The organism is Ramlibacter albus (assembly GCF_014297445.1).
In the GTDB taxonomy this organism is placed as follows: Bacteria; Pseudomonadota; Gammaproteobacteria; order Burkholderiales; family Burkholderiaceae_C; genus Ramlibacter; species Ramlibacter albus.
On the sequence record NZ_JACORU010000005.1, the window covers coordinates 107856 to 159652 of the forward strand.

The 51797-nt window shown below is 69.1% G+C and carries 63 protein-coding genes and 1 pseudogene (2 of these 64 cut by a window edge); 27 read left to right on the forward strand and 37 right to left on the reverse strand.

Annotated features, from left to right (window positions below):
* Positions 1 to 484 carry the beginning of a tripartite tricarboxylate transporter substrate binding protein gene (locus tag H8R02_RS14630; RefSeq protein ID WP_187082178.1) on the reverse strand. Its footprint begins 491 nt before the window's first position, so the window shows 484 of its 975 coding nt (coding positions 1–484); its start codon is at positions 482 to 484; the stop codon falls past the left edge of the window.
* Positions 481 to 1383 (reverse strand): beta-keto acid cleavage family enzyme, encoded by a 903-nt coding sequence (locus H8R02_RS14635; protein ID WP_187082179.1) that lies wholly within the window; start codon positions 1381 to 1383, stop codon positions 481 to 483. The genes H8R02_RS14630 and H8R02_RS14635 overlap by 4 nt, the downstream gene beginning before the upstream one ends.
* 91 nt (positions 1384 to 1474) lie before the next feature.
* Here H8R02_RS14635 and H8R02_RS14640 point away from each other — a divergent pair, with 91 nt between their 5' ends.
* Entirely contained in the window at positions 1475 to 2248 is a 774-nt protein-coding gene (locus tag H8R02_RS14640; protein WP_187082180.1) for an SDR family NAD(P)-dependent oxidoreductase, read from the forward strand.
* Between the two features lie 11 nt (positions 2249 to 2259).
* Here the strand turns inward: H8R02_RS14640 and H8R02_RS14645 are convergent, their stop codons facing one another.
* A complete protein-coding gene (locus H8R02_RS14645; protein ID WP_187082181.1) occupies positions 2260 to 2778 on the reverse strand; it encodes a GAF domain-containing protein in 519 nt (172 codons plus the stop codon).
* Between the two features lie 150 nt (positions 2779 to 2928).
* On the opposite strand from H8R02_RS14645, the gene H8R02_RS14650 reads away from it, so the two are divergent.
* Entirely contained in the window at positions 2929 to 3378 is a 450-nt protein-coding gene (locus H8R02_RS14650; protein ID WP_187082182.1) for a hypothetical protein, read from the forward strand.
* On the opposite strand, the gene H8R02_RS14655 is transcribed toward H8R02_RS14650, so the two are convergent.
* Positions 3375 to 4316 carry a pseudouridine-5'-phosphate glycosidase gene (locus H8R02_RS14655; protein ID WP_187082183.1) on the reverse strand — a complete coding sequence of 314 codons (942 nt, stop codon included), beginning with the start codon at positions 4314 to 4316 and terminating at the stop codon, positions 3375 to 3377. The genes H8R02_RS14650 and H8R02_RS14655 overlap by 4 nt on opposite strands.
* Before the next feature lie 40 nt (positions 4317 to 4356).
* The gene (locus tag H8R02_RS14660) at positions 4357 to 4581 is read right to left on the reverse strand and encodes a hypothetical protein (RefSeq protein WP_187082184.1); all 225 of its coding nucleotides are present in this window, start codon (positions 4579 to 4581) and stop codon (positions 4357 to 4359) included.
* A gap of 156 nt (positions 4582 to 4737) precedes the next feature.
* Between H8R02_RS14660 and H8R02_RS14665 the strand changes: the two genes are divergently transcribed.
* Positions 4738 to 5157, forward strand: coding sequence for a PaaI family thioesterase (locus H8R02_RS14665; protein ID WP_187082185.1), 420 nt, complete (start codon positions 4738 to 4740; stop codon positions 5155 to 5157).
* Between the two features lie 12 nt (positions 5158 to 5169).
* Here the strand turns inward: H8R02_RS14665 and H8R02_RS14670 are convergent, their stop codons facing one another.
* Positions 5170 to 6012, reverse strand: a complete 843-nt coding sequence (locus H8R02_RS14670) for a citryl-CoA lyase (RefSeq protein WP_187082186.1) — start codon at positions 6010 to 6012, stop codon at positions 5170 to 5172.
* Between the two features lie 112 nt (positions 6013 to 6124).
* Here H8R02_RS14670 and H8R02_RS14675 point away from each other — a divergent pair, with 112 nt between their 5' ends.
* Positions 6125 to 7063: a bestrophin family protein gene (locus H8R02_RS14675; protein ID WP_187082187.1), complete on the forward strand. Its 939-nt coding sequence runs from the start codon at positions 6125 to 6127 to the stop codon at positions 7061 to 7063.
* A gap of 28 nt (positions 7064 to 7091) precedes the next feature.
* Here the strand turns inward: H8R02_RS14675 and H8R02_RS14680 are convergent, their stop codons facing one another.
* On the reverse strand, positions 7092 to 7697 hold the full coding sequence (locus H8R02_RS14680; RefSeq protein WP_187082188.1) for a nuclear transport factor 2 family protein: 606 nt from the start codon (positions 7695 to 7697) through the stop codon (positions 7092 to 7094).
* A 34-nt stretch (positions 7698 to 7731) separates the two neighbouring features.
* On the opposite strand from H8R02_RS14680, the gene H8R02_RS14685 reads away from it, so the two are divergent.
* Positions 7732 to 8010 (forward strand): hypothetical protein, encoded by a 279-nt coding sequence (locus tag H8R02_RS14685; protein ID WP_187082189.1) that lies wholly within the window; start codon positions 7732 to 7734, stop codon positions 8008 to 8010.
* A gap of 20 nt (positions 8011 to 8030) precedes the next feature.
* On the opposite strand, the gene H8R02_RS14690 is transcribed toward H8R02_RS14685, so the two are convergent.
* From H8R02_RS14690 to H8R02_RS14705, 4 genes are all read right to left on the reverse strand, one after another.
* A complete protein-coding gene (locus H8R02_RS14690; protein ID WP_187082190.1) occupies positions 8031 to 8420 on the reverse strand; it encodes a hypothetical protein in 390 nt (129 codons plus the stop codon).
* Positions 8417 to 9490 carry a L,D-transpeptidase family protein gene (locus H8R02_RS14695; protein WP_187082191.1) on the reverse strand — a complete coding sequence of 358 codons (1074 nt, stop codon included), beginning with the start codon at positions 9488 to 9490 and terminating at the stop codon, positions 8417 to 8419. The genes H8R02_RS14690 and H8R02_RS14695 overlap by 4 nt, the downstream gene beginning before the upstream one ends.
* A gap of 147 nt (positions 9491 to 9637) precedes the next feature.
* Positions 9638 to 11347 (reverse strand): AMP-binding protein, encoded by a 1710-nt coding sequence (locus tag H8R02_RS14700; RefSeq protein ID WP_187082192.1) that lies wholly within the window; start codon positions 11345 to 11347, stop codon positions 9638 to 9640.
* A gap of 5 nt (positions 11348 to 11352) precedes the next feature.
* Positions 11353 to 11595, reverse strand: coding sequence for a hypothetical protein (locus tag H8R02_RS14705; RefSeq protein WP_187082193.1), 243 nt, complete (start codon positions 11593 to 11595; stop codon positions 11353 to 11355).
* 109 nt (positions 11596 to 11704) lie between these two features.
* Between H8R02_RS14705 and H8R02_RS14710 the strand changes: the two genes are divergently transcribed.
* Positions 11705 to 12706: an ABC transporter substrate-binding protein gene (locus H8R02_RS14710; protein ID WP_187082194.1), complete on the forward strand. Its 1002-nt coding sequence runs from the start codon at positions 11705 to 11707 to the stop codon at positions 12704 to 12706.
* A 17-nt stretch (positions 12707 to 12723) separates the two neighbouring features.
* Here the strand turns inward: H8R02_RS14710 and H8R02_RS14715 are convergent, their stop codons facing one another.
* Entirely contained in the window at positions 12724 to 13122 is a 399-nt protein-coding gene (locus H8R02_RS14715; protein WP_187082195.1) for a hypothetical protein, read from the reverse strand.
* 55 nt (positions 13123 to 13177) lie between these two features.
* Complete coding sequence (locus H8R02_RS14720; protein WP_187082196.1) at positions 13178 to 13732, reverse strand: hypothetical protein; 555 nt, start codon at positions 13730 to 13732, stop codon at positions 13178 to 13180.
* 170 nt (positions 13733 to 13902) lie between these two features.
* Here H8R02_RS14720 and H8R02_RS14725 point away from each other — a divergent pair, with 170 nt between their 5' ends.
* Together H8R02_RS14725 and H8R02_RS14730 are read left to right on the forward strand one after the other, a co-directional pair.
* Positions 13903 to 14115, forward strand: coding sequence for an alpha/beta fold hydrolase (locus H8R02_RS14725; RefSeq protein WP_187082197.1), 213 nt, complete (start codon positions 13903 to 13905; stop codon positions 14113 to 14115).
* Positions 14116 to 14699: 584 nt separating this feature from the next.
* Positions 14700 to 15176, forward strand: a complete 477-nt coding sequence (locus H8R02_RS14730; RefSeq protein ID WP_255429357.1) for a hypothetical protein — start codon at positions 14700 to 14702, stop codon at positions 15174 to 15176.
* Positions 15177 to 15192: 16 nt separating this feature from the next.
* Here H8R02_RS14730 and H8R02_RS14735 read toward each other — a convergent pair whose 3' ends face one another.
* Genes H8R02_RS14735 through H8R02_RS14760 form a run of 6 tightly spaced genes read right to left on the reverse strand, consistent with a single transcriptional unit; the run spans position 15193 to position 21396 of the window.
* The gene (locus tag H8R02_RS14735) at positions 15193 to 16158 is read right to left on the reverse strand and encodes a Bug family tripartite tricarboxylate transporter substrate binding protein (protein ID WP_187082199.1); all 966 of its coding nucleotides are present in this window, start codon (positions 16156 to 16158) and stop codon (positions 15193 to 15195) included.
* Positions 16159 to 16170: 12 nt separating this feature from the next.
* Entirely contained in the window at positions 16171 to 17157 is a 987-nt protein-coding gene (locus tag H8R02_RS14740) for a quinone oxidoreductase family protein (protein WP_255429358.1), read from the reverse strand.
* Positions 17154 to 17960 carry an enoyl-CoA hydratase gene (locus tag H8R02_RS14745; RefSeq protein ID WP_187082200.1) on the reverse strand — a complete coding sequence of 269 codons (807 nt, stop codon included), beginning with the start codon at positions 17958 to 17960 and terminating at the stop codon, positions 17154 to 17156. The genes H8R02_RS14740 and H8R02_RS14745 overlap by 4 nt, the downstream gene beginning before the upstream one ends.
* A gap of 10 nt (positions 17961 to 17970) precedes the next feature.
* Positions 17971 to 19044: an isocitrate/isopropylmalate dehydrogenase family protein gene (locus tag H8R02_RS14750; RefSeq protein ID WP_187082201.1), complete on the reverse strand. Its 1074-nt coding sequence runs from the start codon at positions 19042 to 19044 to the stop codon at positions 17971 to 17973.
* A gap of 8 nt (positions 19045 to 19052) precedes the next feature.
* The gene (locus H8R02_RS14755; protein WP_187082202.1) at positions 19053 to 20423 is read right to left on the reverse strand and encodes an MmgE/PrpD family protein; all 1371 of its coding nucleotides are present in this window, start codon (positions 20421 to 20423) and stop codon (positions 19053 to 19055) included.
* Positions 20424 to 20427: 4 nt separating this feature from the next.
* Positions 20428 to 21396, reverse strand: a complete 969-nt coding sequence (locus H8R02_RS14760; protein WP_187082203.1) for a Bug family tripartite tricarboxylate transporter substrate binding protein — start codon at positions 21394 to 21396, stop codon at positions 20428 to 20430.
* Positions 21397 to 21470: 74 nt separating this feature from the next.
* Between H8R02_RS14760 and H8R02_RS14765 the strand changes: the two genes are divergently transcribed.
* From H8R02_RS14765 to H8R02_RS14780, 4 genes are all read left to right on the forward strand, one after another.
* Entirely contained in the window at positions 21471 to 22379 is a 909-nt protein-coding gene (locus H8R02_RS14765) for a LysR family transcriptional regulator (RefSeq protein ID WP_187082204.1), read from the forward strand.
* Between the two features lie 78 nt (positions 22380 to 22457).
* Positions 22458 to 23219: a response regulator transcription factor gene (locus tag H8R02_RS14770; RefSeq protein ID WP_187082205.1), complete on the forward strand. Its 762-nt coding sequence runs from the start codon at positions 22458 to 22460 to the stop codon at positions 23217 to 23219.
* A gap of 84 nt (positions 23220 to 23303) precedes the next feature.
* Positions 23304 to 23981 carry a hypothetical protein gene (locus H8R02_RS14775; RefSeq protein ID WP_222622497.1) on the forward strand — a complete coding sequence of 226 codons (678 nt, stop codon included), beginning with the start codon at positions 23304 to 23306 and terminating at the stop codon, positions 23979 to 23981.
* Positions 23982 to 24032: 51 nt separating this feature from the next.
* Positions 24033 to 24452: a hypothetical protein gene (locus tag H8R02_RS14780; protein ID WP_187082206.1), complete on the forward strand. Its 420-nt coding sequence runs from the start codon at positions 24033 to 24035 to the stop codon at positions 24450 to 24452.
* Here H8R02_RS14780 and H8R02_RS14785 read toward each other — a convergent pair whose 3' ends face one another.
* A complete protein-coding gene (locus H8R02_RS14785; protein WP_187082207.1) occupies positions 24453 to 24932 on the reverse strand; it encodes a hypothetical protein in 480 nt (159 codons plus the stop codon).
* Between the two features lie 129 nt (positions 24933 to 25061).
* On the opposite strand from H8R02_RS14785, the gene H8R02_RS14790 reads away from it, so the two are divergent.
* From H8R02_RS14790 to H8R02_RS14800, 3 genes are all read left to right on the forward strand, one after another.
* Entirely contained in the window at positions 25062 to 25316 is a 255-nt protein-coding gene (locus tag H8R02_RS14790; protein ID WP_187082208.1) for a hypothetical protein, read from the forward strand.
* Positions 25317 to 25348: 32 nt separating this feature from the next.
* Positions 25349 to 25621 carry a hypothetical protein gene (locus H8R02_RS14795; protein ID WP_187082209.1) on the forward strand — a complete coding sequence of 91 codons (273 nt, stop codon included), beginning with the start codon at positions 25349 to 25351 and terminating at the stop codon, positions 25619 to 25621.
* A gap of 87 nt (positions 25622 to 25708) precedes the next feature.
* Positions 25709 to 26674 (forward strand): Bug family tripartite tricarboxylate transporter substrate binding protein, encoded by a 966-nt coding sequence (locus H8R02_RS14800; protein WP_187082210.1) that lies wholly within the window; start codon positions 25709 to 25711, stop codon positions 26672 to 26674.
* On the opposite strand, the gene H8R02_RS14805 is transcribed toward H8R02_RS14800, so the two are convergent.
* On the reverse strand, positions 26646 to 27833 hold the full coding sequence (locus tag H8R02_RS14805; protein WP_187082211.1) for an MFS transporter: 1188 nt from the start codon (positions 27831 to 27833) through the stop codon (positions 26646 to 26648). The two genes, H8R02_RS14800 and H8R02_RS14805, sit on opposite strands and share 29 nt — an antisense overlap.
* 119 nt (positions 27834 to 27952) lie before the next feature.
* Between H8R02_RS14805 and H8R02_RS14810 the strand changes: the two genes are divergently transcribed.
* Entirely contained in the window at positions 27953 to 28855 is a 903-nt protein-coding gene (locus H8R02_RS14810) for a LysR family transcriptional regulator (RefSeq protein ID WP_187082212.1), read from the forward strand.
* On the opposite strand, the gene H8R02_RS14815 is transcribed toward H8R02_RS14810, so the two are convergent.
* The gene (locus H8R02_RS14815) at positions 28852 to 29889 is read right to left on the reverse strand and encodes a VWA domain-containing protein (RefSeq protein WP_187082213.1); all 1038 of its coding nucleotides are present in this window, start codon (positions 29887 to 29889) and stop codon (positions 28852 to 28854) included. The two genes, H8R02_RS14810 and H8R02_RS14815, sit on opposite strands and share 4 nt — an antisense overlap.
* A gap of 97 nt (positions 29890 to 29986) precedes the next feature.
* Complete coding sequence (locus H8R02_RS14820) at positions 29987 to 30343, reverse strand: TfoX/Sxy family protein (protein WP_187082214.1); 357 nt, start codon at positions 30341 to 30343, stop codon at positions 29987 to 29989.
* Positions 30344 to 30462: 119 nt separating this feature from the next.
* Here H8R02_RS14820 and H8R02_RS14825 point away from each other — a divergent pair, with 119 nt between their 5' ends.
* Complete coding sequence (locus H8R02_RS14825) at positions 30463 to 32448, forward strand: GAF and HD-GYP domain-containing protein (protein WP_187082215.1); 1986 nt, start codon at positions 30463 to 30465, stop codon at positions 32446 to 32448.
* Between the two features lie 12 nt (positions 32449 to 32460).
* Here the strand turns inward: H8R02_RS14825 and H8R02_RS14830 are convergent, their stop codons facing one another.
* Genes H8R02_RS14830 through H8R02_RS14840 form a run of 3 tightly spaced genes read right to left on the reverse strand, consistent with a single transcriptional unit; the run spans position 32461 to position 33429 of the window.
* Positions 32461 to 32787 carry a cupin domain-containing protein gene (locus H8R02_RS14830; RefSeq protein WP_255429359.1) on the reverse strand — a complete coding sequence of 109 codons (327 nt, stop codon included), beginning with the start codon at positions 32785 to 32787 and terminating at the stop codon, positions 32461 to 32463.
* Positions 32780 to 33199 (reverse strand): type II toxin-antitoxin system VapC family toxin, encoded by a 420-nt coding sequence (locus H8R02_RS14835; RefSeq protein ID WP_187082216.1) that lies wholly within the window; start codon positions 33197 to 33199, stop codon positions 32780 to 32782. Before H8R02_RS14835 ends, H8R02_RS14830 begins: the two co-directional genes overlap by 8 nt.
* Positions 33196 to 33429, reverse strand: a complete 234-nt coding sequence (locus H8R02_RS14840) for a FitA-like ribbon-helix-helix domain-containing protein (RefSeq protein WP_187082217.1) — start codon at positions 33427 to 33429, stop codon at positions 33196 to 33198. Before H8R02_RS14840 ends, H8R02_RS14835 begins: the two co-directional genes overlap by 4 nt.
* A 123-nt stretch (positions 33430 to 33552) precedes the next feature.
* On the opposite strand from H8R02_RS14840, the gene H8R02_RS14845 reads away from it, so the two are divergent.
* On the forward strand, positions 33553 to 35469 hold the full coding sequence (locus H8R02_RS14845) for a type IV pilus assembly protein FimV (protein WP_187082218.1): 1917 nt from the start codon (positions 33553 to 33555) through the stop codon (positions 35467 to 35469).
* 96 nt (positions 35470 to 35565) lie between these two features.
* Here the strand turns inward: H8R02_RS14845 and H8R02_RS14850 are convergent.
* The 4 genes and pseudogenes from H8R02_RS14850 to H8R02_RS14865 form a co-directional block, all read right to left on the reverse strand.
* Positions 35566 to 36723: pseudogene (locus H8R02_RS14850) on the reverse strand (cytochrome P450); the annotation flags it as partial.
* Positions 36724 to 36733: 10 nt separating this feature from the next.
* Positions 36734 to 37012 carry a 2Fe-2S iron-sulfur cluster-binding protein gene (locus tag H8R02_RS14855; protein ID WP_435531272.1) on the reverse strand — a complete coding sequence of 93 codons (279 nt, stop codon included), beginning with the start codon at positions 37010 to 37012 and terminating at the stop codon, positions 36734 to 36736.
* A 130-nt stretch (positions 37013 to 37142) separates the two neighbouring features.
* Positions 37143 to 37604: a helix-turn-helix domain-containing protein gene (locus tag H8R02_RS14860; RefSeq protein WP_187082221.1), complete on the reverse strand. Its 462-nt coding sequence runs from the start codon at positions 37602 to 37604 to the stop codon at positions 37143 to 37145.
* A 2-nt stretch (positions 37605 to 37606) separates the two neighbouring features.
* The gene (locus tag H8R02_RS14865; RefSeq protein ID WP_187082222.1) at positions 37607 to 37993 is read right to left on the reverse strand and encodes a type II toxin-antitoxin system RelE/ParE family toxin; all 387 of its coding nucleotides are present in this window, start codon (positions 37991 to 37993) and stop codon (positions 37607 to 37609) included.
* Positions 37994 to 38116: 123 nt separating this feature from the next.
* Here H8R02_RS14865 and H8R02_RS14870 point away from each other — a divergent pair, with 123 nt between their 5' ends.
* The 5 genes from H8R02_RS14870 to H8R02_RS14890 all read left to right on the forward strand — a co-directional run bounded on the left by H8R02_RS14870 (position 38117) and on the right by H8R02_RS14890 (position 41296).
* Positions 38117 to 38887: a molybdate ABC transporter substrate-binding protein gene (locus H8R02_RS14870; RefSeq protein WP_187082223.1), complete on the forward strand. Its 771-nt coding sequence runs from the start codon at positions 38117 to 38119 to the stop codon at positions 38885 to 38887.
* Between the two features lie 47 nt (positions 38888 to 38934).
* Complete coding sequence (locus H8R02_RS14875; protein WP_187082224.1) at positions 38935 to 39582, forward strand: class I SAM-dependent methyltransferase; 648 nt, start codon at positions 38935 to 38937, stop codon at positions 39580 to 39582.
* A gap of 34 nt (positions 39583 to 39616) precedes the next feature.
* Positions 39617 to 40369: an AzlC family ABC transporter permease gene (locus H8R02_RS14880; protein ID WP_187082225.1), complete on the forward strand. Its 753-nt coding sequence runs from the start codon at positions 39617 to 39619 to the stop codon at positions 40367 to 40369.
* Positions 40366 to 40695, forward strand: a complete 330-nt coding sequence (locus H8R02_RS14885) for an AzlD domain-containing protein (RefSeq protein WP_187082226.1) — start codon at positions 40366 to 40368, stop codon at positions 40693 to 40695. The genes H8R02_RS14880 and H8R02_RS14885 overlap by 4 nt, the downstream gene beginning before the upstream one ends.
* Positions 40696 to 40801: 106 nt before the next feature.
* Positions 40802 to 41296, forward strand: a complete 495-nt coding sequence (locus H8R02_RS14890) for a hypothetical protein (protein ID WP_187082227.1) — start codon at positions 40802 to 40804, stop codon at positions 41294 to 41296.
* On the opposite strand, the gene H8R02_RS14895 is transcribed toward H8R02_RS14890, so the two are convergent.
* The gene (locus H8R02_RS14895; RefSeq protein WP_187082228.1) at positions 41289 to 42251 is read right to left on the reverse strand and encodes a helix-turn-helix transcriptional regulator; all 963 of its coding nucleotides are present in this window, start codon (positions 42249 to 42251) and stop codon (positions 41289 to 41291) included. The genes H8R02_RS14890 and H8R02_RS14895 overlap by 8 nt on opposite strands.
* A 174-nt stretch (positions 42252 to 42425) precedes the next feature.
* On the opposite strand from H8R02_RS14895, the gene H8R02_RS14900 reads away from it, so the two are divergent.
* From H8R02_RS14900 to H8R02_RS14910, 3 genes are all read left to right on the forward strand, one after another.
* A complete protein-coding gene (locus H8R02_RS14900; protein ID WP_187082229.1) occupies positions 42426 to 43817 on the forward strand; it encodes an amidase in 1392 nt (463 codons plus the stop codon).
* Positions 43818 to 43915: 98 nt separating this feature from the next.
* Positions 43916 to 44167, forward strand: a complete 252-nt coding sequence (locus H8R02_RS14905; protein ID WP_187082230.1) for an AbrB/MazE/SpoVT family DNA-binding domain-containing protein — start codon at positions 43916 to 43918, stop codon at positions 44165 to 44167.
* Positions 44168 to 44173: 6 nt separating this feature from the next.
* Positions 44174 to 44548: a type II toxin-antitoxin system PemK/MazF family toxin gene (locus H8R02_RS14910; RefSeq protein WP_187082231.1), complete on the forward strand. Its 375-nt coding sequence runs from the start codon at positions 44174 to 44176 to the stop codon at positions 44546 to 44548.
* A gap of 40 nt (positions 44549 to 44588) precedes the next feature.
* Here H8R02_RS14910 and H8R02_RS14915 read toward each other — a convergent pair whose 3' ends face one another.
* Positions 44589 to 45815 (reverse strand): MFS transporter, encoded by a 1227-nt coding sequence (locus H8R02_RS14915; protein ID WP_187082232.1) that lies wholly within the window; start codon positions 45813 to 45815, stop codon positions 44589 to 44591.
* A 60-nt stretch (positions 45816 to 45875) separates the two neighbouring features.
* On the opposite strand from H8R02_RS14915, the gene H8R02_RS14920 reads away from it, so the two are divergent.
* Positions 45876 to 46319: a VOC family protein gene (locus H8R02_RS14920; protein ID WP_187082233.1), complete on the forward strand. Its 444-nt coding sequence runs from the start codon at positions 45876 to 45878 to the stop codon at positions 46317 to 46319.
* 6 nt (positions 46320 to 46325) lie between these two features.
* On the opposite strand, the gene H8R02_RS14925 is transcribed toward H8R02_RS14920, so the two are convergent.
* The 5 genes from H8R02_RS14925 to H8R02_RS14945 form a co-directional block, all read right to left on the reverse strand.
* Positions 46326 to 47138 carry a M23 family metallopeptidase gene (locus H8R02_RS14925; RefSeq protein ID WP_187082234.1) on the reverse strand — a complete coding sequence of 271 codons (813 nt, stop codon included), beginning with the start codon at positions 47136 to 47138 and terminating at the stop codon, positions 46326 to 46328.
* A 17-nt stretch (positions 47139 to 47155) separates the two neighbouring features.
* Positions 47156 to 48649 (reverse strand): class I adenylate-forming enzyme family protein, encoded by a 1494-nt coding sequence (locus tag H8R02_RS14930; protein ID WP_354004923.1) that lies wholly within the window; start codon positions 48647 to 48649, stop codon positions 47156 to 47158.
* On the reverse strand, positions 48646 to 49596 hold the full coding sequence (locus H8R02_RS14935) for a Bug family tripartite tricarboxylate transporter substrate binding protein (protein WP_187082235.1): 951 nt from the start codon (positions 49594 to 49596) through the stop codon (positions 48646 to 48648). Before H8R02_RS14935 ends, H8R02_RS14930 begins: the two co-directional genes overlap by 4 nt.
* A 98-nt stretch (positions 49597 to 49694) precedes the next feature.
* A complete protein-coding gene (locus tag H8R02_RS14940; protein ID WP_187082236.1) occupies positions 49695 to 51050 on the reverse strand; it encodes an MmgE/PrpD family protein in 1356 nt (451 codons plus the stop codon).
* Positions 51047 to 51797: the 3' portion of a CaiB/BaiF CoA transferase family protein gene (locus H8R02_RS14945; RefSeq protein ID WP_187082237.1), read on the reverse strand. It continues 395 nt past the right edge of the window; only the last 751 of its 1146 coding nucleotides appear in the window; the start codon falls outside the window, past its right edge; the stop codon is at positions 51047 to 51049. The genes H8R02_RS14940 and H8R02_RS14945 overlap by 4 nt, the downstream gene beginning before the upstream one ends.

The following is a 51797-nucleotide window of genomic DNA, read 5'->3' on the forward strand; positions in this document are numbered from 1 at the left end:
CGGCGCCGGAGGAGCCGAAGGCCACCTTCGAGGGATTCTTCTTCGCGTACTCGATGAGCTCCTTCACGTTCTTCACGGGCAGCGAGGGCGTGGCCACCAGGATCACCGGCAGGTTGACGAGCAGCGAGACACCGCGCAGTTCCTTCGGGTCGTAGGGCAGCTTGGGGTACAGGCCCGGCACGATCGAGAAGTGGCTGCTGGTGACCAGGAAGGTGTAGCCGTCGGCGGGCGCTTTCGCCACCGCCGCGGTGCCCACGGTGCTGCCCGCGCCGGGGCGGTTCTCCACCACGAAGGGTTGGCCGAACTTCGCCGTGAGCGCCTGCGCCACGTCGCGCGCGGTGAGGTCCGTCGAGCCGCCGGCCGGGAAGGGCACGATGATCTTCACGGGCTGGCTGGGCCACGGCGCCTGCGCCTGCGCACCGGCCGCGAACGCGCCTAATACCGCGGCGGCGATGATGCGGCGGCGGGTCAACTTCGATGTCATGCCTTGTCTCCTTGGGTGCGGGTGATGAGGCCCAGGGCCTCTTGCGGTGTCGCGACGCGGCGGCCGCTCGCACGGGCGATGCGTGCGATCTCGGCCACCAGTTCCTCGTTGCGCGGCGTGCGCTCGCCGCCGAAATCCTCGATGCCGACGCGCACGTGGCCGCCGCGCCCGATCGCGAGCTGCGCCAGGCCGTCGGCGGGGCTGCCGTCGCGCAGCGTGACCATCCAGGGGATCGTTTCGCTGTCGAACAGGCGCAGCCAGGCCTCGAGGCCGACGGCGTCCGGGGAGAGGCCGAAGAGGCGGGCGCCGGCGCTGAACTCGAGCTTGACGATGCAAGCGCGTGGCAAGGTGCCTGCATTGGCGTGCGCCTGCACGAGCCGCGCGAAGCCGGGCTCGAACAGCGACATCGTGCAGGCGAGATCGCGCTCGCGGCAGAACTCGAAAGCCCACGCCACGTCGGCAAACGTCGTCTGGTAGACCTGGTCGTGCGTGGGCGCGCGGCCTTGCGCGTCGATGCGGCCGTAGTTCATGGTGCCGGGGTCGACCGGGACGATTTCGCACAAGCCGGCGTCCGCGAGCTCGGCCACGTGCCCGAGGCGCGCCGCCATCGTCGTGCCGGGGCCGCCGCCGGGCAGCGTCGGGTACATCAGCAGGCTGGGGTGGAATTCGCGCACCCGGCGAAACGAGCGCAGGTAAGCCGAGCTGCCGTGATGGCCGCTGCCGCCGACGACGGCTTCGCCCGCATGTGCATGCACGATCGAGGCGCCCGCCTCGACGCACGCGAGGATCGAGTCCACGATCTCCTCTTCCGCGAGGGGGACGTGCGGGTTGGCGCGCTTGTCGCGGGCCCCGTTGATCGCGACTTCGATCAGGACGGGCCGGGCGTCTTCGGTGGGCAAGGGGGTCTTCCTGTTTGTCTAGACAAACTCTAGTTTGTTCGGACAAACTCCGCAAGAGAAGAATCACTGCTCTGCATCAGGAGGCATTGAGATGACGAATTTCGATCTGGCCGGCCGCACGGCCCTGGTCACAGGCGGTTTCGGCGGGCTGGGCCTGCATTTCGCGCAGGTCCTGGCACGGCAGGGCGCGCGCGTTGCGCTCGTGGGCCGCCGCGTCGAATTGGGGCAACAAGCTGCGGCGGCGCTGTCGCAATCGGTCGGGCGCCCGGGCGACGTCCGCGCGTTCGCCATGGACGTCACCGATCCGCGCAGCGTGGAGGACGGCTTTGCCCACGCGAAGGCCGAGCTCGGCGTGCCGACGATCGTCGTCAACAACGCGGGCATCGTTGCCCGCGCCCCCGCGATCGAAATGAAGGACGACGACTGGCGCAACGTCATCGACGTCAACCTCACCGGCGTTTTCCGCGTCGCCCGGGCCGCGGCGAAAACGATGGTGGCTGCCGGCGTCGGCGGCAGCCTCATCAATATCGCTTCGATCCTCGGCTTGCGCGTGCGGGCCGGCGTCGCCCCCTACACCGCCACGAAGGCCGCGGTCGTTCAACTCACGCATGCGCTCGCGCTGGAATGGGCCGAGCACGGTATCCGCGTCAACGCGCTCGCGCCGGGCTACTTCGCCACCGACATCAACCGCGACCTGCTGCAGTCGCCGACCGGGCAGGCGATCATCTCGCGGGTGCCGCAAAAGCGTGCCGGGAAGCTCGATGAACTCGACGGCCCCCTGCTGCTGCTGGCGTCCGATGCTTCCTCGTACATGACCGGCACTGTCCTGCCCGTCGACGGCGGGCACCTGGTCAGCACCCTCTGAGCCGGGCGCGGCTACGCCTTGTCCGGCTCGATCCGCTTCGCGATCAGGTCCGCCACCGCGCGCAGCCGCCACACGTCCTGCAGCGACACGTCCTCGTTGACGTGGAAGGCGAACGCGCAGAGCGTGCCGAACACCTGCCCGTCGCTCAGCACCACCGGCACGCTCAGGTGGGTGCCGATGCCCTTGCCGCTCGGGGGCGCCTCACCCGATTCGACCAGCGGCGCCGCGTCGTGGATGTACTGCGGCAGGCGGCCGTTGACGATGCGGTGGCACCAGCTCTCCTCGAGCGGGTCGCCATGGCCGGGGCGCACGTGCCCGGCGGTGCGCGGCGCGGCATCCACGGCCTTGAAGATGCGCTGGCCGTTTTCGAAACGTGAGACGAAGACCACGTCCATCTTCATCCGGCTGCGCAGGACGGCCAGCACCTTGTGGACGTTCTCGTCGAGCGCGGCGTCGCCGCGGTGGTCGGCGGTGGCCACGAGCAGGCCGTAGGCCTGCGCGACCAGCGGGTCGTCCTGGGGCGCGCTCATCTTCCTCGACGTCTCCTCGTCCATAGCCTAGCCGCCCGTGCCGGGCGGCGCAAGGCCGAGGCGTTCGCCGCGTGTTTGTGGTCTTCTTCCGACGCGCGGCGCCAACTCCGGCTGGCTCGGCCCGGCCCGCCTGCCCGGCAGCATGGAGGCATGCACAGATGGATTTCCGGCAGGAGGATGGTCGTGGCGCTTGCGCTGGCAGGCGCCTTTGCCGCCGCGGGCGGCCTGGCCATCGGCAAGGACACCGCGCGCACGCCCGAGAAGCGTGCCGAGGCGGCCATGGAAGCGAAGATCGACCGCGCGCAGGCCGCGTACGCCACGGCCCGCAAGAAGTGCGGCGACGCGAAAACGGACGCGCGCAAGGCCTGCGTGCACAAGGCACGCGTCGATCGCGACGCGGCCATCCGGCTCGCCAAGATCGAGAAGGTGCGCGAGCTCAACGCGCTGAAGGAAAAGGAAGAAGAGCGCCGCACTGGCCAGGCGGAGAAGCCGCTGTCGGACGCCGGCAAGTTCGCGGCCGCCAAGGCGCGCTGCGAGATGATGGGGCCGGACCGCGACCGCTGCCTCGCCGAGGCGAAGCAGCGCTTCCACAAGACCTAGGTTTTCGTCGCGGCGAGTGCGATGGCCAGCCGAGCGCCCACTTGCGCGTTGTGCTTGACGAGCGCGATGTTCGCGGCGAGGCTGCGCCCGCCGGTCAGCTCCTTGATGCGTGAGAGCAGGAAGGGCGTGACGGCCTTGCCGGTGATGCCTTGCTGCGTTGCCTCCGCCAGCGCTCGATCGGTGATCGCATCGATCTCCTCACGCGGCATCGCATCCTGTTCGGGCACCGGCGTGCTCACGACCACGCCGCCTTGCAACCCCAGGTCCCACTTCGCGCGGATGAAGCGCGCCTGCGCTTCGGGCTCGTCGAGCCGGTAATCGGCGGGGAAGCCGCTGTCGCGCGTGTAGAACGCCGCGAAGTTGTCCTGCCCGCACGAGAGCACCGGAACCCCGTGCGTCTCCAGGTATTCGAGCGTGAGGCCGATGTCGAGGATGGACTTCGCACCTGCGCAAACGACCGCCACCGATGTCTGGGCCAGCTCCTGCAGGTCCGCCGAGATGTCGAAGGTTTCGGCCGCGCCGCGATGCACGCCGCCGATGCCTCCGGTGACGAACACCTCGATGCCCGCGAGCGCGGCGCAGATCATCGTGCCGGCAACCGTGGTGGCGCCGGGCTCGCCGCTCGCCAGCACGGCGGGCAGGTCGCGCCGGCTCACCTTGAGTACGTTGGATGAGCGGCCGAGCAGCTCCAGCTCTTCATCAGCAAGACCGATGCGGATGCGCCCGCCGAGCACGGCGATGGTCGCGGGCTCGGCACCAAGGTTCCGGATGACCGCTTCCACCTCGCGCGCCATCTGCACGTTCTGCGGCCAGGGCATGCCGTGCGCGATGATCGTCGACTCGAGCGCGACGATGGGGCGGCCCGTGGCGCGCGCGGCGGCAACGGGCGCGCTGAATTCGAGCCAGCGTTTCGCTTTTGCCGTGGTTGCTGCATCCATGCCGCGAGTGTGCACCAGCAGCGCGCGAAGCCGCGCTGGGTCAGCGGTCGCTCTTGCGCGTGCTGCTGCTGCTGCCCTTGCCGCTGTTGCTGCTGCGGCTGTTGGCGCTGCTGCGCTGCAGGCTGCGGTCCGTGCGGCCGCCCGTGCTGGCGCTGGGGCCTGCCGGCGGCTCGGCCGGCGTGCTGCGGAGTTTGCTGCCCTTCGCGCGGTCCATCTCGTGATTGGCTGCGCTGCGCATCTTCTGCATCGACGTGTGTTTCGCCATGGTGTTTCGCTCCTTCTGTTGCGATCCAATCTAGGCGCTGCGCGGCCGTGGGGTGTAGTCGGGGCGTGGGGCCGGGCGTAGGACTCGCCGGGTCAGGCGGCCGTGGGTGAGGCACACTCGAGCCGGCGCGCATGCGCCTGAAACGAAGGACGCGAAATGCCGGAGACGAGAGACGCTGCCTATTTCAATGCGAGGAGCGAAGGCGCACTGCCCGGGCACCTCGGGATCCGCTTCACCTCCGTGTCGCCCGAGGTGATGCATTCGGAGCTCACGGTGGCCGCTCACCACATGGCCCCGAACGGGTTCCTCCACGCGGGCACGCTGGTCACGCTGGCGGACACGTCGTGCGGCTACGGCTGCGTGCTGAACCTGCCGCCGGAGGCGAGCGGTTTCACGACCATCGAACTGAAGTCGAACCATCTCGGGACCGCGACGCAGGGTGTCGTCCAATGCGTGGCCACGCTCGTGCATGCGGGCCGGACCACGCAGGTGTGGGATGCCGTCGTGAAGCACCAGCAGACGGGAAAGACACTCGCGCTCTTCCGCTGCACGCAGATGGTTCTCTATCCCAAGTAGCTGGTTGGTCGGCTATTCAGCCGGCACGGGTCGCTCCGGCGGGCCGTCGTACGTCCAGATGTATTGCCGGGGGATCGGCCCCTTGTTGCGGCCGCCTTGCTGGGTCTGCTCCCACGCATGGGCAAGGATGCCGACCGAGCGGGAGATGCAGAAGAGGCCTCGCGCCAGCGGCGCCGGGAAACCAAGCTCCGCATAGATCACGGCCGTGGCGCCGTCGATGTTCATCGGGATCCGCCGGCCCCCTTTGCGCGCAGCCAGTTCATCCTCGACCGCACGCGCAATCCGGGCGAAGCGTCCGCTGACGGCGCCTTGCTTCGCTGCTTCGTCCACCAACTCGAGCAGGCGAGCGGCCCTGGGATCGACCGGGTGGAAGCGGTGCCCGAACCCGGACACGAACTTGCCGCGCAGCTCGATCGCCTCGTCCAGCCCCTCCCGCACCGCCTGCGCGAGATCGCTGCCGGCATCGACGCGCGCGGCGATCGACTCGTACATCTCGACGGCTTGCTCACCGGCGCCGCCGTGCACGTCCCCCAGCACGTTGACGGCCGACGCCATCGCGTTGTTCAGGCCGACCCCGCACGTGGCCGCCATGCGCGCGATGCCGATGCTCGGGGCTTGCGGCCCGTGGTCCACGGCAGCCATCAAGGCGGCTTCCAGCAATTCGCCCTGCGCCTTCGTCGGCAGGTCGCCTCGGGTCATCAGCCACACCATCTGCGCGAAGTTGACTCGGCCGATCAACTGCTCGATGGGGTATCCACGGTAGCGGATTACGCCCGGGGACATGTCGATGATGGACGTGCGCCACCAATCCCTGGTGGCTTGTTCCGCGCTCTTCGGTTCTTGCTGGGTGCTCATACGCGATCTTCTCCTCACGAAAGTGCTTGATGCCGGTCGATGTATAGCCCAACTCCGCCAGAAGCGGTGCCGACGCCCCGGTGCTATCGTTGCGCCGCAAGCAGGAGACTCCATGATCGTCCGTGACCGGCCCCATGGCTTGCAGCTGATCTTCACGCTGCGCGGCTCTGTGCTGCCGCACATCGTGGGCAAGCTGGCCATCTGCACGGCTTTCGCGATCGTCGTGACCATCACGCATGGCGTCCTGTACGAGGAGAAGGTCGCGCTGACGGCGGCGCCGTTCTCGTTGATCGGGCTGGCGCTGGCGATCTTCCTCGGTTTTCGCAACAGCGCCGCCTACGACCGCTACTGGGAAGCGCGCAAGCTGTGGGGCGACCTGGTCTACCGGTCGCGCGCGCTGGCGCGCCAGTTGCAGTCGCTCACCACGCTGGCGTCACCGGCCGCGCCCGACGATGGCGCGGACGTGCGCCGCGCCATCATGCTGCGCGCGATCGCGTTCGCATCGACGCTGCGCCACGAACTCCGCGGCACCGACGCAGCCGCCGACTTGCGCCGCCTGCTGCCGGCCGATGAAGCGGCGGCCGGCGCCACGGCGGCGCGCGGCAGCGACTACCTGCTGCGGCGCATGGCGCTGGACCTCGGCAGCCTGGTGCGGGCCGGGCACTTGCAAGCACCGCTGGCCGCGAACATCGACGACTCGCTCACCGCCATGGGCGCGGTCGCGGCCGGCTGCGAGCGGATCCAGCGCACGCCGATCCCTTTCGCGTACACGTTGCTGCTGCACCGCACGGCGTGGCTGTACTGCCTGCTGCTGCCCTTCGGGCTGGTGGACACCGTGGGCGCGATGACGCCGTTCGTGGTCGTGATCGTCGCGTACACGTTCTTCGGCCTGGCGGCGCTGGGCGACGAGATCGAGGAGCCCTTCGGCACCGCGGACAACCACCTGCCGCTGGACGCGCTGTGCCGCGAGATCGAAGCGAGCGTGCTGGACGCCCTGGGCGTGCGCGAGCTGCCGCCGCGGCTGGTGCCGGTGGATGGGCGGCTGACGTGAGGCGCGGCCCTCGACCTTCCGTGGGAGGTCAGCGTTCGAGCGGCGTGCCGGCGAGCCAGCGCGCGCCGCGCGCGTAGAGTTCCTGCACCCGTTCGCCCTTGAGCATCGGCATGTCCATCTTCACCTGGTAGCCGATCCCCGTCTGGATGTACGCGAGGTGCCGGTAGCCCTCGGGCATGCCAGCGAGTCGGGCGGCGTCGAGCTTGAGCGTCGCCGAGGGATCGACCGGATCGATCCGGTCCTTCTCGTAGATCGGCTGGCGGTGCAGCAGCTTCCACGCGCCGTCCACCTTGACGAGGAAGTCGTAGAAGCGGCCCGTGCACACGACGTCGCACAGCACGCCTTCCACCGGCCCGCGCTGCGAGATCGTCATCTTGGTCTGGGCGATGGCGCGCTCGCCGTTCACCTCGATGGCGCAGCCGCCGAGGAAGTGCAGGATGCTCACGCCCTTGTCCCAGCCCTCGCGGGTGACTCGGATGAACTCGGTGTAGGGGCCCTGGAACCACGTGGCCATCATCACGCCGTCCGGGTGCCAGACGGTCGCGAAGCGTTCCCAGTCGCCGGCATCGCGCCAGACGGCCCAGCGTTCGATGAGCTGCCGGATCGCCAGTTCTTCCGCCAGGGTGTCGTTCATGTGGTCCTCGCTTTCCGGGGGCAGAATAATCCGGATGAGGCCCATCCTCAACTTCCTCGTGCCGGCCGCCCTCGTGTTTTACGGCGGCTGCGGCGAGCCGTTCAGCTGGCCGCGATTGATGGCCTCGAAGATCACTTACGAATATCCGTCCTACCGCGTGGACGAGCTCGCCGATGGCAAGCTCCTCGTGCATCGCCCCGGCATGACCGATGTGACGGTGGACGTGGAGCCGATCGGCAGGTTCTGCCAGCGCGGGCCCAAGGACTGCAGCTACGCCACCGACCAGGTGCTGATGCAGCTGCGGGGGCCGTAACGCCTCGCGAGATCCGTCGGTTAATCCTTCTTCGCCGCGTCCGCCACAGTCGTCGCGGCCGCCTTCTCGAAGAACAGTGCCAACTCCGTAGGCGCGGCAGTGCCGTCAGCTGCAGTTGCGGCGACCTGTGCGGCGGGTGCGGCATCCACGGCAGCCGAAGCGGGCGCCTCCGGGCTCGCGGCGACGGCTTCGGGCGCCGAAGTGGCCGCCGTGGCTGCAGTGGTCGCCGATGCCGCCGATGCCGCGGGCTCAGCTGGGGCGGCCTGCGCCGACGGGCTCGGCAGTGGGGCCGCGGGCGCCGGTGCCGACGAGGTCGCGGTCGCGCCCGGCGACTCCTTGAAGTGCACCTCACACCCCGGCAGGCCCAGCGCCGCCACGGCGACGACGAAGGGAATGCGCCAGCCGATCATGCCCGCACCTCCACGTTCATCCCCTTGTTGGCAACGCTCGACAGCCGCACCACGTCCCAGTTGGTCAGGCGCACGCAGCCGCTGCTTTCCGCGCGGGACATCTGCGAAGGTTCGGCGGTGCCGTGGATGCCGGTGTGCTCCTTGCTGAGCGCCAGCCACATCACGCCCACCGGGCTGTTCGGGCCCGGGGGCAGCTTCACCTTCTTGTCGGTCTTCGGGTGGCGCAGCAGCGCCGGGTCGTAGCTGAAGTCGGGGTTGGGCGCCTGCGCGGTGACCTGCAGCGTGCCTTCGGGCAGCTCGAATTCCCGCCCGCCGATCGTGATGGGCATGGCGCCCATGACGCGGCCGTCGGCGCCCAGCACGTAAAGCATCTGCTCGGACTTGCTGATGCGCAGCGACGCCGCTTTCGACATGCTGGCGGCGCGGCCGACATCGGTGACGACCACGGCCTGGCCCGCCTGCATCGGCCGGCCCTTGTTCAAGGCGGTGAACAGCTTGGGGCTCATGTGGAAACGCTCGCTGACGGCTTCCTCGAGGCTCTCGTAGCCGAGCGACTGCATCCGCGACTGCGCCTCGGGGTCGTCCTTGGGGATGGTCACGTAAGGCCCGGCGACGTCCTTCTCCGTGAGAACGTACGTGGCGAACGCGGGCGCCTGCTGCCCCAGGGCCTGCCACGTCGCCGCATCCACCTTGCCGGTGGCGGGCAGGTTGTTCGCCGCCTGGAACGCTGCGAGCGCCTTCTTCATGTTGCTGCCGAAGTTGCCGTCGATCTCGCCGACGGAAAACCACGCGCGGTCCAGCATGACCTGAGCGCGGATCACGTCGGGCCCTTTGGCGCCCGGCGCGAGTTCGCCCGGCGCCGCGGTGCCGTTGAGCTGCTGGATGTGCTGCATCGCATCGGCGGGGAAAGGCGCGGGTACCACAGCCGTTGCGGCGGCCGCGGAGTTCTTCGCGGTGGTGGCGTGCGATTTGCTTTTCTGCGAGGCCGCGTGCGCGGGCGGTGCAACAGCCGCAAGGCTGAGGGGCATCACCAGCGCGAGGGCGCGCAGGATCATGGCGTGGTGGCGCATGAGGCAGGCTCCATAGGGACGTTGGAGCAACGTAACGCGGCGCCGGCGGCCCGGCTGTAGGTACGGTCGGAAAGCTTCGGTCGGCGGGGAGCGCGGCGCTGCGGCGGCGGGGCCTTCGACCTGGGGCTCGCCCCCGCGCTTGCAGGCTCAACCATCCCCGCGCAGCCCCGGGAAATCCTCTTCCGCGAACGCCAGCCCGCCTGCGGGCGTGGCACCGCCGCGCGACACCTCCTGCGCGCGCAGCTGCACGCGGCGGATCTTGCCGGAGATCGTCTTGGGCAGCTCGACGACGAACTCGATGCGCCGCACACGCTTGTAGGGAGCGAGCCGCTGGCGCGCGAACGCGAGGATGCTCAGCGCCACTTCCGCCCCGGCCGTGCGTCCCGCCTTCAGCGTGACGTACGCCTTCGGCACGGCCAGCCGCACGGGGTCGGGGCTCGGCACGATCGCCACCTCCGCGACGTCGTCGTGCTCCATCAGCACGCTTTCCAGCTCGAAGGGGCTGATGCGGTAATCGGACGCCTTGAACACGTCGTCGGCACGGCCCACGAAGGTGAGGTAGCCGTCCGCGTCGCGCGCGGCCGTATTGCCGGTGTGATAGAAGCCGCCGCGCGTCGCGTCGGCGGTTTTCTCTTCGCTGTCGAGATAGCCGACCATCAGGCCGACCGGGCGCTCCTTGAGGTCGATGCACACCTCGCCTTCCTGCGCTTCGTGGCCATCCACATCCAGCAGCACGATGCGGTAGCCGGGCAGGGGCAGCCCCATCGACCCCGGCTTCAGCGGCAGCCCCGGTGAGTTGCCCACCTGCGCGGTCGTCTCCGTCTGCCCATAGCCGTCGCGCAACGTAAGCCCCCAGGCCGCGCGCACCTGCTCGATGATCTCGGGGTTGAGCGGCTCGCCGGCGCCGGCGACGCTGCGCAGCGCGAGGCGGTTGCGCCACGCGCCGAGGTCTTCCTGGATCAGCATGCGCCACACGGTAGGCGGCGCGCACAGGCTCGTCACGCGGCAGCGCTCCAGCGTCTGCAGCAGCGCCTGCGCATTGAAGCGCGGCGTGTTGTGGATGAACACGCAGCAGCCCGCATTCCACGGCGCGAAGAAGCAGCTCCACGCGTGCTTGGCCCAGCCCGGCGACGAGATGTTCAGGTGCACGTCGTCCGGCCGCAGCCCCAGCCAGAACATGGTGGAGAGGTGGCCCACCGGGTAGCTCTCGTGCGTGTGCAGTACGAGCTTCGGCTTGGACGTGGTGCCGGAGGTGAAGTAGAGCAGCAGCGGGTCGGTCGCGGCGGTCGGTGCGTCGGGGCGGAAGTCGGTTGGAGCGGTGTTGCTGGCCGCGTAGTCCACCCAGCCCGCGTGCGCACCGCCCACCACGATGCGGCGGTACTCGCCCGCGAGGCCCTCGAACTTGCTCGCGTTGGCCGCACCCGCGATCACGTGGCGCACGTTGCCGCGGTCCAGGCGGTCGCGCAGGTCGTCCGGCGTGAGCAGCGACGTCGCGGGGATGACGACAGCGCCGAGCTTCATGGCCGCCAGCGCGCATTCCCACAGCGCGGGCTCGTTGCCCAGCATGAGCAGGATGCGGTCGCCGCGTGCCACGCCCTGCGCGCGCAGGAAGTTGGCCACCTGCGACGAGCGCGCGGACAGCTGCGCGAACGAGGCGCGGTACTCGCGCCCGTCCGCTTCCACGATCCACAGGGCGGTGGCGTCGTTGCCTTGCGAGATGGCGTCGAAGTGGTCCAACGCCCAGTTGAACTGCCGCAGGCGCGGCCAGCGGAAGCGTTCAACGGCGGCGACGGGTTGCTCGCGCAGCTCGAACAGCAGGTCGCGGGCGGCGTGGAATTCGTGGGTGGGGGAGTTCATGGTTGCTAATCGTCTCCGAAACCCGAGAACGAAAAACCGCTGTCCCTCTGCTTCTTGTTCTCGTCCTCGTCGCCGGGCAGCATGGCGACCGCGACGATCCCGGCCACTGCCGCCAGCGCCGGAGAAAACAGCGCGACAGCGGCGGTCCCGAGTGCCCACCCTGTGAAGGACCTGCCGCGCCACCAGGCCGCGAGCGCGCCGACACCGCCGCCGACGCACAGGGCCACGCCGATCGTGGAGAGGTCCATGGATTTCCTCCGGTACAACGCCGCGACCTTACTGCGGGCTGCGCCGGGGCGCAATCGTTCGGGGCTGATCTGTGCTACTTTGGCGCTCGCTGGCAGCAAGGAGTCCGTCATGCCGCGTGTCGTTCGCTTTCTGGTCGTGCTTGCTACGGTCGCGCTGCTGGGAGGCACGGGCGCCCTTGCGCAGACGAGGGTTCCGATGGTGAGCCTGATCGTCAACTCGTCCTACGCGCCGCTATGGGTTGCGAAGGATCACGGCCTGTTCGCCAAGCATGGCATCGATGCCGACCTGAACATCCTGGAGGGCGCATGGCGGCGGCTCGGCCCCGAGGTGCCGGTCGGCGTGGTCGGCATCCCCGCTGCGATGCTCGGCGTTGCGGAAGGCAAGGACCTGAAGGTGCTGCTGCCCGTGGACAACACGCGGGTGAACTCGCAGCTGATCGCCGCGCCTGCGATCAAGACACCCGACGCGCTGCGCGGCAAGCGCATCGGAACCGCCACCTTCGGTGCCGGTGCCTGGATCAACGCCAACCTCGCGCTGCGCCACTTCGGGCTCGACCCTTCGCGCGACGGCATCACGTTCGTGGACGTCGGCGGCGCGCAGCAGCAGGCCGAAGCCCTCGAAGCGGGCCGCGTCGATGCGATCGTCATGGAGCCCGGCCGGGCCGCGGCTTTCCGGGCGAAGGGCTTCACGCTGCTGCTCGACCTGGAAGCGGCGAACGTCATGGGGGTGCAGAGCGCCCTCGTCGTGACGACGCAGTTCCTGCGCGAGCGGCCGGACGTGGTGGAGCGCATCGTCACCGCGCTGGTGGAGGGGTTCGCATTCGCACTGGCACCGCAGAACGAGCAGGTCGTGCGCGAGACGATTGCAAGACGCATGAACCTGTCGACGCCTGCGGCCGTGGACACGGCTTATCGCAGCTTGCTGGCCCGTTCCAACCGCGAGCTCTACCCGTCGCTCGAAGCGATGCGCATCACGCAGCGCGTGATCGGGATGACGGACCCGCGGGTGCTTTCGGTGAAGGTGGACGAGCTTGCCGACGACAGCATCGTTCGCAAGCTCACGGCGTCGGGGACGGTGGAGCGGCTGTATCGCAGCTACGGGGTGAAGTAGGCGCCCGCCACCCCTGCTTACCCTGAGCTGCCGGGCACCATGCGGCCGGCCTGCAGTTGGCGGATGCGCGGTTGCACGTAGTACCCGCCGTACTCGGTATAGCGCAGGAAGGGCAGGCCGCAGCGCACGCAAGCCCACACCTCGCAACGGTTGCAGGGATGGTGCGCAAACGAGATGGGCGCCAGGGGCGACCAGCTGTCGACCCCGACGGGGCGCGGCGCCTCCTCGAGCGTCGGCTCGTCATCGCCGGGCAGCCACAGCGCGCCGACGGGCCGCAGCAAGGACTCGTCGACCGTGGTGGGAAACGCTTCCCAGCCGGGGCTGGTGAAGGGCTTGCAGCTCGGGCAGGGGGCGCTGTTGACGTGTTCGCGTGCCAGCGCTTCGGCTTCGGCGCGCGTCAATCGTGGGAGGGACATTGCGTGATTCTGCCGTGGGGTCGACCGGGCAGCGGTCGAATCGCGTGTACAGCTATCAGCCGTACGTGGAACTGTTGACGCGGTGAAGTGGCGCTGCTTCGGCGACCACGCCCCGGGCGACCACCGTCGAGCCGGCCGCGAGCTTGAACGCCGTGCCCGGGACCAGCTCATGCAACGCCGCCGAAGGGACCAGGCATTCGAGCGCCAGCGTCGGTGGTGGATCCTTCAGCCACAGCGCGACGGGCTCTTGCGACCGGACCGTGAAACCGCGTGGCCCCACGACGATCGTGCAGCGCTGCTCCTGCGCGTCGAGCCGCTGCGCCCATCCCTCGGGCAACACCTCGGCTTCGATGCGTGCAAGCAAGTGGGCCGTGAACGGCGCGCCCGGCGCGAACGTGGTTGGCGGTGGCTGGCGCCGCGGGATCTTGCTGACGACATAGGCCACCAGGTTGCCCACCGCCGGCAGCCACATCACCAGCAGCAGCGTGCCGAAGTCGCGCAGCGCGGACGGGTTGGGCGCTTGAGCGCGGATGACGCTGCCGAGCACCGCCAGGGCCAGCATCACGGCCATTGCGAGGCGGCGGCGCGAGGACGTGACGATGATGGCCATCGGGGGATTGTGCGCCTGCGACGCGGGGCCCGCGCCGAAGCGGCGCTTCAGTTCGCGTCGCCGCGTAGGCGCGGGTGCGGACGCCGAAGAGGCAGGAGCTTCTCTCGCTGCTGGCCGACATGGCGGCGTCCGTGGGACGCGAAGGATTTGCCAGGCAGCAGCAGGCAGCCATGGACCGCGTGGACAGCCGCGCGCTGCTGAAGGATCTCAAGGTCCCGGCGTTGGTGCTATACGGGCGCGAAGACCAGGTGACACCTCTCGCCATGAGCGAGGAAATGGCAGCCCTCCTGCCCGACGCGGAACTGGTGACCGTCGAGGTCTCCGGCCACATGACGACTCTGGATCAAACCGACATCGTGGCGGGGGCGATGCTGCGTTGGTGAATCGCGTGGATGCGCGCTGTGTTTAGGTGTTGCGGACTGCCGGGGGATATCGTCTGCTTCGGGCCCAGAAGCTGACGCAAGCTAAGCAGGTGAAGTCTTCTCGTCGCCCCTCTCGCTAGTGACCGGGTCTTCGGCACCCCCATCCGCGGACATCCCGCCCGCGGATGGCGCGCTTTGCCCGGCCCAGCCTTTGACGTCGGGCAGCCCCCGCGGCGCGGCGGCCGAAGGCTCGATCGAACCTCGCTGCCCCTGCCGGGCCTGAGCGCTCATGAGCAGCAGCCTCTGCAGGCGCCTCGCGGGATCGATCTCTCTTGCCATGACCGATGCTCGTGTGCACTGACACCGCGCGCATCCGGCGCGCGTCGCGCCCGCGCGTCGGCCGCGCGCGCAGCGGCGGGTCGCCCAAAGCGCTGTCGGGGCGAGGGCTTGGGCTGTCGCAGTGGTTGTCCACTCCCGGGTCGAAAGCAGATGGCGTTCCGGGATGCACCTTTGTAGGCGGGAGGCCTACAGCGCCGGCGGCGTTCTCCTAGCTGCTTCAGGGATGCGGCGCCGGTATGGTGTCCCCTCTACGAAAGGAACATGAAATGAGCAAAGAAGACAAGAAGGTTGGTGGCGGTGCGGTCGCAGGCGCGGCTGCGGGTGGCGTGATCGGCGGGGCAACTGCCGGTGCGCTTGCCGGTGGAGTGACCGGGCCCGTGGGCGCCGCCATTGGCGCCGCGGTCGGGGCGGTGGCGGGTGCCATCGCGGGCAAGAAGGCCGACCCAGCCATCGAGGACAGCTACTGGCGCGAGAACCACAAGACCCGGCCGTATGCGCAGAAGGACGTCGGCTTCGACCAGTACCAACCGGCTTATCGTGCCGGCGTGGAATCGTTCAACCGCAACCCGGATCGGTCGTTCGACGACGTCGAGCCGGAGCTCAGTCGTGACTGGAGCCGTGCGCGAGGCAGCTCCTCGCTCGAATGGGAGCATGCCCGCCCCGCGGCGCGCGACGCCTGGGAGCGCGTGAGCAATGCCGCCGAGCGCGCGATCCCGGGCGATTCGGATCACGACGGCCGCTAACCGGGCCGGGCCCGGCCTATTCGGCCTTCACGTTCGCGCTCTTGACGAGGTTCACCCAGAACTTCTCGTCCTCGACGAGGAACTTGCCGAACGCCTCGGGTGATGCGGAGATCGATACCTCGGTGCCTTCTCGCGCCAAAGCAGCCTTCACGGAAGGCTGCTGCATCGCCGAGATCGTGGCGTCGTAGATCTTCTTCACCACCGCCGGCGGCGTGCCGGCGGGCGCGAACATGCCGTACCAGAACTCGAGGTTGTACTCGGGCAGGCCCGCCTCGCGCATGCCGGGCAGGTCGGGCACGAGGGGCGAGCGCTCGCGTGTGCTCACGGCGATGGCACGCAGGCGGCCGGTGGGCCCGGCATGCGGCAGCACGGAAGGCGAGGTGCCGAAGGTCAGCTGTGTGTCGCCCGCCATCACGGACTGGATGGCGAGCGCGCCACCGCGATAGGGCACGCTCGTGAACTGCGCCCCCGTGATCTGCGTGAACAGGGCCGCGCCGAGGTGCGGCGCGGAGCCGTTGCCGGCATGGGCCACATTCAACTTGCCGGGCTCCTTCTTCGCGGCGGCGACGATGTCCTGCACGCTCTTGAAGCCGGTGTTCGGGTTGACGGCCAGCACGAGCGGTGACGTCGTGATCTGCGTGATGGGCAGCAGGTCCTTCGGCTGGTAACCCAGCTTCGGGTTGAGCGCAGGGTTGACGGAGATGCTGCTCGGGCTGGCGATGAGCAGTGTGTAGCCGTCCGGCGCGGACTTGGCGACGAAATCGGCGGCGATGCTCGAGCCGTTGCCGGGCCTGTTCTCCACGACGACGGGCTGGCCGAGCGCCTTGGAGAATGACTCGCTCATCGAGCGGGCGACGTAGTCGGCTGCGCCCGCGGGCGCGAAGCCGACGATCACGCGGATCGGCTTGACCGGGTATGTTTGCGCATGCGCGCCGAGAGCGAGAGCAGCAACCAAAGCGAACAGCAGCTTGGCGAACTTCATTGCCTTGTCTCCTCAGGCTTGTATGCGCAATGCGATCTTCCCAGTATGCGCGCCTTCTTCCATGCGGCGCTTGGCTTCGACGAGCTGGCCGAACTCGACCACCTGGTCCAGCTGCGGCTTGATGCGGCCGGATGCGAAATGCGGCATCACTTCCTCGACGAAGCGAGGGATGGACGCGGACCGCTGCTGCTTCGTGCGCAGCTTGTTCGACACGCCGAAGACGGCGAGGCGCTTCGCGTGCAGCGCCTCGAGGTCGAGGTCGGCATGCAGCACGCCGTCGACATAGCCGACCGTTGCGAGCCGGCCCTCGAACGCCATGCAGCGGATGTTCTCGGCGAACACGGAGCCGCCGACGGCATTGATCACGAGGTCCGCGCCATGCTGCTGCGTCGCTTCCATCACCTTCGCGGCGAACACCGGGTGCCGTGTGGCGATCGCGACGTCGAGCCCGAGCGGCTTGAGCGCTTCGAGCTTGGCAGCGGAGCCGGAGGTGCCGATCACGTTCGCGCCCAGCACCTTGCCGAGCTGCAGTGAGGCCACGCCGACGCCCGACGACACACCGTTGATCAACAGCCACTCGCCGGCTTTGAGCTTGCCTTGCAGCACGAGCATGTCGAACGCGACGAGGAAGGTAAGGGGGATGCTCGCAGCTTCTTCCCACGACAATGACTCCGGCTTGGCGATGGCCTCGGCCGCTTCCATCACCGCGTACTCGGAGAACGCGCCCGCGCAGCGGCCCATCACCTCGTCGCCGGGCTTCCAGCCGGTGACGCCTTCGCCGACGGCGACCACCTCGCCCGAGCCTTCGCCGCCGATGGCCTTCCAGGTCCCCGGCTTGCCGTGCAGCCCATGCCCCGCGACGAACTCGCCGCGGTTCAGTGAAGCCGCGCGCATGCGAACGAGCAGCTGGCCGGGGCCCGGCTGCGGCGTCGGGGAGTCGCGCAGCTCGATGGTCGAGCCGTTGTCGTCGATCGTCATCCAGTAGGACTGCATGCTCATTTCCCCTTGAAGACTGGTTTGCGCTTTTCCATGAAAGCCGTGCGGCCCTCGGTGTAGTCCGCGCTCTCGAAGCAGCCGCGGATGCGGGCCGTACACTGCTCCAGGTCGATCTCGGGCGAGGCCCTGAGCACCTCACGCGTGATGTACTTGGCGGTCTCGATCGTCAGCGGCGCGTTCTCGCCGATGCTCGTCGTGTACTCGGCCAGCAGCGCGTCGAGCCCGTCGGTGGGCGCCACACGCGTGATCAGCCCGATCGACTTCGCTTCGTCCGCACCGATGCGCCGCGCGGTGAAGAACAGGTCCTTCGCGGTGCCGGGGCCCACGAGGTCCACGAGGTTCTTCATCGCCGAATAGCGATACCCAAGCCCCAGGCGCGCGGCCGGAATCGAGAACACCGAATCGCTCGACGCGATGCGCAGGTCGCACGCGATGGCCACGTTCACGCCGCCTCCGATGCAATAGCCGCGGATGCAGGCCAGCGTCGGCTTCGGGAAGTCGTGGATGCCCGTGAGCGTCTTCTCGGCCATCGCCTCGTAGTGCTTCACCGCTTCCTTCGCGGCGCGCATGTCCTCGAACTGCGAAATGTCCGCGCCGGAAACGAACGCCTTGGTCCCCGCCCCGGAGAACACCACCAGCCGCACGCGCTCGTCCTCGCGCGCCGCGTCGAGCAGCGGCGGCACCGCCTCCCACATGTCCACCGACAGCGCGTTGTGCTTCGCCGGGTTGTTGAAGCGGATGTGCAGCGTGCTGCCATCCAGCCAGGTTTCGACGCGTTCGGTGGTGGAGGTGTAGGTGGTCGGCATAGGGCGAGTCTCAGCCTTTCAGGTGCTGCAGTATGGCCTGCGTGAAGGTTGCCGTGTTGCCCTTGCCGCGGATGTCGCCGGTGCGGACGTTCGCGTCACCGAGGGCGGCCGTCGTGGCTTTCGACATGGCCTGCGCCATCTTCACGGCGCGCGGGTTGTTGCGGCTGTGGCCCAGCCACTCGAACATCATGCGCGTCGATTCGATCATCGCGTACGGGTTGGCAATGCCCTTGCCGGCGATGTCCGGCGCGGAGCCGTGCGTGGCCTGGGCCATCGCGACGCCGCCGTCGCCGATGCACAGGCCCGGCGCCATGCCGAGGCCGCCCACGAGGCCCGCCGCCAGGTCGGACAGGATGTCGCCGAACATGTTGGTGGTGACCACCACGTCGAACGACTGCGGGTCGCGCACGAGGCGCATCGCCATGGTGTCCACGATCACGTCGTCGAGCAGCACGTCGGGGTACTCGGGCGCGAGCTTCTTGCACTCCTCGACGAACATGCCGCAGCCGAGCTTGAACACCGTGTCCTTGTGGACGTAGGTCAGGTGCTTGCGGCGCTGCCGCGCCAGCTCGAAAGCGGCACGCGCCACGTTGCGGCTGCCCGTGCGCGTGATGACGCGCATCGACAGCGTCACTTCGTCGTTGGGGCGGAACTCCGCGTTGCCGACCAGCATGTTGCGGTCGGGCTGGAAGCCCTCGTTGTTCTCGCGCACGATCACGAGGTCCACGTTGTCGTGCAGGCAGCCGATGTCCGGGTACGAGCGCGTGGGGCGCACGTTGGCGAAGAGGTTGAATTGCTTGCGCAGGATCGGGTGCGGGTTGATCGCGTTGGGCGCCTTCGGGTACGCGCGGTGGCCGATGGGGCCGAGGATCCAGCCGTCCAGTGTCCTGAGCGTCTCCATCGTTTCCGGCGGCAGCGTGTGGCCGTGCGTCTCGAGCGCCTTGGCGCCGATGGGCAGCGGCTTCCAGTCGATGGCCACGCCGTGGACTTCCGCCGCGGCCTTGGCGATGGCGACGGAGGCGGGCACGATCTCGTGGCCGATGTCGTCGCCGTTGAGGATGCCGATCTTCAATGCTTGTGTCATGTTTTCACTCAAGGGCGGCACAGGGCCGTGAGTTTGCGCACGTCGGCCATCGCGCCGAGCTCCCAGCACGCTGCCGTGATTTCGCGCGCCTTCGCGTCGCCGAGCACGGGCACCACGAGCTGGTTGAACTTGCCTTCGAGCTGTTTGTCGGAAAGCGGGTTCTGCAGCGACCCGATGGCGTGCTCCACGTGCACTTCGATGCGGCGGCCGTCCTTCAACAGCGCGGCAACGTGCACCGACGCTTCGTCGATGGAGTCATCCACCGTGGCAACCACCTTGTTGCGCGTCTCCACCACACGCGGGTCATTCACCACGTGGTCGGAGAACTCCTCCTCGCCCGCACGCCCGTAGATCAGCCCCGCCGCGCACCCGTGGTACACGCTGAACTTGCCCTGCAGGCCGTCCTTCGGCTCCTTCTTGCCGGTGAGCTCCAGCACGAGCGAGTGCACGCGCAGCTCGATCCTCTCCACCTGCTCGGGAGTGACGCCCTTGTCCTTCAGCTGCACGCAGGCGTCGATGCTCGGGTGGATGACGATGCCGCAGGCAAACGGCTTGTAGGTATTGAACGAGATCTCGAAGCGCTGGCCGAGCTCGTCGGTCACTTCGTTCCACGCGCGCTTGTCCGATGCCACCTGCACGAAACCACGCGGCGCTTCGATGGCACGCGGGCTCGCGGTGAAGCCGCGGCTGGCGAGCAGCGCGGACATCAACCCGGCACGCGCCGCACCGCCGGGGTGGAAGGGCTTCGTCATCGTGCCGAACTGCTCGCGCAGGCCGACGGGCTGCGACGCCGCGATGCCCAGCGCCATCTGCGTCTTCTGCTCGTCCAGGCGCAACAGGCGCGCGCAACCGGCGGCGGCGCCCAGCATGCCGGTCGAACCCGTGATGTGCCAGCCGCGGTCGTAGTGGTCCGGGTACATCGTGTTGCCGATGCGGCAGGCCACGTCGATGCCCAGGACCACCGCGTCGATCACTTCGCGGCCGCCCATGCCGTTCTTCTCGGCGAGCGCGAGCACCGCCGAGGCCACGGGGCCCGCCGGGTGGATGATGGTCTTCAGGTGCGTGTCGTCGAAATCGAAGGTGTGCGACGTGATGCCGTTGACGAGCGCGGCGCTCGCCATGTCCACCTTCTCGGCGCGGCCGAGCACCGTGGCTTGGGGCGCGGGCTGCAGCATCTGCACCGCGGCGATCGCGGCGTCGGCGGCTTCGTGTTTCGCCGCGCCGACGGCGCAGCCCAGCCAGTTGTAGAAGGTGCGGTGGGCTTCGTGGTCCACCGCGTCGCTCCAGCCGCGCGAGGCGTGGCCGGAGACGAACTTCGCGAGGATGGAAGTGATGGGCGGGGCGGAGAGGTCCGCCGGGACGGTGGTGTTGCGGGCCATGGTCTTATTCGTCGAGGTGGATGTTGCGGGCCTTGGCCAGCGCGGTCCAGCGCTGGATCTCGGAGCGGATGTACTGGCCGAACTGGTCGGGGCTCATGGGCCACGGCTCCACGGCTTCGGAGGAGAGCTTCTCAGCGAGGTCGGGTGCCTTGAGCACCGCGACCTGCGTTTCGTTGAGGTGCTTCACGATGTCGGCGGGCAGGCCGGCGGGGCCGACCGAGCCGTACCACTGCATCGCGTCGAAGCCCTTGAAGCCGATCTCCTCCATCGTCGGCACGTCCTTCAGCAGCGCACTGCGCTTCTTGCCGGTGACGGCCAGCGCACGCATGCGCCCGCTGCGCAGGTGAGGCAGGGCGGCGGCGAGGCCGGGGAACATCGCCTGCGTCTGCCCGCCCAGCAGGTCGTTGATGGCAGGCGCGATGCCGCGGTAGGGGATGTGCAGCATGAACGCGCCGGTCTCCTGCTTGAAGAGCTCCATCGTCATGTGCGTGAGCGAGCCCGGGCCGGCGGAGCCGTAGTTCACCTTGCCGGGGTTCTTCTTCACGTAGTCGACGAACTCCTTGACGGTCTTCGCAGGTACGTTCGCGTTGACGGCCAGCACATTGGGCGTGGCGCCGATCATGCCGATGGGTGTGAAGTCCTTGATGGCGTCGTATTGCACGCGGCGCGTGGCGGGCGTGGTGCCGTGCGTGGCGACGTAGCCTTGCATCAGCGTGTAGCCGTCGGGCGCGGATCGCATCGTGGTCTGGCAGGCCACCACGCCGCCGCCGCCGCTCTGGTTGTCGACGACGAAGGACTGGCCGAGGGCCTTGCCCCAGCGCTCGGTGACGACGCGGGCGATCATGTCGTTGCCGCCGCCGGCCGCGACGGGGACGATGTAGCGGATGGGTTTACTCGGGTAGTTCTGCGCGAAGGCGAGCCGGGGCAGCACGGCGGCTGCCGCGGCCACCTGCAGGAGGTGTCTGCGTTTCATGGCGCGCATCTTGTGCCTGCGCGTTCATGCTGTAAATTGCAATGTTCTGAGGTTTTATTGCAGAAGGTGCATGAATGGCCGTTCCTTCCCTTGCCGACCTGCGCGCCTTCGTCACCGTGGGCGAACTGCAGAGCTTCGCCGCAGCCGCCAAGGCGCTGCACCTGTCGCAGCCGGCGCTGTCGCGGCGCATTTCGCACCTCGAGGACCTGCTGGGCGTGCGCCTGTTCGACCGCACGACGCGCAGCGTCGCGCTCACGCTGCTGGGCCAGCGCTTCCTCGACCAGGTGCGCGGCACGGTCGACGACCTCGACCGGTCGGTGGCCAACCTGCGCGACGCGGCGCAGATGGAAGCCGGCGACGTCACCATCGGCTGCGTGTTCTCGGCGGTGCACCACTTCCTGCCGCCTGTGATCCGGTCGTTTCGCGAGCAGCACCCGCGCGTGCTGGTGCGCATCATCGAGGAGGGCGCGGACGAAGTGCTCGCGGCGGTGCAGCAGGGCGAGGCCGATTTCGCGATCAACTACATCGGCATGCAGGAGCCGGAGCTGGAATTCACGCCGTTGCTGCGCGAACCCTACGTGCTCGCCTGCCCCGCCGGGCACCCGCTCGCGCGGCGCAAGTCGGTGCGCTGGGAGGAGCTGGCGGACTACCCGCATGCCCGCGTGTCGCATGCCAGCCGCAACCGCCTCCTCATCGACCAGGCGTTGGCCGAACTGCCGCCGCTGCCCCGGCCCGTGTGCGAAGTGCGGCACGTGTCCACGCTGATCGGCATGGTCGAAAACGGCATGGGCGTGGCCGTGGTGCCGCAGCTCACGCTGCCGCGCAGCCCCGCGTCGGTGGTGGGCGTGAAGCTGGAGAAGCCCGAGGTCGCGCGCACGGTGGGCATGACGTGGCGGCGCGGCCGCAGCCTGTCGCCGGCCGCGGCGGCATTCGTCGACCTGCTGACGCGGGCCAGCCGTGCGCGCGTGAAGGGCCGGCCCTGACGCTTTCGTACACATGGCCACTCGTGGCCGACTTACACTCGCGGCGGGGGGCGTGCCCGAGCCCCGATTGGAGACCCGATGAATGAGCAGTCGCCGCAGGGCGCGGACATGACTTTCGAGCCCAGCAGCGCGGGCGAGGACGAACTGCGCCGCGGCGTGACGGACCTCTCGGCCATCGAGCTCGAACTGCTGGTGCGCCTGGACGGCATCGCCCCGCTGAAGGACGTGCGTGCCGCAATGTCCGCGCGCACGGACATGGAGTTCGACGCCGCGCTCACCACGCTGCAGCGCCTGCGCCTCATCCAGCGCAAGGAGCTGGATGCGATGGCGATGCAGCTGGAGCAGCAGCTGCACATGCTCACGCCGGGTTCCGCCAAGGGCTCGTCCACCGCCGGTGGCCGGCCGTTCGCCGTCGGCCTGGCGCGCCGGCGCCCCGCGCGCGAAGCGCCGCCGCATCCGCGCGTCGCCGTCGTCGTGGAAGACGAGCCGACGCTCGCGCAGTTCGTGAAGGCTTTCATGGCGCTCGAAGGCTTCGAGGTGCGCCTTGCCGCCAACCGCGCCGAGGTGCTCGCCGCCATCCGGCAGGGCGTGCCCGACATCGTGCTGCTGGACGGCACGCTGCCCGACGTCGACGGCTTCGAGATCCTGCGTTCGATCCGCCAGAACCCGCACCCGCAACTGCGCGAAGTGCCCGCGCTGATGATGACCGCCCGCGCCACGCGCGACGCCGTGCTGAAGGCGCTGGAGCACGGCGCCGACGGTTACCTCACCAAGCCGGTGGATGCCGATGCGCTGGTCACCGCTGTGCGCGCGGTGACGGGTGGGCTGCCGAAAACCTGATCGGTGCTGACGGCCGCCCGGCCACCCGGCCGTCTGCGGTGCGCTTGCGAAAGCTCAAGTGCGGATGCGCGCGCATTTCCTAGCATGCACGGACACACAACGACACCGGAGCTCGCCGTGCAGTCCATCCGCATCACCGCCATCGCCATCGCCCTGTGCGCCCTTGGCGCCTGCTCCGCCGAGGACGCCGTGCCCCTGGGCAGCAACGCCAACGCCGCGCAGCCCGCTTCGCCCAACTCGGGCAAGGTCCTGCAGGTCATGCACGGCGGCGGCTACAGCTACGCCGAGGTGCAGCTTGCGAGCGGCGACAAGGTGTGGGTGGCCGGCCAGCAGATCGACGTGAAGCCCGGCAAGCAGGTGCAGTGGGGCAACTACATGGTGATGCGCGACTTCAACTCGCGCTCGCTCGGCCGCACCTTCCCCGAGATCCTGTTCGTGGAGAGCTGGGGCGCCAACGGCGCGCAGCCGGTCGCGACCGCGCCGCACGGCAGCCTGCCGCAGGCGCAGCTGGGCGCCGCGCCCCTAGCGGCCGGTGCGATGGACTCGGGCGTCGTCAAGAGCGTGCAGAACGCCGGCGGCTACAGCTATATCGAGGTGGACCGCGGCGGGCAGGTGGTGTGGGTCGCCGCCGTCGAGACGGCGCTGAAGAAGGGCGACAAGGTGCAGTGGCAGGGCACCGAGATGAGCAACTTCACCGCCCGCTCCATCAACCGCACCTTCGACAAGATCGTTTTCGCGCAAGGCGTCACGGTCACGCCCTGAACGGCCGCGCCGTTCATCTTCCGTTCACGCAAGGGGGCCTAATCTGGCCCCATGAAATGGTTGTTGGCGTCATTCGCAGCGCTCCTGCTGGCCCCGCAGGCGCAGGCGGCACTGCGCATCACGGACCTGCAACCCACCCAGGACGAGCGCCTCGGCCCTCGCGGGCCCGTGCGCATCGCCGCGCGCGTGCAGGATGCGGGGCCCGGCGTCGACCCGAAGTCGATCGTGCTGCGCGTGGATGGCGCGGACGTCACCCGCCACGTCAAGTTCGAGCGGGGTCAGGTCGTGTATTTCGAACACCTGCCGCCGGGGCGCCATCGCGCCGAGCTGGCGGTGCGCGACCGCGCCGGCAACGCGACGCAGGCCGCATGGACCTTCCGCGTCTCCGGCCGCGGGTTCATCTGGCAGGACGAAGCCGAAGAAGACGACGAGGAGTACGACTTCACCTGGCCCTTCTGGGGCCGGTGGTGACTAGCGGGTCTCCGGCGGCAGCGTCCAGAGCGAATCGCCGCTCGCACCCGGCGTGGTCACGAGGTAGTGCGCCTCGAAGTCGAGCACCAGCCGCCGCAAGTCCGTGACGCGGTCGCGGTGCTGCAACTCGCCGGCGGGGTGCAGCCAGACGCCGCCGAAGTGGCTCACTTCCGGCAGCCAGCTCGCGGCCAGGAGCTGCAGCAGCCGGTACTGCAGCACGGGCAGGCCCAGCAGCAAGCGCGCGGCGGCGCGGCGGTCCCAGCGCACGAGGCGGACCATCGCGCGGTAGATGCCCATGCCGTCCTGCGCCTCGCCGGCGTGGACGATCTCGAGCGTGGTCATCCCGCAGGTGCCCATGCGCTCCAGCTGCTCCGCGATGATGCGGCGGTATTCGGCTTCGATGTGCGCCTGCGCGTCGCCCTCCGGAATCTCCGTGTCGCCGGCCTCGGCGTGCCCGCTCGCACTGATTTTTTCTTGCATTCGCCCATGGTGGGAGGGCCGCGCCCCTGCGGGATTGACCTAAGGCAACAGCAGGCGAATCTTGCCGCCCGTCAAGGATGCAAGCCGGGCGGCTGCCGATACTGGGCCCCGATGAAAGGGAGAACGACCATGCGCGAAGCGATCCTCGGGCCGGTGGGCGGCCATTACGTGGCAGTGCGCGCTTTTCCGAGCGCGGACGGAACGGACGAGTTCCTGGCCGGGTTCAGGGTTTTCCCGTTCCGGCCGGGCTCCTTCGGGGACGAGGGCCACATCGTTTCCCACGCCTGCAAGGCGCGCTACCCCTCGGTCGAGGTGGCCTTGCATCACGCTCGTCTGAAAGGTGCCGCTGCGGCCGAGCAACTGGCTTGCGAGCCGCCGGGATGAGCGCGACACTGGGGGACCTGAAAGGGGCGTCGATGGCCACATCCAGCAGCCCGCAACCCCTGGCGCCCGAAGCCGAAGGCGCCACGCGGGGCAACATCTCCTCCACCTGGTTGATCCTCGCGGCGGCGGTGGCCTTCGTCGCCATCGCGCAGATCTCGCTGGGCGGCAGCTCCGAGACGCGCGAGTGCAAGCGCGAGGCGCAGGAGAACGCCAGCGTCGCCCGCGCCATGGGCGGCGAGGAGCGCTTCATCGAGATGTGCATGGAGCTGCAGAAGAAGGTGCGGGAAGTCAGCCAGCGCCGTTAGGCGTTTCTTCGACCAGCAATACCCCCTGTTGCGCGCGGCGCGGGGCCCGCCTACCCTGCGCGGGCATTGCCAACAACAGGAGAACCCATGCGCCTGCTTTCCAGGATCGCCCTCGGCCTGGTGCTCGCCTGCGGCGCGCTCGCCGCCGCCGCGCAGTCCGACTACCCCAACAAGCCCATCAAGTGGATCGTGCCGTACCCGCCGGGCGGCACCACCGACCTGCTGGCGCGGCTGATGGGGCAGTACCTGTCCACGAAGCTGGGGCAGTCGATCGTCATCGAGAACCGTGCCGGCGGCGGCAACAACATCGGCACGGAGATGTCGGTGAAGTCTCCGCCCGACGGCTACACGTGGCACCTGGTGAACCCCGCCAACGCGATCAACGCCACGCTGTACGAGAAGCTGCCGTTCAACTTCCTGAACGACCTCGCACCGGTGGCCGGCATCATCCGCGTGCCCAACGTGATGACGGTGACGAAGAATTTCCCGGCCAAGACGGTGCCGGAATTCATCGCTTACGCGAAGGCCAACCCGGACAAAGTGAACATGGCGTCGTCGGGCTCGGGCACTTCGGTGCACCTGTCCGGCGAGCTGTTCAAGTCGATGGCCGGCATCTCGATGAAGCACATCCCCTACAAGGGCGCCGGGCCTGCCACCACCGACCTGATCGGCGGCCAGGTCGACGTGATCTTCGACAACATGCCGTCGATCATCAGCCACATCCGAGCCGGCACGGTGCGCGCACTCGGCGTGACGAGCGCGCAGCGTTCGCCCGCGCTGCCCGACGTGCCGACGGTCGCCGAGACGGTGCCAGGCTACGAGGCCAGCGCCTGGTTCGGCGCCGCCGTGCCGAAGGGCACGCCGCGGCCGATCATCGACCGCCTCAACCGCGAGTTCAACGCCGCGCTGGCCGACCCGCAGATGCGCGCGAAGCTCGCGGACCTGGGTGGCGTCCCCATCCCCGGCACGCCCGAGCAGTTCTGGGAACTGCACAGGATGGAAACCGAGAAGTGGGCCAAGGTGGTCAAGTCCTCGGGCGCGAAGGCCGAGTAAGCAGCGTGCTCGCGGCGAGCAGCGCCGCCGCCATCCCATAGCCGAGCGCCGTGGCGTGCAGGCCGATGTGGGTGGTGAGCAGGCCGGCCAGGATCGCGGGCAGGCTGAAGGCGAGGTAGCTTGCCGCGAAGAACGCTGCCATCGTCGCGGCGCGCTCGTGCGGCGCGGCCAGCGGCACCAGCGTGCGCACGGAGCCGCTGAACGCCGTGCCGAAACCGGCACCGGTGATCATCGTGCCCGCGATGGCCGCGATCGGCCACACCCAGTGGATGCCCACGAGCGTGAGCAGCGCGCCGAACGAGAGCGCTGCCGCGCCGGCCGCGAGCGCCTTGGGCGGCGGCACCTTGCGCGCAAGGGCGATCGCGGTCGCGCTGGTGAACGAGAGCACCGCGATCAACGTGCCGCCCACCAGGGGCGCGCGGCTGCCCGCCAGGCCGGCCGCGAGGCTCGGGCCCAGCGAGAAGTAGAAGCCACCGACCGCCCACTGCGCGGTGTTGACCGGCAGCACCTGCACGAGTGCGGCGCGCACGTTGGCCGGCAGTGCCAGGCGTGGGCGCAGCGAGCGCCATGCACCGGGGCGGCGCTGCACGGTTTCCGGCAGGAATGCAGTGGCAACGAGCTCGGCCGCCATGATGGCGAGCAGCAAGTCGAACACGAGCTTCATGGGCTGCGGCGCGAACTGCACCAGCAAGGCCGCGCCGAGCGCGCCCGCACCGAGCCCGACCATGGGCGCGATGCTGTTGACCAGTGCGCCGCGTTCGCGGTGCAGGTCGACCATGCCCGCCGACAGTGCGGTGGTCGCGATGCCGGTGGCCACGCCCTGCAGGACGCGCGCGGCGAGCAGCCAATCCACGGACGTCGCTTCGCGGAAGATGAGGAGGGAGCCGATCTCCAGCACGAGCGCGAGCGCGATTACTTCGCGCCGGCCGCGGTAGTCCGAGAGCGCGCCGAACACCAGCAGCGCGGCAAGCAGTGCGATGGCGTAGCTCGCGAACACGACCGTGAGCGTCAGCGCCGAGAAGCCCCAGGCCGCGCGGTAGAGCGCGTAGAGCGGCGAGGGCACGGCGGAAGCCGCGAGGAAGGTGACGAGGATGAGCCCCTTGAGCGCCAGGGCGTTGGTCGGCGGCAGCAGGCTGCGGGGGTAGGCGGAAGCGTCCATGGGGACCTCGATGCGGTGGTGAAGCCCGGCATCTGGGTGTGCCGCGGCGCGGGAGTAGGGGCACGCGCCGGCCATGACTGTTGCGGAAAGTGGAACAGCGGCGGATGATCCCGGCCCACATGGACCGCTTCACCGCAATGGGCGCCTTCGTGCGCGTGGTGGAGGCCGGCAGCTTCACGCGCGCGGCCGACACGCTGGGCCTGCCCCGCGCCAACCTCACGCGCCTGGTGCAGGGGCTGGAGCGCGACCTGCGCGTGCGCCTGCTCGAGCGCACCACGCGCGCCGTGAAGGTGACGCACGAAGGCGCGGCGTACTACGAGCGCGCGGTGGCGTTGCTCGCGGAAGTCGCGGACATGGAGGCGACTGCGCGGCAGTCGGCGCAGCAGCCGTCGGGCGAGCTGCGCATCGACGTCGCCACCGCCATGGCCGCGCACCTGATCGTGCCCGCGCTGCCGGCGTTGTACCGCGCGTACCCGCAGCTGCGGCTGCACATCGGCAGCAGCAACCAGCCCGTCAACCTCGTCGCCGACAACGTCGATTGCGCGCTGCGCATCGGCCGCATCGAGGACCAGGACCTCATCGCGCGCCGCGTCGGCGAGTTCCGCATGGTGACCTGCGCGTCGCCTGCGTATCTATCGGCGCATGGCACGCCGGCGACGCCGCACGAGCTGCAGGCGCAGCACGAGCTGGTCGCGCTCGCGATGGCGCGCTCGGGCAAGGCGCTGGACTTCCGCTTCGCACGGCGCGGGGAGCCGCTGGACCTGACGCCGCGCGGCCGCTTCATGGTGGACGACACCAATTCGTACCTCGTCGCGGCGGCCATGGGGCTCGGCGTGGCGCAAGTGCCTTCGTACGTGCTCGGCACGGCGCTGGCCGCGGGCACGCTCGTGCCCATCCTCGAAGACTGGCAGGCGCCACCGGTGCCGGTGAGCGCGCTGTACCGGCGCAACCGCTTTCTCGGCGCGAAGGTGTCGGTGTTCGTGGACTGGGCGAGCGGGCTCTTCGCTCGGCTGAACGCTTAGTCGATCCGGCGGAACCACACCACCGACAGCAGCGCGGCGATGAGCGTGAGCAAGGCCGAGCCGGCGGCCACGAGCGCCGTCACCTCGGTCTCGCGCGTCTGCACCTGCAGCTGCGAGCCGAGGTTCTCGTAGACGGCGCGCAGCTTCTCGGCCGTGCCGGCGTGGTGGTAGTCGCCGCCGGTGACACGTGCCACCTCGCGCAGCGTGGGCTCGTCCAGCTGCAGGTAGATGGAATAGCCTTCCCCCATCGACGCCGCGCCGTCCGGCGTGCCCAGGCCCACGACGTAGATCTTCACGCCGCGGTCGGCGGCCATCTTCGCGGCTTCGAGCGTGTCGATGCCCGTCGTGCGGCGCCCGTCGCTGAGCAGGATGATTGCGGCGGACTTGTACGAGCCCGGCGGCACGGGCTGCACCTGCTTCGGCGGCGGCTTGGCCTTGTCGTCGAGGCTGCGCGACTGCTTCCTGCCGCCGAACGTCATCTCGCCGATGTCGATGCCCTGTTCGGGGAACAGTTCGGAGAGGCAATGCACGATGGCGTTGCCGATGGCCGTGCCGCGCTGCATCTGGAAGGCGTCGATCGCCGTGACGAGGGCGGCGCGGTCGAGCGTGGCCCGCTGCGCGACCTGGCTGCTGCCCGCGAACGTGATCAGGCCGACGTCGATGTCCTTGGGCAGGTCCTTCAGGAACAGCTTGGCCGCTTCCTGCGCGGCCGCGAGCCGCGTCGGCTGCACGTCGCTCACGCGCATGCTGAGCGACACGTCGATGGCCAGCATGATGGTGCTGCGCGACCAGGGCAGGGTGACGCGCGCGACGGGTCGCGCGGCGGCGACGAGCAAGCCGCAGATGGCCAGCAGCAGGAGCGCGGGCGGCACGTGGCGGCGCCAGTTGCGGCCCTCGGCGGCCGCCCGCACCACGCCCACGTTGCTGTAGCGCACCGCGTTCTTGCGCCCGCGCCGCAGCAGCCACACATAGGCGGCCGGCAGCAGCGGCAGCGCCAGCAGCAGCCACAGGTAGTCGGGCCAGAGGAACAGCATGTTTGACTTGGGCGGGGTCGAGGGGCTCCCGCAGCGCAGCAATATGCTCCGGTTGCTGCACGTTGGCAACCGCCATTGCGCGTACGCCCGAACGCCTTCAGCGCCTGGGTTTGGCTTTGCGCGCCGGCGCGGCGCGCCGCGCGGCGTCCAGTGCGAGCCGCGCCCACGGCGCCATCAGTGCAGGCGAGTCCATCGCTTCGGTGGGCACGGTCCAGTAGCCCATGCCCTGCTGCTTGCCACGTATTTCGTACACGAAGCGGCGCCCGCCGGCGTCGATGAAGTGCTGCTGCGTCTCGCCGTCCGCCTTCAGGTACAGCGTGTCGCCGACGATGATGGCGACGAACCAGCCGTCGACGTACAGGCCGTAGCCCCCGAACATGCGCTTACCTTGCACCTCGCCCACGGGCGCCAGCAGCTCGCGGCAGTACTCGGCAAAACCTTCCTGTACCGTCATGGGCCGCAGTATGCGAGAAAAGATTCACGGTTCGGCACACATCGCCGCAAGCTCAGCAGGCACACAAGATTTGTCACACGGAGTACCCTGCACGAAGTTGGGAACAGGGAGAGTCAGCCATGGAAACCCACGAGGGCGCGACCGCCCAAGCCTACCGTGAGCTCATCGAGATCGGCATCGCGCTGTCCGCCGAGAAGGACCCCGCGCGGCTGCGCGAGCGCATCCTCGCCGAAGCCAAGCGCCTCGCCAATGCCGACGCCGGCACGCTCTACCTGAAACACAAGGGCAAGGAGCTGCACTTCCAGATCGTGCGCAACGACTCGCTGGGCATCGCCCTGGGCGGCACGACCGGCCTGGACTGCGACCTGCCGCCGGTGCCGCTGGTGCTGGAGGACGGCCGGCCCAACATGCACAACGTGGCGTCGTACTGCGCGATCACCGGCGAGATCGTCAACATCGCCGACGCCTACGACCCGAACGACCCGTACGATTTCTCGGGCACCGAGGCTTTCGACCGGCGCCTGGGCTACCGCTCGCACTCGTTCCTGACCGTGCCGCTCATGAACCACAACGGCATGGTGATCGGCGTGCTGCAGCTGATCAACGCGAAGGACGCCACCGGCAAGGTCGTGCCCTTCGACCCCGCCATCGTGCCGATGGTGAGCAGCCTCGCCTCGCAGGCCGCCGTCTCCATCGACAACCGGCTGCTGATCGAGGAGCTCAAGCTGCTGCTCGACTCCTTCATCGGCGTGATCGCCACCGCCATCGACACGAAGAGCCCCTACACCGGCGGCCACTGCCAGCGCGTGCCGGTGCTCACCGAGATGCTGGTGAAGGCGGCGTGCGACGTGAAGGACGGCCCCTTCGCGGGCTTCGACCTCACCGAGGAGGAGTGGTACGAACTGCGCGTGGCCTGCTGGCTGCACGACTGCGGCAAGGTGATCACGCCCGAGCACATCGTGGACAAGGCCACCAAGCTGGAATGCATCTACGACCGCATCCACGAGATCCGCATGCGCTTCGAGGTGCTCAAGCGGGATGCCGAGATCGCGATGCTCAAGGCGGTGATGGCCGGCGGCGACCCTGCCCTGCTGCGCGAGAAGTACGAGCAGGAATGCGCGACGCTGGACGAGGAGTTCGCTTTCGTCGGCGAATGCAACGTCGGCGGCGAGTACATGGCGCCCGAGAAAGTGGAGCGCCTGCAGCGCATCGCCGAGCGCACGTGGATGCGCACGCTGTCCAACCGCATCGGCATTTCCTATGCCGAGCAGAAGCGGCGCGAGGCCGTGCCCGAGCGGCCCCTGCCGATCGAGGAGAACCTGCTGGCCGACCGCCCCGACCACATCAGCCCGCGCCAGGGCCTGCGCCTGTCGGCCGAGGGCAACCCGTGGGGCTTCAAGATGAAGGTGCCGGAGCGCGAGGCCAACCTCGGCGAGCTGTACAACCTGTCGATCAGCCGCGGCACGCTCACCGAGGAGGACCGCTACCGCATCAACGAGCACATGGCGCAGACGATCATCATGCTCGAGTCGTTGCCTTGGCCGCGCCACTTGCGGCGCGTGCCCGAGTACGCGGGCGGCCACCACGAGAAGATCGACGGCACGGGCTACCCGCGCGGGCTGCGCGGCGAAGACATGTCGATCCCCGCGCGCGTGATGGCGATCGCGGACATCTTCGAGGCGCTGACCGCGGCCGATCGGCCGTACAAGCCGCCCAAGAAGGTGAGCGATGCGCTGCGCATCATGCGCTTCATGGTGAAGGACAAGCACATCGACGCGCACCTGTTCCGGCTGTTCGTGGAGTCGGGCGTGTACCGCGAGTACGCGGTGCAGCACCTGAAGGCCGAGCAGATCGACGAGGTGGACCTCGGCATGCTGCTCGATGGGTTGACCGACCCGCCGCCGGCTGCCGCGCCTGCACCCGCCGCGGCCGTCTCCGACGACGAGACCGTGATCATGCCGCGTGCGGCGTTCGTGATCCCGGTCGTGCCGACGCTGGAGCAGGTCACCGCCCAGGACGAGACCGTGCCGCTGGTCCTGCCGAAGGAAGTGCCGGTCGTGGTGCCGACGCCGGCGTTGATGGACGAGGTGGATGCGCGCGTCTGATCGCGCCCGCGGTCAGACGTTGCGCCGCGCGACCCAGTAAGTGGCGCCTTCGGCGCCGTAGCGCTCGGTGTGCGGCTTGCCCGCGGGCAGCTGGAAGGTGTCGCCTGCGAGCAGCCGCCGCTCGCGGCCGTCTTCGCCGAGCCACATCTCGCCCTGCACCACGAGCGCATCCGCGTCGAAGGGGTGCGTGTGCAGCTCCAGCACCGTGCCGGGTGCCCATACACGTTCGAGAACTTCGTCGGCGCCGCGGGCCAGCGCCTGCGTGCGGAACTCGTCGAAGGTGGGAAGCGTCTCCATCGCCACAGCATACCTGCGCGGCAGCTTGCCGGGGTCAGGCATCCCAGGGATTGAGCAACTGCACGCCCGTGCCCCGGAAGTCCTTGACGTTGCGGGTTGCGAGTGCGAAGCGGCGCGATGCCGCTATGGATGCGATTGCACCGTCGGCAAAGCCGATACGGTTGCCGACGGCCGTTGCGCTGCTGTTCACGGTCGCAAACGCAGCGGCAGCCGCGCCGTCGAAAGGGAGCACGCGCCCGCCGAAAAGCGGCAGCACCTGCGATTCGATGGCTTCGTGCAGTTGCCGGCGCCGCCGGCCGGCAGGCAGCGCCTGCACGCCGCTCAGGAGCTCGGCAAGGGTGATGGACGTGATGTAGAGGGTTTCCGCCGCCTGCGCATCGAGCCACTCCAGCACGCCCTCGTCGGGCTGCGGCCGCAGCGGCTCGGACACGACGTTGGTGTCGAGGACGATCACTCGAAGCGGGCGGGCCTGACTGCAGCTCGGTCGCGATGGGTTTTCAGCTCCACACCCTTGAGCTTGCGGCCGATGTCGGCCAGCTGGCTGCCGAGGCCGACGGTGGGCCGCACCGCCTGCTCGAGGATGTGGCGGATCTCGGCCTCCGTGCTTCGCCCGTGCCGCGCCGCGCGCGCCTTCAAGGCGCGATGCGTGGCATCGGTGAGGTTGCGGATGGTCACGGCTGGCATGGGTACTGCTTCAAGCCGCATGATATCAAAACGAGAGAGTGATATCAACCTCGGGGCCGGGCCCGCTCGTCATGCGTTTGCACGATTCACGGGACACCGCCCGCCATCTTGATAATGGCTGCAATGAGGAGTTCGCGCATTTCGAGGGGCGTGCCGGCGCTGCTGGCCGTATTTGCGGTGGCGTTCCTGCTGCCGGCCGCGGCCGTGACGCTGGGGGCCGCACGCGGCGACGTGGCCATCGGCCGGCCGATCGACATCGCCGTTCCGCTGGTGCTCGATTCCGGCGAAGCAGAGCCTTGCCTGAAGGCCGACGTGATGCAGGGTGGCACGCGCATGGGCGGCATCGCGCTGCGGATCGAAACCGGCCCGGCAGGGGCCGCGGCCCGCATCGTCTCGGCGGGCGTGCTGGAGGAGCCCACGCTGACGTTCGACCTTCACGTCGGTTGCGGCCGGAAGGTGACGCGCAGGTATGTGATGCTCGCGACGTTCCCGGCGCAGGGGCAGGTCGCATCGAAGGACGCGTCACCCGCGCCGGCCGCAGAGAACCGTGCTGCCATGCCGGCGCGAGTACCGGCGCCCCTGCCCGCTGCAGCGCCTGCTGCAGCCGTGCCGCAGGCGACACGCGCAACGGCACCGCCATCGGTCCCTGCACCAACGCACCGCAAAGCCGCGGCCGCGGCGGCCGCGCCCTCGCGCATGGCCGGCGAAGCGCAGGCCCCGCCCTCCGACGCGGTCCTCTCGCTGCGCACCACGCCCCTTCTCCTGACGCCGGAGGACGGCGGCCAGCGCCGGGCCGACGCCGCCGGGCTGTGGCGCACCCTGCAGGCCCCGCCCGACGAACTGGCCCGCAAGGTGGACCGGCTGGAAACGATGGAGCGCGAGGTGCAGTCGCTGCGTACGCTGGTGCAGCAGAACCGCGCGGCGCTCGCCGCCATGCGTCCCTCGCAGGGCGAGTCGGCCGCCGGGCGCGAGTGGATCACCGTGCTGCTCGCGGCGGCGGCCGTGCTGCTCGCGCTGGGCAGCGCCGCGTGGTGGTGGCGCAGCCGCGCGGCCCCGGCGCCGGCGAGCCGCTGGTGGGTGCGCGACCCGGGGGCGCACAGCCGCACGGGCGGCGACGGCGATTTCGTCGTGGAGACGTCACAGCCCCCGCTGCGCGTGACGCGGCCTGCACTCGTGGCGCAGGCGTCCGAACCCGCAGGCGCGCAAGCGCCGCCGACCGCAACCGCCACGGCAACCGCGACGGCCTTCGCGACACGCCCCACGACACCCCCGCGAGCGGCCGCCGAGCCCCCGCAATCCAACACGCCCGACTCGCGCCCGCTGCCGGGGCCGGTGGAGTTCATGCCCAGCCAGGCGGCCAGCCTGCGCAGCGTCAAGGCTGCCGAGCTGGCCGACATCGAGCAGCAGGCGCAGTTCTTCCTGGCGATCGGCCACGCCGCGCAGGCCGCGAACGTGCTCGAGGCGCACGTGCACGACCACGCGGACACCAGCCCCGTCGTGTGGCTGGACCTGCTGGAGATCTACCACTCGCTCGGCCAACGCGAGGACTACGAGCGCATCCGCGCGATGTTCGCCGCGCAGTTCGGCGGCAACGTGCCGGATTTCGAGGGCTACCGCACGCAGTCCGGCGGGCTGCTGGACTACCGCCGCGCGCTGACGCGCATCGTGGCGTTGTGGCCTTCGCCGCGCGTGCTGGAGGTGATCGAGGAATCCATCTTCAGCCGCCCCGACAACGGCAGCGAGGCCTTCGACCTCGAAGCCTATCGCGACCTGCTGATGCTCTACAACGTCGGCAAGCTGCTCATGCAGGACGGCGAGGGCGCCGCATCGCAGGTGGAGTCGCACGCAAGCGGCTGGGGCTCGACGGACCTGCAGCCGCTGTCGGCGCTGGTGAACGAGGCGCACTCGGTGTCGCCGCTGGACCGCCCGCCGCGCGCTTCGATGCTCACGACCGCGGCCGAAGGCGACGGCCCGGACATCGACCTCGACTCCTTGTTGCCCGCGGACGACTTCGACTCCGTCAGGGTCGGAAAGGCGTAGGCCCGCTCATCCGGGGATGCGCACCGGCAACGCCGAGAACCCCCGCACGAACGTCGATTTCACCCGCGTCGGCTCACCGACGACCTCGATCACCGGGAACCGCTTCAGGATCTCTTCCCAGAGGATCTTCAGCTGCATCTCCGCGAGGCGGTTGCCCACGCAGCGATGGATGCCGAAACCGAACGAGAGGTGCTGGCGCGGCCGCGCGCGGTCGATGATGAATTCGTCCGGCCGTTCGATCGCGGTCTCGTCGCGGTTGCCCGAGAGGTACCACATGGCCACCTTCTCGCCCTTGCGAATCAGCTTGCCGCCGACCTCGCTGTCCGCCACCGCCGTGCGGCGCATGTAGGCCAGCGGCGTCTGCCAGCGGATGATCTCGGGCACGAGGCTGTCCACGAGCTTCGGGTTCTCTCGCAACTTCGCCCACTGCTGTGGGTTTTCGTGCAACGCGAGCAGCCCGCCGGTCATGCTGTTGCGCGTGGTGTCGTTGCCGCCGACGATCAGCAGCACGAGGTTGCCCATGTACTCCATCGGCGACATGTTCCGCGTCGCGGGGTTGTGCGCGAGCATCGACACGAGGTCGTTGCGCGGCGGCGCGTTGACACGCTCGTTCCACAGCCGCGTGAAGTACGCGAGCATCTTGCCCAGCTCCGCCATGCGCTCCTCCGGCTCCATGGCGTCCGGGTTCACGCGCTTGTTCATGGTCGACACGTCGGACCACCACGTGAGCAGCCTGCGGTCCTCCACGGGGAAATCGAACAGCGTGGCGAGCATCAGCGTGGTCAGCTCGATGGACACGCGGTCCACCCAGTCGAAGGTTTCATTGCGCGGCAGCCCGTCGAGGACGCGGCACGTGCGTTCGCGGATCAGCGACTCCATCGTCGCGAGGTTCCCCGGCGCGACGATGGCCTGCACGGCCTTGCGCTGCTCGTCGTGCTTGGGCGGGTCCATCGCGATGAACATCGGCAGCTGCTCGTTCGGGGGCGGGTCGAACAGCGTGATGCCGCCGTACGTCCATTCCGACGAGAACAGCTGCGGGTGGGTGTCGACATGCATGATGTCCTGGTAGCGCGTGATCGACCAGTACGGCCCGGCCCACGGGCTGACGGCGTGGTGCACAGGGTCGTCGCGGCGCAACCGCGCGAAGTAGGCAAGCTCGGTCCCCTTCACGAAGTAGTCCAGCGAGGCCGGGTCGATCTGCTCCAGCGGCATGCTGGCGGCTTCGGCGTGCGCGGCGGCAAGGGCGGTGTTCATGGCGTGCCTTTCAGTGCTGGCCTTCGGGCAGCTTGACGACGATGCCGTCGAGTGCCGCGGTGATCGGGATCTGGCACCCGAGCCGCGAGCTGTCGTCGCGCAGGCACGCGCTGAAATTCAGCATCTCGTTTTCGCTGCCGGTGCGCGTGCCGGTGAGCGTGTCCCACGGCGGCTCGATGTAGACGTGGCACGTGGCGCAGGCGCACTGGCCGCCGCAATCGCCGTCGATGCCGGGCACGCCGTTGTCCGTGGCCGCGCGCATGAGGGTGGTGCCTTCGGGGACGTCCACGGGGTGTTCCCGGCCATCGTATGAAATGAAATTCACTCGGGGCATGTCGCGGTTCCAGGTTGGGTGCAGGCCGACGCGGCCGCAGGGGATGCTCGCGCGGCCGGCGTGGCGGTGGCACCGGGTAAACCCTTCAACCGGCGCCGCGGGGGCCCGTCTTCTTCGCGTTCGATGCCGCGGGGCGATTCGGCCGCTCGCTCCGCCTCGGCAGACCGGCGCGTCCCGGCCGCGCAGGTGCTGCCCGTGGCTTGGTGTCGGCCACAGGCTGGAGCCACGGATGAAAGCTCTCCAGCGGCACCCGCCTGTTCTCCGGAGTTACGAGGGTCACCTCCAGCTTGTAGCCCAGCGCCTCGACATACCGTTGAAGCGTCGACACATAGAGATCGGTACGGCGCTCGATTTGCGAGACGGCATGCTGCGTCACGCCCAGCACCTGGGCAAGCTCGGTCTGGGTCCGCCCTGTCGCCTTGCGCATCGCCGCGAGACTGTCCGCCTCGCGGATCATTTCATCGGCGATGCGGCGCGCCTGGGTCTCGATGCGCTTGCGCCGTCCCGCGGGCAAGGCGCTGATGATTTCTTCGACGTTCCGGCCCATGCTCAACTCCTCTTCTGCAGGCGCTGCAGGTTCTGCTCGTGGCTGTCGAACCTGTCATCCGCCTTTGCGATCAGCCGCTTGTAGAACAGCTTCGACGACGTCCCTTGCTTGGCCGCGGCACACAAGATGACGGCTTGGCGCACCGTATCGAAGGCGAACGCAGCACGCCAGACTTTCGAGCCACCGCAGGCCGTGTATCGAAGTTCCTTCATGTTGGCGTGCCGCGATCCCTTCAACGTATCGACAGCCGGCCTGCCGCACTTGGGCCCGGCAATCATGACGGCCTTCGCTGCGGCGAGAAGCGCGTCCTGTGCGGACTCGTCGAATGCGTCGAACTCGGGATCGAACTCGTCGTGGAACAACACCGGCCAAGGGGTGGCTGCTTCCATGAATTATCAGCTCCGGATGATATCAGCACAAGCTGATCAGGATTTTTCCCGAAGCTACTGACAGGCTAGTGGCAGCAGTTCACGGCTTGACGCGGCAAGCCGGCGGGCGCATCGTCCCTGCCCATGAACCGCAAGTCACTCTCCATCGCAACCCTCGTGCTGGGCCTGCTGGCCTGGCCGCTCGCCGCCTCGGCGCAGCTGAAGGTGATCATCTCCGGAGGCTTCTCCGGGCCCTACGAGCAGCTGTTGCCGGCGTTCGAGCGCAGTACCGGCATCAAGGTCACGACGGGCTCGGGCGCGTCGCAGGGCACGGGGCCGCAGACCATCGCGGCGCAACTGGCGGGCGGCGCGGCTTTCGATGTCGTGATCCTCTCGAGGCCCGGACTGGACGACTTGATCGCCGCCAACCGCATCGCGCCGGGCAGCGGGGTCGACCTCGCGCGCACGCCGCTGGGCGTGGCCGTGCGAGCCGGCGCCGCGAAGCCTGCGGTGCGCACCGTCGAGGACTTCAAGGCGCTCGTGACGAAGGCGAAGCTCGTCGCGATGCCGGGCAGCACCAGCGGCATCTTCCTCACCAAGGAGGTGTTCCCGCGCCTGGGCATCGCCGACAAGGTGAGCGTGCGCATGACACCGCGCGGCAGCGGCGCCACGGACATGGTGGCATCGGGCGAGGCCGACGTCGCCGTGATGCCGGTCAGCGAGATCATGCATGCGAAGGGCGTGGAGATGGTGGGCGTGATCGCCGAGGAGATCCAGTTCCACCAGGTGTTCTCCGGCGCGATCGTGCAGGGTTCGCAGCAGGCCGAAGCCGCGCGCAAGCTGCTGGCCTTCCTTGCCTCCGCGGACGCTGCGGCGGCGATCCGCGCGGGCGGCATGGAGCCGCTCGGTCGTTGACGCGGGCAGCAGTGCACTTCATCGAGCAGCCGGGCACAATCGCCGGCATGTCCGCCGACGACCTCAAGGGCTACTACCGCTCCCGCGCCCCGGAGTACGACCAGGTGTACGCCAAGCCCGAGCGCCAGCAGGACCTGCGGGCCATCGAGGCGTGGCTGCCGACGGTGTTCGCCGGCAAGCGCGTGCTGGAGGTCGCCTGCGGCACGGGGTACTGGACGCAGTTCATCGCGCCCGCGGCGTCCGGGGTCCTTGCCGTGGACTCTTCACCCGAAACCATGCGCATCGCCGCGACGCGGCCCGGCGTGGCGAACGTGCAGTTCGTTGAAGGGGACGCCTATCGTCTGCCGGAGGCGGGGACGCCGTTCGAGGCGGCCTTCGCGGGTTTCTGGATCTCCCATGTGCCCCGGCAGCGGGTCGAAGGGTTCCTGGTCGGCCTGCGCGCGCGGCTCGCCCACGGCGCCACGGTTGTCCTCCTCGACAACCGTTTCGTGCCGGGCAGCAGCACACCGATTGCCGAGACCGATGCCGACGGCAACACGTACCAGCAGCGGCCGCTCGCCGATGGCAGCACGCATCGCGTCCTCAAGAATTTCCCCGCCGAGTCGCAAGTGCGGACGTGGCTCGAGGACGGCGCGGCCGGCGTGACGTGGCACGAGTGGGAGCACTACTGGGCCGTCGAGTACACCGTCGGTTGAGTCCGGCGACAATCCCCCGCATGCAGGGGGAAGCTTGTCACTGAAATCGCGCCTCGCGTCCATTTGGGCGATAGCGCTGGCAACGACGCGCCGGCCGCTGTTCCGCGAGGGCGTGCGCGACGGTGTGCCGATGGCCATCGGCATCGCGGCGTGGGGCGTGGTCGCCGGGGTCGCCATGGCCAAGAGCGACATGGGCGTGCCGCTGGCCATCTTCATGTCGCTGCTGGTCTATGCCGGCTCCGCGCAGATCGCGGCCTTGCCGCTGATCGTGGCCGACGCGCCCATGTGGGTGGTGTGGGCCACGACGCTGTGCGTGAGCCTGCGCTTCATGGCCTTCAGCTTCCATTACAGGCCTTTCTTCCTGCACCTGCCGCGTGGCAAGCGCCTCGCGCTGAGCTACCTGATGGGGGACACGAACTTCGCGCTGTTCTTCCGCCGCTTCCCCGAGTTCGTGCCGGGCGAACGCTACGAGGACTACTTCCTCGGCAGCGCGTTGACCACCTGCGGCATCTGGCAGGTGACCATCATCACGGGCATCGTCGCGGGGCACGGCATCCCCGCCTCCTGGGGCCTCGGCTTCGCGGGCACGATGGCGCTGCTCGCGCTCACGTGCACGCAGTTGCGCGACCCGTCCACCTGGGGCGCCGCCATCGTCGCGGCCTGCGCCGCAGTGGCAGCGTATGCGCTGCCGCTGAAGCTGAACATCGTGGTCGCGATCGCGGCGGCCGTTGCTTTCGGGGCGCTCGCCGACCAGGTGCGCGCGGTGCGCCGCAGGGGCGGGCCATGAGCGGCTGGGAGATTTTCTTCACGTCCCTCGGCATGGCCGCCATCACGCTGGCGTGCCGCGCGTTCTTCGTGCTGCCGAAGCAGGACCTGCCGATGCCGCACTGGCTGCGCGAAGGGCTGCGCTATGCGCCGATCGCGGCGCTGGCGGCCGTCGTCGCGCCGGAGCTGCTGACGACGCAGGGCCACTTCATCGACAGCTGGCGCGACGCGCGGATCTATGGCGCGCTCGCCGGCCTGGCCTTCTACGCCTGGCGCGGCAGCCTGTTCGGCACCATCGTGTGCGGCACGGGCGTGATGCTCGCGCTGCGCTTCGGCCTCGGCTGGTAGCCGTGTCCGGTTTTGAGACCCGGCGTGTCGCTGCGCGAGACGCCATCCCGCGGCGGCCGTCCTAAAACCGTGCACGGCCATGTGGCCGCACACGGAGGAGCAAGCCATGAGAACAGGGTCGAAGACGAGCGTGCTGGCGCTGGGGCTGGCCGCATGCGGGGCGGTGCTGGGCCAGGTCAACCTGCCCAAGGAAGGCAACTACGACTACACGGCGTGCTGGACGGGCACGAGCAGCGAAATCGCCATGGCCGGGGGCGACACCGCCACCTCTTACGAGATGGTCGGCACGCTGGTCAGCAACATCCCCGGCGGCCTCGGCGACCGCACGACGTTCCGCTGCGTCGGCATGAACACGATGATCAAGGGCAAGGCGGGCGGCGGCAACGTGTGCGAAGGCATCGACCCGGACGGCGACAAGCGCGTCAACCGCTTCTTCATCGAGCCCGACGGCAAGGTGGTGCGCGAGATGCTGTACGGCACGGGCAAGTACGAGGGCATGATGATGACGAACAGCGTCGCCATGATCCCGCCGCTGAAGCCGGCCAAGCCCGGCACGTTCCAGGCCTGCAACCGGCAAACCGGCACCTACAAGCTCAAGTGACGTGCCCGCACCGCCACTCGGTGGCGGTGACGCCGGTGACCGCGCGGAAGCACCGGTAGAAGGTGGGCAGCGCGTCGAAGCCGCAGGCCAGCGCGATGTCCGTGACGGCCCGCGCGGGCTCGCGCGCGAGCATCGCCTGCGCGCGGGCGACCCGCATGCGCCGGATCTCGTGCGCGACGGTCGTGCCTTCGCGCTCGAAGACGCGGTGCAGCTGGCGCGCCGAAACGCCGATGTGCCGCGCCACCCAGTCGGGCGAGAGGCCCGGGTTGGCCAGGGCGCTTTCGATGTACGCCCGCGCCGATGCGACGCGCGCGGCGTGCAGCGCGGCGCCGTCGTCGTGTTGCGGCGCGGCGGTGTCGCCCAGCGCCGCGGCCAGCAGCAGGTCCAGCGCCTGCAGGGCGGCGTCCAACCCTGCGGGCGGCAGCGCCGCGTGGTGCTTGCCGAGCGACGTGATGTAGTCGGCTGCCAGCCGCGACATCGGCGAGTCCTCGGGCATCGGCTGGAAGCCGGCGCGGCGGATGCGCTCGCCGCTGAGCGGCAGGCGGTCGCTCGCGATGCGGAGCGTGCGGAACTTCCAGTCGCGGCCCGGCGCAGCCGCCGCCGTGTACGGGGCGGCCTGCGAGGCGAGCACGATGCTGCCGGCGCGCGTGAGGTAGTGGTCGCCGCGTTCGTTGCGGAACGAGCTGCCGCCCTGTTCGATGCCGTACAGCAGCAGGTGGTCCGTTGTCGCCGCTGCCGCGCGTGCCGGCGTGCGCCGCACGATGCTCCACGAAGTGGCCACGTCGACGACGCTCACCGCCTCGCCGCGCTGCACGCGGACATCCGCGTGCACCTCAGCCGGCGGCGTGCCGTCCAGGTCGGCCTCCAGGTTGAAGAGTTCGAATGCCGCATCGCGCACAAGTGCGGCGCGGCGAGGCCCCCGCAGCCCCTCCGTCGAGATGCGCATGGTTTCCATGCGGACGCTCCGTCTGTTGTTGCTGTTGTCGTCTTCTCGTCGTGCAGGGTGCCGCCCGCAAAGCGGCGGTGTCAATCACGCAAGTGCATGACGCGTTTCTTGCTGCCGGCGCGATGCAGGTTTGCACCGGACGGCCGGCATCCGACAGAATGGGCCGGCAACGAGGAGGCCACCATGCAGCAACCCTGGCGTGAATCCGCGCAACGTCTGGCGCGGCTGATCAAGTCTCGCGAGATCAGTTCCGCGGAAGTCGTCGAGGCGCACCTTGCGCGCATCGACGAGGTCAACCCGCGACTGAACGCCATCGTGAAAGTGCTCGCCGAGCCCGCGCGCGCCGCCGCGCGTGCCGCCGACGAGGCGGTGGCGCGCGGCGACGCGCTGGGGCCGCTGCACGGCGTGCCGTTCACCGCCAAGGAAAACGTCGACGTTGCCGGGCTGCCGACCACGTGGGGCGTGAAGGCGCTGGCCCAGGCCGTCGCATCGATGGACGCGCCCGTGGTCGAGCGCATGAAGAGAGCCGGCGCAGTCCTCATCGGCCGCACCAACCTGCCCGACATGGGCCTGCGCCTGTTCACCGAGAGTTCGCTGTACGGCGTCACGCGCAACCCGTGGTCGCCCGAGAGGACCGCCGGCGGCTCCAGCGGTGGCGAGGCTGCTTCGATCGCGACGGGCATGTCGCCGCTGGGTCTGGGCAACGACCTGGGCGGCTCGCTGCGCAACCCGGCCAACTGCTGCGGCATCGCGTCGATCAAGCCCAGCGCGGGGCGCGTGCCGCATGCCGCGTTGATCCCCGCGCCGGACCGCCTGATGTTCGTGCAGATGATGGCCGTGGAAGGGCCGATGGCGCGAACCGTGGGCGATGTGCGCATCGCGCTGCAGGCGCTCATGGGCGCGCACCCGCGCGACCCGCTGTCGGTGTCCGTACCCTTCGAGGGCGAGCCCGTTGCGAAGCCGCTGCGGGTCGCCTTCATGCCGCGGCCGCCGGGAGCGCCTTGCGACGATGCGGTGGTGAATGCGGCGCGCCGCGCGGCCGATGCCTTGTCGAACGCCGGCTACGAAGTCGTCGAGGTGGCGCCGCCGTGCTTCGAGGAGACGTTGCAGTTGTGGGCTGCGGTGCTGGGGCCCGACCTCGGTGTGTTGTGGCCGAAGATGTCGCAGCTGGTCGGCCCGGTGGTCAAGTCGATGATGCAGGCGTTCGTCGAGCACGCCGGCGGCCCCGATGCGATTGCGCGCCTGCCGATGGTGTTCGCGCGGCGCGATGCCGTCGCGCGCGAGTGGTCGCAGTTCATGGCGACGCATCCGCTACTGCTGACGCCCACGTGGAACCTGCTGCCGCCGAAGCACGGCGGCGACCTGCCGCCTGCGCAGCTCGCACCATCGGTCCTCCCCGCGAACCTTCTCGGCCTGCCCTCCGCTTGCGTCCCTGCATCGCGCGACGACGCGACCGGGCTGCCTGTCGGTGTGCTGCTCACCGGCGCGCGTTTCCGGGAAGACTTGTGCCTTGCTGCCGCGGAAGTGGTGGAGGCAAGCGCCGGCGTCGTCACGCCCACCGACCCGCACAATTGATTGGGGTCAGATTCCAATTTCTTGTCTCGCACGAGCAGTGCCTGATTGCGCGATATCAGCGATGTTGATACACTGTTGATACGCGCAGAGGTATGGCGATGGCAGAAGTGTTCGAAGGCACGGTGCAGAAGTGGGGCAATGGCCTTGCCATCCGCCTCACGCGGCGCGTGGCCCGAGCAAGCGGGATCGAGGAGGGAACCAACGTGGTGATCAAGGCGGATATGGGTGTGTTGGTTGTGGAAACGAAACGGCGTCCAATGACGCTCGAGGAGCGCCTTGCGCACTTCGACCCCAAGCGTCACGGCGGGGAAGCCATGGCGCTGCGGCCCGTCGGCAAGGAAGTGCTTTAGGAGCCGGTGTTGGCGAGGGCTACGTCCGCATGGGCGCCTGAGCGCGCTGACGTTATCTGGATCCAGCACACGCCTGCGGCGGGGCGTGAAATCCCGGAGCTGCACCCAATGCTCGTTGCGTCCACGCGCGCGTTCAACGAGCGCACTGGAATCCTCATCGGCTTTCCCATGACGCACGCAGAGTTCCACGCGGACAACCCGTTCGCAATCGAGATCCAGGGGCCGAAAGGCAAGGCCTTCGTGCTTGCACACCAGCCGAAGTCGTTCGACTGGCGTGCGCGCGGTGCAAAAAAACATCCGTGGGGCGGTGGGCACCAGCAGCAGCTGGAGGAATCGCTGGAAGTCCTCGCGCAGATTTGCGGGCTGCCTATTCCGGGGTGATCCCGGAGCACGAGTCGGGGTCAGATTCCAATTTCCTCGGTCACGAATCGGGGTCAGATTCCAATTTCCTCGGCCCCGGCAGCACTTTGAATGCGACGGTGCCGGCCACCAGCGACATCGCGATCGCGCCGAGCACCGCGGCATACGTCTCGACACCCATCCCCTTCGCAACACTCGCCACACCGCCGGTGAACCACTGCATCACGGCCACGCCAAGGAACATCGCCATCGTGAAGACGGCCATGGCGCGCCCCGTCAAGTGCGGCGGGTACGCAGACCGCACGTCCGCGTACTGCAAAGTGCCGAACCCCGAGACCATCGCGATGACGAGCGCGAGCACCACGTCGAGCGCGGCGCCCGGGTTGAACGCCATCACCGTGAAGCAAGCCGCACTGCCCAGCGCGCAAGCCATGATCCAGCGCCTGCGACGCGCATCGCCGGGGTCGAACCGGCCGAACATCGGCGGGCCGATCATGCCGACGACGGAAATCCCGATCGCCACGTTGCCGGCCGCAACGAGGCTGAAGCCATGCCGCTCGATCAGCATCGGCCCCAGCCATAACCCGCGCAGCGCCATGAACGACGAGTAGGTGGTGAACGCCAGCGCGAAGATGCCCAGCGTGTGCCGCAGCGTGAAGATCTCGCCATAGCCACGCAGCGCACCCATGACGTCGAGGTCGTGATGGCTCTCGGGTGGCGCCTGCTCGCGTACGAAAAAGAAGATCGCGAGCCACGCGGCGACCGCGATCACGGCGAGCGCGACGTAACCCGCACGCCACGACAGGTTCTCGACCATCCACGCGAGCGGCGTGCCGGTGAGGAGCAAGCCGACGGACCCGATGCCCAACGCCGCACCGTTCACGGCGGCAAACCGCTCCGCGCCGAAGCTGCGGGCAACGAACACCGTGCACACGAGAAACGCCGGCGCACAGCCGATGCCCGTGAGCACCTGCCCAGCGATCAGCATCCAGTAGCCCTGCGCCGACGCCGTCACCAGCGCGCCCAGGATCGCGAACGGGAAAGCCACGACGATGGTGCGCCGCGGCCCGTACACGTCGATGCCCATGCCCATGAAGAGCTGCAGCCCCGCGAAGGAGAAGTGGAACGCCGCCGCGAACAGCCCCAGCTGCTGCGGCGTGAGCGCGAAGGCCTGCGAGAGCGCCGGGCCCACGATGGCCGCGGCCGTGCGGAACGCCTGGCTGAGCGCGAAGCCGCTGACCAGCACCAGCAGCATGGTCCAAACGGTGCGGGGGTTGGGTCCTGTCATCCGGCCTGCACTTTGCCACACACGCTGCTCTGGCATTGCCCCCGAGGTAGCATGCCAACCATGCAAGCCCCCGCCACCAACCCGGCGCCCCTGTCGCCCTTCCACCTCGCCTTCCCCGTCCACGACCTCGCGGAAGCCCGCAACTTCTACGGTGGCAAGCTCGGCTGCCCCGAAGGCCGCAGCTCGGACGAGTGGATCGACTTCAATTTCTACGGCCACCAGATCGTGGCGCACCTCGCCCCCGAGGAATGCCGCGCGGTCGGCCGCAGCGCCGTGGACGGCCACGGCGTGCCCGTGCGCCACTTCGGCATCGTGCTGCCCATGGCGGACTGGGAAGCGCTCGCCAAGCGCCTGCAGTCGCTGGGCACGAAGTTCGTGATCGAGCCCTACATCCGCTTCAAGGGCGAGCCCGGCGAGCAGGCCACGATGTTCTTCCTGGACCCGTCCGGCAACGCCCTCGAGGTGAAGGCGTTCCACGACATCACGAAGCTCTTCGCCAAATAAGCCGCGTCACGCAAGGAAGAGCGCCGGGTCGACCATCGTCCGGTTGAGCATCACGCCCCAGTGCAGGTGCGGGCCCGTCACGCGGCCCGTTGCACCGACCTTGCCGAGCACGTCGCCGCGCGCGAGTGCATCGCCCGGTTTGCAATCGATGGCGCTCAAGTGCGCGTAGAGCGTGAGCAGGCCGCCGCCATGGTCCACCCAGACGGCGTTGCCGCTGAAGAAGTAGTCGCCGGTGTCGATCACGCGGCCGGCGAGGGGTGCCTTGATCGGCGTGCCCTTGGGGGCCGCGATGTCCATGCCCGAATGCGGATTGCGTGACTGGCCGTTGAAGACGCGGCGCAGGCCGAAGGAGCTGGAGCGTGGGCCGGGCACAGGCGGCACCATGCCCATGTCCTCGCTGGTTCGCGGCGAGAACGTCGCGATCACTTCCTGCTGGTGCGCACGCTCGCGCTGGTAGCGCGCTTCGTCCTCGGGGGAGAGGTCGACCTGGCCGGGGGCGACGCGCAGCTTCTGCACGAGGTATTGCTTGCGCTTGACGACGTACTCGACGGTGCGTGTGCCGACGGTGATCTCCGCCCGGCCGGGCTTGGCGGAGAGCGGGATTCCGGCGAGGGCGGTCCATGCGGCGGGGGTGCCGGTGACGAGGAGCGGGATGTCTTCGCGCCTGGCAATAGGCCTTTCAGGTGCAGGGCCGAGCGCAATGCGGGCGATGCCGCCGGGGACGTTCGAGGCGAGCGGGCGAGGGGCGGACGGCTTGGCGAATGCAGAGCTGCACGATGCGGCAGCCACTGCATGAAGGATCTGGCGGCGCGAGAACATCGCGCGATGTTAAGGCGTCAGCGCAACTCCAGCAGCTTGCGCTTCAGGATCTTCCCGCTGTTCGTCATCGGAAACTCGCGCACCAGCATCACCTCCGACGGCTGCTTGTAGGGCGCGAGGTGCTCGCGCAGGTGCGCGCGCAGCAGGTCGTTGTCGAGCGTCGCGCCATGCCGCAGCTCCACGAACGCGATGACCTGCTCGTTGCCTTCGCCCTCCGGCTTGCCGACCACGGCGGAGCGCTGGATGGCGGGGAACGCATTGAGCACGGCCTCGACTTCCGCAGGGTACACGTTGAAGCCCGAACGGATGATCATCTCCTTCAGGCGCCCCACCACCGACAGCGCACCATCGGCCGCGAACTCGCCGAGGTCGCCGCTTGCATACCAGCCGCCTTCGCGCATCACCGCAGCCGTGGCCTCCGGGTCGCGGAAGTAGCCCGGCATCAGGCCCACGCCGCGCATCCAGATCTCGCCGCGCTGGCCTGCAGGCAGTTCGCGGCCGGTCGCGGGATCGACCACCTTCGTCTCCGCGCCTTCGACGAGGTAACCCGTGGACGTGTCGTGGCGCCACTCGTTCAACCGTGTCAGGTGCACGGAGCCGGCGTATTCCGAAAGGCCGTAGCCATGGTGCAGCGGCTTGCCGAACGCCGCCTCCACGCGCTTCTTGAGCGCCATGTCGAGCGGCCCCGCGCCCGTGTACACATAGCGCAGCTTCGGCGCCGGCGGATGCTGCACGCCGATCTGCTCCATGTGCGCGAGCAGCCGCGAGAACAGCGTCGGCGGCCCCTGGAACTGCGTCACGCCCTGGTTCGCCAGGTCGTCGAGCGCATCCGCGGGATCGAAGCTCGGCCTCATCAGCAGCGTGCCGCCTGCGTACAGCGACGCAACCAGCACCGTCCCCAGCCCGAAGATGTGCGTCATCGGCAGGTAGGCGTAGGAACGGTCGTCCTCGCCGAGGTTGCGCGAAGCCGCCGAGATGCGCCCGAAGTGCGTCACGCCTTCGTGCGTCATCAACACGCCCTTCGGGGTGCCGCTGGTTCCGGACGTGAAGATGATCGCGGCGACGCGCTCGCCGAGCTCGCCCGTTTCCGCGATTGCATCCTCGCGCACAGGGCTGCGCTGCAGGCCCGGCAGCGCGGAATCGCGTGCCTCGAAGCGATGCGCATGCGCGGCGGCCGCCTTCGAGACGGCCGTGGTGAAGTAGTGCACCCGCGCATCCGCCTTGTGCGCGAACTGCGCCACCTCGCCCGGCGACATGCGCGCGTTCACGCCGCACGACCATGCGCCGACGCGGCTGCAGGCGAGGATGAGCGCCAGGTGCTCAGGGCAGTTCTCCGCGATCACAATCACGCGGTCGCCGGGGCACACGCCGTCGGCCCGCAGTTCGGCTTCGAGCGCGTCGACGAACCGGCCGACGTCGCGATACGTCATCGTGCCTTCCCGCAGGTGCAGGAAGACGCGGTCGGGGCTGCGTTGCAGCCAGCCGTCGAAGAGTTGGTGGATGCGTGTCACTCGACCTTGATGTCCTTGGTGACGGTGCTCCACATCGCGCGCTCTTTCGTCGCGCGTGCGGCCACGGCGTCGGGCGTTCCTTGCCACACCTCGAAGCCCGCGGCTTCCAGCTTGGCCTTGAGCTCCGGGTCCTTCAGCGCATTGGCCGTGGCCTGCGACAGGCGCGAGACAAGTGCAGGCGGCGTCTTCGACGACGCGAACAGCGCGAACCACCCGCCGACTTCATAGTCGGGGATGCCGGACTCCGTCATCGTCGGCACGTTCGGCAGCGACGAATTGCGCGTGGGCGAAGTCACCGCGATGGCGCGCACCTTGTCGCCGGCGATGTAGCTGCGCGCCGTGCTGATGATGTCGAACATCATCGTGAGCTGGCCGCCGATCACGTCCGTCATCGCAGGCGCGTTGCCCTTGTACGGCACGTGCAGCATCTTCGTGCCGGTGCGCGCGGCGAGCAGCTCGCCGCTGAGGTGGTTGGATCCGCCGACGCCGGCCGAGCCGTACGACACCTTGCCCGGGTTGGCCTTGGCGTAGTCGATGAGGTCCTTGAGCGACTTGAAGGGCAGGTCCTTGTTGATGACCAGCACGTTGTAGTAGCTCACCAGCGGCGCGACGGGCACGATGTCCTTCGCGACGTCGAAGGGCAGCTTCTGCAGGTTGGGGCTGATCGTCACTGGCGGGCTGGCGGCGAACCACAGCGTCGCGCCGTCGGGCGTGGACTTCGCGACCAGGTCGCCGGCCGTGGTGCCGTTGGCGCCGGGCTTGTTCTCCACGATCACGTTCGTGCCGAGTTCCTTCGCGAGGAAGGGTGCGACCATGCGCGCGCCCTGGTCCACCGGGCCGCCTGCGGCGTAGCCGACGATGAGGCGTACGGTGGGTGGTACCTGGGCGTGTGCTGCTGCTGCCGCGACGAGGGCCGCGGCGGCGAGAACTTTCCTGGCGATGCTCATGAGCTGTCTCCTGCTGCTTGTTGTCGTCCCCGCGGAGGCGGGGACCCAAGGCTTTCCTCAACGCTTTGGATTCCCGCCTCCGCGGGAATGACGGCGCGCTAGAGCAGCGCGGCCACCTTCGGCCATTGTGCGACGTTCCACAGCCGGTCCACCGCCGCGCGCATGCGCGCTTCGTCCGCGCCCTTGCTGAACGCCGCCAGCTGCAGTGCCTTCGCGGTGATCTCGTCGCGCGAGAGCGTGTTGCCGGGGTCGCCCTTGGGCTCGTCCACGCGGCCGTGCAGCGTGCGGCCGTCGGTGGTGGTGACGGTGACCTTGCCGATCCAGCGGCGCGGGTAGGCGCCGTCGACCTCGGGGTCCAGCACCATTTCCACCTTGTCGCGCAGCGCCATCACGTCGGCATCGCGGAAGTGGTCGTCGAACTCGGGCAGGCCCGCATGCGCGTACTTGGCCACGAGCGCGAGCACGGTGCCCATGTTGAACTTGCTCTGGTGCACGGTCTTCGGGTCCACCACGGGGCCGAGCACGTCGATGGCGCCCTGGTGCACATGCGTGACCACCCTGGCGATGTCGGCCGGCTTGAGCTTGCACTCGCGCATCACCTGCGCCAGCGCGTCGGCGGCCGGGTGCGTGTGACGGCAGGAGGCGTGGTACTTGAACGAGGTCTCGGCCGTCGCCCAGCGCGTGCCGAGGCCGTCGACCAGCTTCGCCGGGTCGGAGTCGCTCGACATGCCGGCGGCCAGGCCCTGCGGGCCGTCGAAGATGCGGTCGGCGCCGGTGAAGCCGTCCTTCGCGAGGTACGCCGAGGCCAAGCCAGCGGCCGCCGCATGTGCCGTGTGAAGCTGCTTCGAGTCCGCGGCCGTGCGCAGGAACTCCCACAGCCCCGCCGACTGCGTGCCGGCCGAGCCGAACGCGTGGCGCATCTGCTGCGCGTCGAGCCCGAGCAAATTGCCGACGGCCGCCGCGGCAGCCAGCGTGCCGGCCGTGCCCGTGGTGTGGAACACCTTGTAGTGCGAGCGGCCGAGGAACTCGCCGACGCGGATGCCGACTTCGTAGCCGGCCACGCTCGCCGCTATCAGCTGCTTGCCGCTCGCGCCGAGGGCCTGCGCCACCGCGACGGCGGGCGAGAACACCACCGTGGCCGGGTGGAACACCGAGCCGTTGTGCACGTCGTCCTGCTCGGCCACGTGCGAAGCGGCGGCGTTCGCGAGCGCGGCGAAGTAGGGGGTGGTGCGCCTGCCGTTGATGATCACTTCGCTGGGGCCTTCGGCAGGCCCCATCGTTTGCGCGAACTTCGCGATCGTCTCGACAGGCCGCGAGCCGTGGCCCGCGACCGCGGAGCCGAACCAGTCGACCAGCAGGTCCTCGGTCTTGCGAACGACGTCGGTGGGGATGTCTTCGAACTTGAGCCCCGCCGCGAATGCAGCGAGGTCGGCACCAGGGTTCTTCGTTGTCATGCTTGCGCCTTCAATTCGGAAAGGATGGCTTGGGTATGTTCGCCCACGGCGGGGATCGGGTCCATGCGGTACTCGAAGCTGCTGTTGCGGCCTGGCGGCAGCAACGCGGGGATCTCGCCCGCCGGCGTCTGGATGTTGCGCCAGCGGTCGCGTGCCTTCAATTGGGGGTGGCCCCAGAGGCCTGCCATGTCGTTCATGCGGGCGTTGGCGATCTGCGCTTCATCCAGGCGCTCTTCCACCTGCGCGGTGGTCAGGCCCTTGAACGTTTCGAGGATGATCTTCTGCAGGTCGGCCCGATGCTCGTTGCGCTTGTGGTTGGCGTCGAAGCGCGGGTCGGTGGCGAGCGCCGCGTTCTTCAGCACCTTGTCGCAGAAGACGGCCCACTCGCGCTCGTTCTGCAGGCCCAGCATCACCGTGCCGCCGTCGCCGCAGGCGAAGGGGCCGTAGGGGTAGATGCTGGCGTGCGACGCGCCCGTGCGCGGCGGCGGCGGCGCGCCTTCGTACGCGTAGTACATCGGGTAGTTCATCCACTCGCCAAGCGATTCGAGCATCGACACGTCGATGTGGCTGCCTTCGCCGGTGCGCCCGCGCTGCATGAGCGCGGCGAGGATGCCGCTGTACGCGTACATGCCGGCGGCGATGTCGGCCATGGAGTTGCCGGCTTTCGACGGCGTCTCGGGCGTGCCCGTCACGGAAAGCAGCCCCGCCTCGCTCTGGATCAGCAGGTCGTAGGCTTTCTTGTCGCGG

Bases quoted from the DNA above. Each gene is read 5' to 3' on its own strand.
- H8R02_RS14640 (WP_187082180.1), top strand. From the start codon at position 1,475: ATGACGAATTTCGATCTGGCCGGCCGCACGGCCCTGGTCACAGGCGGT.
- H8R02_RS14645 (WP_187082181.1), bottom strand. From the start codon at position 2,778: ATGAGCGCGCCCCAGGACGACCCGCTGGTCGCGCAGGCCTACGGCCTG.
- H8R02_RS14650 (WP_187082182.1), top strand. From the start codon at position 2,929: ATGCACAGATGGATTTCCGGCAGGAGGATGGTCGTGGCGCTTGCGCTG.
- H8R02_RS14655 (WP_187082183.1), bottom strand. From the start codon at position 4,316: ATGGATGCAGCAACCACGGCAAAAGCGAAACGCTGGCTCGAATTCAGC.
- H8R02_RS14660 (WP_187082184.1), bottom strand. From the start codon at position 4,581: ATGGCGAAACACACGTCGATGCAGAAGATGCGCAGCGCAGCCAATCAC.
- H8R02_RS14665 (WP_187082185.1), top strand. From the start codon at position 4,738: ATGCCGGAGACGAGAGACGCTGCCTATTTCAATGCGAGGAGCGAAGGC.
- H8R02_RS14670 (WP_187082186.1), bottom strand. From the start codon at position 6,012: ATGAGCACCCAGCAAGAACCGAAGAGCGCGGAACAAGCCACCAGGGAT.
- H8R02_RS14675 (WP_187082187.1), top strand. From the start codon at position 6,125: ATGATCGTCCGTGACCGGCCCCATGGCTTGCAGCTGATCTTCACGCTG.
- H8R02_RS14680 (WP_187082188.1), bottom strand. From the start codon at position 7,697: ATGAACGACACCCTGGCGGAAGAACTGGCGATCCGGCAGCTCATCGAA.
- H8R02_RS14685 (WP_187082189.1), top strand. From the start codon at position 7,732: ATGAGGCCCATCCTCAACTTCCTCGTGCCGGCCGCCCTCGTGTTTTAC.
- H8R02_RS14690 (WP_187082190.1), bottom strand. From the start codon at position 8,420: ATGATCGGCTGGCGCATTCCCTTCGTCGTCGCCGTGGCGGCGCTGGGC.
- H8R02_RS14695 (WP_187082191.1), bottom strand. From the start codon at position 9,490: ATGCGCCACCACGCCATGATCCTGCGCGCCCTCGCGCTGGTGATGCCC.
- H8R02_RS14700 (WP_187082192.1), bottom strand. From the start codon at position 11,347: ATGAACTCCCCCACCCACGAATTCCACGCCGCCCGCGACCTGCTGTTC.
- H8R02_RS14705 (WP_187082193.1), bottom strand. From the start codon at position 11,595: ATGGACCTCTCCACGATCGGCGTGGCCCTGTGCGTCGGCGGCGGTGTC.
- H8R02_RS14710 (WP_187082194.1), top strand. From the start codon at position 11,705: ATGCCGCGTGTCGTTCGCTTTCTGGTCGTGCTTGCTACGGTCGCGCTG.
- H8R02_RS14715 (WP_187082195.1), bottom strand. From the start codon at position 13,122: ATGTCCCTCCCACGATTGACGCGCGCCGAAGCCGAAGCGCTGGCACGC.
- H8R02_RS14720 (WP_187082196.1), bottom strand. From the start codon at position 13,732: ATGGCCATCATCGTCACGTCCTCGCGCCGCCGCCTCGCAATGGCCGTG.
- H8R02_RS14725 (WP_187082197.1), top strand. From the start codon at position 13,903: ATGGACCGCGTGGACAGCCGCGCGCTGCTGAAGGATCTCAAGGTCCCG.
- H8R02_RS14730 (WP_255429357.1), top strand. From the start codon at position 14,700: ATGAGCAAAGAAGACAAGAAGGTTGGTGGCGGTGCGGTCGCAGGCGCG.
- H8R02_RS14735 (WP_187082199.1), bottom strand. From the start codon at position 16,158: ATGAAGTTCGCCAAGCTGCTGTTCGCTTTGGTTGCTGCTCTCGCTCTC.
- H8R02_RS14740 (WP_255429358.1), bottom strand. From the start codon at position 17,157: ATGAGCATGCAGTCCTACTGGATGACGATCGACGACAACGGCTCGACC.
- H8R02_RS14745 (WP_187082200.1), bottom strand. From the start codon at position 17,960: ATGCCGACCACCTACACCTCCACCACCGAACGCGTCGAAACCTGGCTG.
- H8R02_RS14750 (WP_187082201.1), bottom strand. From the start codon at position 19,044: ATGACACAAGCATTGAAGATCGGCATCCTCAACGGCGACGACATCGGC.
- H8R02_RS14755 (WP_187082202.1), bottom strand. From the start codon at position 20,423: ATGGCCCGCAACACCACCGTCCCGGCGGACCTCTCCGCCCCGCCCATC.
- H8R02_RS14760 (WP_187082203.1), bottom strand. From the start codon at position 21,396: ATGAAACGCAGACACCTCCTGCAGGTGGCCGCGGCAGCCGCCGTGCTG.
- H8R02_RS14765 (WP_187082204.1), top strand. From the start codon at position 21,471: ATGGCCGTTCCTTCCCTTGCCGACCTGCGCGCCTTCGTCACCGTGGGC.
- H8R02_RS14770 (WP_187082205.1), top strand. From the start codon at position 22,458: ATGAATGAGCAGTCGCCGCAGGGCGCGGACATGACTTTCGAGCCCAGC.
- H8R02_RS14775 (WP_222622497.1), top strand. From the start codon at position 23,304: ATGCACGGACACACAACGACACCGGAGCTCGCCGTGCAGTCCATCCGC.
- H8R02_RS14780 (WP_187082206.1), top strand. From the start codon at position 24,033: ATGAAATGGTTGTTGGCGTCATTCGCAGCGCTCCTGCTGGCCCCGCAG.
- H8R02_RS14785 (WP_187082207.1), bottom strand. From the start codon at position 24,932: ATGCAAGAAAAAATCAGTGCGAGCGGGCACGCCGAGGCCGGCGACACG.
- H8R02_RS14790 (WP_187082208.1), top strand. From the start codon at position 25,062: ATGCGCGAAGCGATCCTCGGGCCGGTGGGCGGCCATTACGTGGCAGTG.
- H8R02_RS14795 (WP_187082209.1), top strand. From the start codon at position 25,349: ATGGCCACATCCAGCAGCCCGCAACCCCTGGCGCCCGAAGCCGAAGGC.
- H8R02_RS14800 (WP_187082210.1), top strand. From the start codon at position 25,709: ATGCGCCTGCTTTCCAGGATCGCCCTCGGCCTGGTGCTCGCCTGCGGC.
- H8R02_RS14805 (WP_187082211.1), bottom strand. From the start codon at position 27,833: ATGGACGCTTCCGCCTACCCCCGCAGCCTGCTGCCGCCGACCAACGCC.
- H8R02_RS14810 (WP_187082212.1), top strand. From the start codon at position 27,953: ATGGACCGCTTCACCGCAATGGGCGCCTTCGTGCGCGTGGTGGAGGCC.
- H8R02_RS14815 (WP_187082213.1), bottom strand. From the start codon at position 29,889: ATGCTGTTCCTCTGGCCCGACTACCTGTGGCTGCTGCTGGCGCTGCCG.
- H8R02_RS14820 (WP_187082214.1), bottom strand. From the start codon at position 30,343: ATGACGGTACAGGAAGGTTTTGCCGAGTACTGCCGCGAGCTGCTGGCG.
- H8R02_RS14825 (WP_187082215.1), top strand. From the start codon at position 30,463: ATGGAAACCCACGAGGGCGCGACCGCCCAAGCCTACCGTGAGCTCATC.
- H8R02_RS14830 (WP_255429359.1), bottom strand. From the start codon at position 32,787: ATGCCTGACCCCGGCAAGCTGCCGCGCAGGTATGCTGTGGCGATGGAG.
- H8R02_RS14840 (WP_187082217.1), bottom strand. From the start codon at position 33,429: ATGCCAGCCGTGACCATCCGCAACCTCACCGATGCCACGCATCGCGCC.
- H8R02_RS14845 (WP_187082218.1), top strand. From the start codon at position 33,553: ATGAGGAGTTCGCGCATTTCGAGGGGCGTGCCGGCGCTGCTGGCCGTA.
- H8R02_RS14860 (WP_187082221.1), bottom strand. From the start codon at position 37,604: ATGGGCCGGAACGTCGAAGAAATCATCAGCGCCTTGCCCGCGGGACGG.
- H8R02_RS14865 (WP_187082222.1), bottom strand. From the start codon at position 37,993: ATGGAAGCAGCCACCCCTTGGCCGGTGTTGTTCCACGACGAGTTCGAT.
- H8R02_RS14870 (WP_187082223.1), top strand. From the start codon at position 38,117: ATGAACCGCAAGTCACTCTCCATCGCAACCCTCGTGCTGGGCCTGCTG.
- H8R02_RS14875 (WP_187082224.1), top strand. From the start codon at position 38,935: ATGTCCGCCGACGACCTCAAGGGCTACTACCGCTCCCGCGCCCCGGAG.
- H8R02_RS14885 (WP_187082226.1), top strand. From the start codon at position 40,366: ATGAGCGGCTGGGAGATTTTCTTCACGTCCCTCGGCATGGCCGCCATC.
- H8R02_RS14890 (WP_187082227.1), top strand. From the start codon at position 40,802: ATGAGAACAGGGTCGAAGACGAGCGTGCTGGCGCTGGGGCTGGCCGCA.
- H8R02_RS14895 (WP_187082228.1), bottom strand. From the start codon at position 42,251: ATGGAAACCATGCGCATCTCGACGGAGGGGCTGCGGGGGCCTCGCCGC.
- H8R02_RS14900 (WP_187082229.1), top strand. From the start codon at position 42,426: ATGCAGCAACCCTGGCGTGAATCCGCGCAACGTCTGGCGCGGCTGATC.
- H8R02_RS14905 (WP_187082230.1), top strand. From the start codon at position 43,916: ATGGCAGAAGTGTTCGAAGGCACGGTGCAGAAGTGGGGCAATGGCCTT.
- H8R02_RS14915 (WP_187082232.1), bottom strand. From the start codon at position 45,815: ATGACAGGACCCAACCCCCGCACCGTTTGGACCATGCTGCTGGTGCTG.
- H8R02_RS14920 (WP_187082233.1), top strand. From the start codon at position 45,876: ATGCAAGCCCCCGCCACCAACCCGGCGCCCCTGTCGCCCTTCCACCTC.
- H8R02_RS14925 (WP_187082234.1), bottom strand. From the start codon at position 47,138: ATGTTCTCGCGCCGCCAGATCCTTCATGCAGTGGCTGCCGCATCGTGC.
- H8R02_RS14935 (WP_187082235.1), bottom strand. From the start codon at position 49,596: ATGAGCATCGCCAGGAAAGTTCTCGCCGCCGCGGCCCTCGTCGCGGCA.
- H8R02_RS14940 (WP_187082236.1), bottom strand. From the start codon at position 51,050: ATGACAACGAAGAACCCTGGTGCCGACCTCGCTGCATTCGCGGCGGGG.